Raw genomic sequence first — 57,270 nt, 5'->3', positions numbered from 1 at the left:
GATGATTGAAAAAAAGAAAGACTGGGAGCAAACAATCGTTCAATTTGTTACAGATTATGAACGGAACTATTCGCTATCCTCATTTGGGTGGCGCCTATTATTTGCAAGGCTCTTGTTCCCACTTCACTATTTTGAAACAGTCGAACGATATTACCAAACTGGAAACGAAGAACAAAAAAGCATATATAGAGATCGCTTAGAAGCCATTTTACACGATGTGAACCGCTCTGAGCAATTTATGAAGCATTTTTATGGCTCACTCCGTTTACCAGTTGATAAGCTCGGGATTAGAAAATTAGATTGGTTATCTTAAAAATATAAAAAAGAGACCGATTGAGGTCTCTTTTTTATATACCACAATTATATGTAATACATTATGCCCCTACCTGTTGATCTGCACATATATTTAAAATGAATTGATGTTGTTCGATTTTTTCATTTACTTTACTCAATAATTCTTGCTGGATTTCTTTAAATAAAAATTGATAGCTCGCATTCCATGTCGGTATAACGGATGAAAGGTCTAATAAATACTCTTTTTTCTTTTCTAGTTCTTGAATTGTTAAAAACGTGTTCCCCATTTTTGGCATGTGTCGTCCCCCTATGTTTTTTACTTTATATGTGTGAACGATTCACTATATAGTATCAATTATCGCATTTTTTGAGAAGGATTTCCAATTTTGTTTTATGATGTTAACGGATAAATGTGATTTGTATAAAAAAAGGAGACCAAATTTGGTCTCCTTTTAGCAAGTGGCTTTGAACGAGCCGCTAGATGATATCCAGCTCCAGCGGCTAGAACAGTCGGCCATTTCGCGCCTTCCTGTGAGGCAAAAAGCGCCTCTTCGTCAGGAGCTCCAATGACCTCCTGTTCTGAATGAGCCGCTTCCGCTTTTAATTAAAATACTTGTTCTACTTCGATAACGCCTGGTACTTCTTCAAGTAACGCGCGTTCGATACCAGCTTTTAGTGTGATTGTAGAACTTGGGCAGCTTCCGCATGCACCCATAAGGCGTAATTTTACGATACCTTCTTCAATGTCTACTAATTCAACGTCTCCGCCATCGCGAAGTAAGAATGGACGTAATTTATCTAATACTTCTAGTACTTGTTCTTGCATATGTGGGTTTTCCATTTTTATCGACTCCTTTCATCAGTTTTATTATAATCAAGATAGAGGGGAAAATCTATTTTTTCTGTTCTTGTTTTATTGCCGAAATTTTTTATCATGTTTACAACGTGTTTTTTCAGTATAGGGGTATGGAATGAGTTTGTAAAATGATGTGCTTATGTAATAAGGTATCTGAATATACTGTTAGAACAAGAAGTGGGGGAGAAGAAATGGTTAATGTGCAAGTGTATGGGACGAAAGTAATTTGTGCGAGCTGCGTTGGAATGCCATCTTCAACAGAAACGTTTGAGTGGTTACAAGCGGCGATTGGTCGTAAATATGAAGGACAAGAAAATAAATTTAATTTCGAGTATATTGATTTTCAAGAAGAACAAGAAGATGAAGATAAAAAAGCATTCGCAGAGCGCGTAGTGGAGGAAGATTTATTTTATCCGGTCGTTCTTGTAAATGGAGAAATTGTTGGAGAAGGAAATCCTCGTTTGAAGGATGTTTACGAAGAAATCGAGAAATATTTATAAAGCAGGAAGCCTTTGCGAATTTGCAAAGGCTTTTTTTATTGGAGGGATAGATGTGGAGAATGTAGTGAAGCATGCGTTACCGAAAGAAGTAGAGCAGTTGATGGAGCAGTACATAGGAGGACTGAAAGAAATTTTTTTAGATGAAAAAATAGTCGGGGTATATATTTACGGATCCATCGCACTCGGTGCATTTCATGCAGAAACGAGCGATGTTGATTTTGTCACGGTAATAAGTGATCCCGTGAATGAAGCTGAAAAACAGCAACTTGTAGAGCTTCATAAGAAACTTAGTGGTAGTACGTTAGGGAAAAGAATGGATGGTATGTATATTCCGCTTGCTGATTTAGGAAAATACAATGATGAAATGAATGAGTACGTGTATTGTGCGGATGGTAAGGCGAATATAGGACATTGGGATATTAATGCAGTCACATGGTGGACATTGAAAAATCAAGGTATTACAGTGATCGGGAAAGAAGCAGAAGACCTTTCGTTCCAAATAAGGTGGGATGATGTAGTAAATACGATGAAATACAACGTAGAACAGTACTGGAGCGGGAAGGCGAAGCAGCCATATTTATTCTTTATAGAAGAATGGGTAGAATCAGCGGTCGTTACGATGGGTCGTATTTTATATACACTAGACCATAAAACAATCGTTTCAAAAGATAGAGGATTGCAATACTTATTAGAACATTCATCAGAAGAATGGAAGCCTTTATTAAAAGAAGTAGCAAGAATACGGGAGAATCCAAAAGAAAAGCGAATGCTCTCAAGGTGGAGAAGGGCAGATATGACGAAGAGGTATTTGCTGCACTTAATTGAGGCGTGTAGAGAGAAATGGTAGGGAAGAAAATGGACAATACAGTTGGGTGTATTGTCTTTTTTTATATACAATTTGGTATATAATGGTTAAAAAGGTTTAATTATACTGGAGGGGATGGGATGGACACGGAATTAGTTACATATGAAGAAAAGAATGTACAAATGAGTATGCTAGAAGTAATCGGTATGATCGTAATTATTTTTGGGGTAATGTATGGAATTGGTTATTTGAACTTTTTATATGAATTCTCATTATATCCGTGGTATGTAAATCATCTCATTTCACCCTTCACGTTTTGTATGATTATTGTAATGTATGCACCGGCAAGAAATTACTGTGTGCATTTACTAAAATCAATACAATTCAATAACTCAAAACATTATGTAACAATAATAATGACGATGATCGTACTGCTTATATATCTTGCGGTATTAAATTTAGTTTTACCACATGGGCTTGGTGTGGAGGGATCTAATATAGTAATAGAGCCTACTAAAAATGAAATCATTTTATATGTAGTTGTACTCACGATTTTTGCGCCGATTTGGGAAGAGCTTGTATTCCGAGGTATGTTTTTTATGAAATTATCTCAGCGCTTCTCTACACTTAGTAGTGCCGTTATAAGTGCTTTCATATTTACTTTAGGGCATCCCCTTACAGTAGGGAGTATTTTATATATTTTTGGTATAGGGATATGTTTAGCCTACACCTATAAGAAAACAAACAATTTACTCGTTCCAATTGGAATTCATGTATTAAACAATTCATTTTATTTATTAGTAAATTTTCAACTGTAAAAAAGGCGCCTTTTTGAAAGGGCGTCTTTCGTATTTTGTAGAGGAAAGATAATACGAAATATGGATAGTTTCATGTGAAACATTTTTATTATCAAATATACAAAATGATTAACTTAGTGTATTAAATGTATCATTCATAAGTATTCTAATATATTTAAAAGTAAAATGGAATAAGAAACGGGTAATTGTCGGAATATATTCGATTTCCATTCATTTTTATGAAATATATGTACTTTTTGTTAGATTCCTTCTTTTTATTTCTATAAAATACACGTATGTAGATATGAGAAAAGGATGATGTACGTGAAGGACACTGTTTTACAAGAAAAAATTTCTCCGCAAGAGTCGCATAAAGTTGTTCAAAAGAATACAGCTTATTATGACTTTAAGTGGGGCAAAGTAGAAAATCCAGCGCAAGGAAATACGTGGAATTGGGTAGCCTTTTTCTTCCCAACTTTTTGGTTAGCTTATCGTAAAATGTATAAGTTGTTTATTATATTTACGTTATTAGCGGTACCTACTTTCATTGTAGCTACTTTTATTGATATACCAATGTGGATAGATTTTATCATATACGCTGGAACGATGCTGTTTACTGGATGGCAAGGAAATCGATTGTATTATAAGCATGTTATCCGTATTTTACATAAAGTAGAAGATGTACCTGAGTATAAGAAAGAGTATTATTTACAATCAAAAGGCGGCGCTCATATCGGGCTTATGATTGGTTTGCAAGCGATAGTATTTGTATTGTTTGCAGGTGCTAGCTTTGGTTTATCGTATGTACCAACTGAACCTAATATTAAAAATGTTGTTCGCCTAAGTCTTGAAGGAGAGGCTTTAGAGTCTATTACAGATAAGTCAAATTGGAAGTATGTAAAGAAAGAAAAGGATTATGACGTAGTAGAATTTACTGGTTATGATTATGAAGAAAAGAAAAATGTAAAAATTAAATTCGCTGTATACTTAAATGATGATTATTTTGAATGGCAAGAAGTGTATGTAAATAATAAAAAGTTAAGTGAAGAAGAAGTAGAAGAATATCAAATGTACGTTGAAGAAAATATGTGGTTTTTCTAGAGGGAAACTCGTCCATTTTGAAAAGAAGAATCTTGTGAGGGTTCTTCTTTTTTATTGTAAAACACCATACGAATTAAAAATTTGTAAAATACAATAAAAAATGAGAATTCCAGGTAGGCTTGTCAATAACGTGAGACTATGGCACTATAAAGAAATGCTGTACAAATTTTATTTATCGAGATGTAAACATCAATTTTGATTTTTACGTATAAATAATGAACGGAGGAAATGAATTTATGGCTACTTTACCAAATTGTCCAAAATGTAATTCAGAATATACGTATGAGGATGGCGTTCTTTTCGTATGTCCAGAATGTGCTCATGAGTGGGGCCAAGAAGCAGAAGCTGAAAATAATGATGGTGCAAAAGTTGTAAAAGATGCGAACGGCAACGTTCTTCAAGACGGCGATGCTGTTACTGTCATTAAAGATTTAAAAGTAAAAGGAACTTCTTCAGTTGTGAAGATCGGTACGAAAGTAAAGAGCATCCGTCTAGTTGATGGCGATCATGATATTGATTGCAAAATCGACGGTTTCGGAGCTATGAAGTTAAAATCACAATTCGTGAAGAAGGCGTAAGTAAATAAAAAGAGGAGGCGTATAGGCCTCCTCTTTTTATTATGTCATTTTTTGTCGGTAAGTCGATATTCCTTGTCGAATCGTCGATATATTTCAAAAATCGTTGATATATTTTGAGTTATGATAGATATATTCGAAAAATCGTCGATATAATTTCACTCACCGAGAAATGTGCATCATTTACCGAGCAAAAAGCCAGATTACCGTCCGCCATAGTCAATCTCCTTCAACTGACATCGCTTATTAAAGAAAGTTTTATATCCAAGCTGTAAGAAGATAATAACAGCAAAAGCGGTACTTCCTGAAATACCGAGTATAATTGCGATTTGATATTGAATGGCTGTAAATGGTGATACACCAGATAAGATTTGACCGGTCATCATGCCCGGTAAGCTTATAATTCCCATTCCGACCATAGAATTGATTGTTGGTAAAATAGCGGAGTCAAAAGCGTCGCGTATGAGCGGAGCAGCGGCTTCTTTCGGTGTGGCACCGAGCATAAGTGCCCCCTCGATTTGACCTCTTTGCGATTTCATATTGTTTAAGAACGTATTTGCACCGAGAGAAACACCTGTCATCGCATTCCCAACTAACATTCCGGTAATCGGAACAATATATTGCGGTGCATACCACGGATCGTGTCCGATAATAACAAAGATAAATAGTAGAAGTGGCCCAATTGATCCGGCTACCATGGAAAGGGCGGCTACTCGTTTTAATTCTTTAGACATTGGGATATTAACTCGTTTATAAATATTAAAAATTGCAAAGGTAGTAATAGAAGTAATAAGAGCAATTGTATAAAATGGATTACTATTTTCAAATACGTATGTAAGGACATAGGCAACGAGTACGAGCTGAATCGTCATACGGAACGTTGCGAGCGCGATTTGTTTTTCGCGAGGTATCCCTTTTAATTTCACGAGCCCGATTAAAATAAGAATGAAAATATATGCAGCGGCAAGTTGCCAAATTTGGAGTTCAATCACGCCCTTCAACTGAGAGCACTTCCTTTCTAGTTGCACCGTTTGCTTTACTAATCTCAATAATATCGTCTGCAATTTCTTCTGGAAGTTGTTGCGAGTGTGTGATAAAGATAACTGTTTTGTTCGTTTCTCTTGCTAGCGTAGTGAATTGTTTCATAACGCGTCGTTCTGTATCGCTATCCAGCGCCGAAGTTGGTTCATCTAATAAATAAACAGGTGGATCCATAAGTACGATACGTGCAAAAGCAAGTCGTTGTTTTTCCCCGCCTGATAATGAATTAGCGTTGTCTTCTAAATTTTTTTCTAAGCTAACAATCTTTAATACGCTTTGCAAAATATCATCATTTGGAAAGTTTTTTTCAGAAAGACGAAGTCCCATTAATAGATTGTCTTTAATGGTTCCATCGAAAATAGGTGGCGTTTGCCCAAGCATGACTACGTCACGTCGTAATTGAATAGGGGGATAGTCAGAAATTAATTTTCCGTTATATTCAATTGTTCCAGATGTTGGAGATTGTAAGTCATTTAACATACGGAGCAGTGTGCTTTTTCCGCTCCCACTCTCACCGATTATACATGTGATTTTTTCTTTTTGAATCTGTAAATAAGGAATGTGCAGTATATCTTTATATGTAACGTCTTTTAATATAAACATAGATGGCTCCTTTCTGATTCTAGTTCTATCGTATCAAAAAAGAGAAGGTAACGGTTATAAAGAGCAACGTTTTTTCTTCGTCTTGATTTCTATTAATAAGTTAAGTAAACGATCTAATTCTTGGCTGAAAGAAATTACTTTATGATGAGTGAATCCATATTGTTCAACGAGATGAATCAACTCTTTCTTCTTCGCTTCTATTCGATCGTTTAGTTTCGTTACGTTCATAAGTGAAATGGAATGCCTCCTGTAAAAGTATTTACAACACAAAAAATAAGACCGAATGAATTCGGCCTTAAAGGAAATAAAACAACTTATAAATAGCATACACTGTTTATTGGTAGTTTTTAATATAAAAATGAAAAATAAATCATGATTCATATTGAGAAAGATGTGTCTGATAATTATATTTTAACGAATAAGAGAGGCTGCCTACTTAGGAGACAGCCTGTAAAGTATTAACCGTTATGATATTTGTACATCCAGAGGATACCGGATTTTAGTAACCTTGGTACACGTCCCATTAATGGTTGGTTTGCTAGCAAACCAAAGCCATGCTTCTTACCAAGAGAGCCGAGAACACCTTTTAATTTAATGACAGGTAGTTCGTCAGGAAGTGGTTCATTATTCCAACGTTTTAATAATATTTGGACAATTTGTTCTCCTTGTCCTTCAGCAAGTTGTGCAGATGGTGCGTGTGGAAGTGCTGCACAATCTCCTACAACATATACGTGCTCGTTATTTGGAATATTGTGATATTTTGTTAAAACAACCCGTCCGCTACCATCTTGTTCAACTGGAAGGTTTCGAACAACTTCATTGGCTTGAATACCAGCTGTCCAGACGATTGCATCACATTCAAGTGGTTCATCGTGGTTGTACACAATATTTGGCTCTACTTTTGTAATGTTAGAGTTTCGTATGATAGTAACTTTATGTTTTACGAACCATTCTTCTACATATCTACTTAATTTCTCTGGATATGGGAATAGAATTCTATCTTTTCGATCAAATAAGTAGATTTTTAAATCAGAACGACTCTCGCGAAGTTCACTTGCAACTTCAACGCCACTTAATCCAGCGCCAACGACAGCTACTGTTGCATTTGGTTCTAGACTATTTAATTGTTCATATGTCTTACGTGTTTGTTCAATCGATTGTAGGCTATGTGTATATTCCTTCGCCCCAGGAACGTTATGGTATTTATCCTCACAGCCAAGTCCAATAATTAAATCATCATATTGGAGCGCTTCGCCGCCATCGAGATGAACAGCTTTTTCTTCGAGATCAATATTTGTTACTGTGCCGTATTGAATATTGAGGCGTGGGTGTTCAGGAAACGGTATACGAATATGCGTTTCTGAAATAGTACCCGCAACTAATGCATAATATTCAGTTTTGAAGCAATGATATGGTACTTTGTCGATTAATGTCACTTGTACATCATCTGGAAGTTGGTTGCTTGGAAGTAGCCGCTGCAGAATTCTCATTCCACCGTAGCCGCCACCTAATATTACGAGGTGTTTCATGATGGATTACCCCTTTTCTGTTGAAATATCCCCTAATCATAAAATTTTATATTAATAAAATATTTTGACTTTACTCAATCAAATTATATCGAATTTGTGAACAAATAACAATGCATGAATGAATACTCTGTTGTACAATAAGAAGAAAAGTAGAGTAAACTGTTTTTCTTATTTAGTTACCATTTCATCGCAAGTAGCATGTTATATAGAAGGAATCATCTATTTTGAAGTGAAATAATGAAGTAACTAAATAGTTTAGAAGGTGTAATGAAAACAACAAGAAACAGCTTAGTTTTTTTCTTATAGATGAAGTCAGAAAGTAATTTGTTTTGTAGTACAGGGGGGAGAATTTTGATTAAACCATTAATTGAATTTTGTGTAGGTAACCTTGCAAGTGGTTCACAAGCAGCTTTAGAGAAATTAGAAAAAGATCCGAATTTAGATGTAATGGAGTATGGTTGTTTAGGATATTGTGGCATTTGTTTTGAAGGACCGTTTGCACTTGTAAATGGTGAAGTAGTACAAGGTGCTACAGTAGAAGAACTTGTTAATAATGTATATGAGTATTTGGATGAAAATCCAATGTTTTAAGGTGTTGCAATCGGCAGCACCTTTTTATTTTTCTTATGAGATAAAATCTTCTTTCACAGGGGGATAATATTGTATATAAATAAAAAAAGGCCCTTTTAGAAGGGCTTTTTCTTACACAATTTGCGCAAGATTGGCTCATCGCCAAATGTTGTCAAATATTAGAAACGGGGGACATTCATATTGTGTTCTAAAAGCGTGCATTTTATACTTGAAATAACAAATTATTTTTGGAGTGAATACAAATGAGCCAATTTTCTTTTACAAAAATGCATGGTCTTGGCAATAGTTATATATATGTAAATATGTTTGAAGAACAAATTCCGGAAGAAGATTTAGCTCTTGTGGCGGAAAAGGTTTCAAATATTAATACTGGTATTGGAGCAGATGGAATGATTTTAATTTGTCCATCTGACGTAGCGCCGGTGAAAATGCGCATGTTTAATAATGATGGATCAGAAGGAAAGAGCTGTGGTAACGGTTTACGCTGCGTAGCGAAATATGCGTATGAGCATAAACTAGTAGAAGATACAGTTTTCACAATTGAAACGTTAGCTGGCATTGTAACGGCGGAAGTAACGGTAGAAGAAGGGAAAGTTACATTAGCGAAAATCGACATGGGAGCACCTCGTTTAACACGTGCAGAAATACCGATGCTTGGTGAAGGTGAAACACCATTTATTCGTGAAAACTTCTTATACAATAATCATCGTTATGCATTTACAGCTGTTTCAATGGGGAATCCGCATGCAGTTATTTTTGTTGATGATGTAGAACAAGCACCTCTTACAACGCTTGGTCCAGTCCTTGAGACACATGAAATGTTTCCGGAACGAGTAAATGTTGAATTCATCGAAATCTTAAATGAGGAAGAGATGAACTTCCGCGTTTGGGAACGTGGATCTGGTGTAACACAAGCTTGCGGAACAGGGGCGTGTGCTGCAGTTGTAGCCTCTATTTTAAATGGAAAGATGGAACGTGGTAAGGAAATTACAGTTCATTTGGCTGGCGGCGATTTAATGATTGCATGGACAGAAGAAGGCAATGTGTTAATGAAAGGACCAGCGGAAGTAATTTGCCGCGGAGTGTATGAGTACAAGATAGAAGCGTAAAGATGTATAATAGAATGAGAACAGAAAGGATGGTGTATTTCATGATTGAAGTTACAGAACAAGCAGCTTTTCAAATTAAAGATATGTTAAAAGATGCTGAAGATGGAGAGAAGTACGTGCGCCTTGCTGTACACGGCGGCGGATGTAGTGGTCTTTCTTACGGCTTAGGATTTGAAGTAGAACCAAAAGAAGACGACACAGTTCTTGAGTTTTTCGGTGTTGAATTTGTTATCGATAAAGAGAGTGCTCCAATTGTTAAAGGAGTAAAAATTGATTATAAACAATCTATGCTTGGCGGCGGATTCACAATTGACAATCCAAACGCAATCGCATCATGCGGATGTGGATCATCTTTCCGTACAGCGACGAATGCTGGTAAGCCAGAAGAGTGCTAAGTTTTTAGCAGGAATAGAAAAAGACCTTTTTAGCGATGGAATAAAATAATCGTTAAAAAGGTCTTTTCTTTTGGCGTAAAAGTCCAATTGGTAATGGCTCATTAAAGTTTTACTTTATCTTTGCATAAATGCAAGTATCAGTTAGTTGCTTGCCGTCAGCTGAAAGATCTTCATTACGTAATATCCCTTCAAGCTCAAAGCCTAGTTTTTCAGGAATCGCACGACTTTTCGTGTTATGAGATTCACATCGTATTTCGATCCTTCTAAAGTTGAATAACTGAAATCCAAGGTTTATTAACGTACTTACTGTTTCGGTCATATAGCCACTGCCACTAAATTGCGTGTTAACCCAGTACCCAATTTCACATTTAGAAACATTCCAATTAATTCGGTGAAGGCTAGCCGTTCCAACAAAATCATTCGTCTCCTTATGGTAGATAAGATAGCGAAAGCTTTCTCTTTTCAAAAAATCTAAATGCGCATTTCTCAGGAGAATTTCCGTTTCTTCAACCGTAGGAATTGACTGGAATAAAGACAACCATGGCTTTAATTCAAGAATTGAATCTTTAATAGCTTCATGTACTACATTCCCTTCACCAGCTTGAAGTGGTGCCCGAAGGATGAGTCTATCTGTTTCTATTTGTAACGGAACATCTAACAAAATGGGATTCATATTATTTCTCCTCTCAAAAGCCAGAAAACAATAAATATATATTCCATTCATCACTTAGAAATCCTTTTTCATCTAGTGACTTCTAATTTCTTTATCATTTATTTGAGCTTCAAGTTCTCTGTTTTCCAGTTATAATTGAAGGGCAGAAAGAGAGGATATATGCTGGAAAATATTTTTGAATTTATATTGAAGTACACTATAGGTCCTATTCTTAGATTTATAAGATACATTGTGATAGATATTATAATAGAATGCATAATAGAAGGTGTAATAAACGGTATAAGGAAATTACGTGATAAAGCCCATGATAAGTGGCGAAACTGGCGTGAAAGACGTTATTGGCGGTAATCGGTACATAAAAAATTGGTAGTAAAGAGATAGCGGAGAAAAAGCCTTAAGGGAGATGAATGATAAAATTCATCTCCCTTAAGGCTTTTTCTTTTGACATTATGTATACAAACGTATACACTTGTGATTGATAAAATAAATGTATACATTTGTATACAAAGGGGGATTTGAAATGAGAAAAGATAAGTTCATGAAAGAAGGACACCACCGTGGTGAGCGTCATAAAGGGAGAGATGGAGCGCATCATCGCGGACCGAAAACATTTCGACGCGGGAGAGCAATTGCTTTTTTAGAAATGATGAATTTGAAACGAGCGACAATTAAACAACAGTTAAGTGAGCCAGAATTCCAGTCTATTCAGCAAATTTTAATTGGGGAATTAAAGGCAATTGATATGGTTATTAATGAATTTACACAACTATTTGAAATACATGAGAGTGAAACAGAAGAAGTGCCTATGTTAGATGAGAAGGCAGATTTAGAGAAAGGGACTGCATCTGATGAAACAAATTAATCGTTATATTGATTCCGTATTTTGTAGTCAAGATACAATTTTGGATGAAGTGATTGCTTCCATAAAAGAAAACGAAATGCCGCCCATATCGGTATCGCCTTCTTCTGGTAAACTTTTGACGATGTTAGTTTCTATTTCTGGAGCGAAAGATATTTTAGAAATAGGTGCATTAGGTGGGTATAGCGGAATTTGTCTTGCGAAAGGTTTTGGAGAAGGGGGGACGTTAACTTCACTGGAACTAGAAGAAAAATATGCAAAGGTAGCACATAGCAATCTACATAAAGCGGGATTCGGAAAACAAGTGTTATATATGACTGGTGCTGCCTTACAAAGTCTTGAAATATTAGCTACAGGTAATAAGCGATTTGATTTTTTCTTTATCGATGCCGATAAGGAGAATTATGAAAATTACTTAACGTACTGCATTAAGCTTGCTAAGCCAGGTGCTTTAATTGTTACAGATAATGTTCTAGCTGGTGGTAGTGTAGCTGATGAAGGTGCGAAACAAAAACGTTATACAGAAGTTATGAAGAAGTTTAATGAAGTAGTAGCAGCTCATCCGAATTTAGAATCTGTACTTATTCCAATTGGTGACGGGATGACGGTTTCTAAAGTGAAGAAATAATTACTATCTTACAAAAGTGTAATGTTCATGTCATGTTTTTGAATTTCTTCTTTAAGCTCTGGGCTTTAAGATAACAATATAAGAAAAACACATGAGGTGAAGGAAATGAAAAGATATATTGCACTTTTTAGTATTTTAGTTGTATTTGCGAGTCTTTTAGTTGGCTGTGATTTAAATCGTATGGGTAAAGATGAGTACTACGTTCAAATTACAGTAGATGGAAAAGAGTATAATGGTAAATCTGATAATGGTGAACCATATAAAGATTACCAATATAAATTAACTGGATTTGATAAAGAAGGTAAAGAAAAAGAATTAGAATTTACTGCACAAAAAAATCTTCGTAAAGAAGCATTCTTACGCGTATATCACTCAGATAAAAAAGGTGTATCAGCTTGGGAAGAAGTAAAGAAAGACGAGCTTCCTGCGAAAGTGAAAGAAAAACTAGGCGTGAAATAAGAAAGAAAAGAGGAATTGACGAACAGGGTCAATTCCTTTTTATATTCTCAAAATCCTCTTCTGAAATGACTTTCAATCCATGTCTTTTGAATAAAGCAGTTGTTACCCCGTAACCAGTTTGTTTATTCCCGTTAAATTCTCCAGTGTAAATTGTAGAACTACCACAAGATGGACTACGTTCTTTCAAAATAATATATTCTGGTTGTAAATTTTTAATTTGTTCTAGCGCTTTATAAGCGCCACTCACGAAAGATTCCGTGACATCTTCACCGTCTTTTGTCATCACTTTTGCTTTTCCATCCAAAACGTCATCGCCATTCCCGCCGATAATCTCAGCCGAAGGACGAGGCGTTGGTAATCCTCCTAATACTTCAGGACAAATGAGGACTGTATCTTCTTGTTGCAGCAAATCCCCTATTTTTGAAACGAGATTGTCATTTCCATCATACCGACAAGCGATACCACCTAAACAAGCGCTAATTACGATCATATTTTCATCTCCACTAAAAAAATATTAAATAGCACGCCAAATTCCCTTCCTGCCTCTTACTTATAAATGAGGTGATAAAAATGGGAAGCTTATATAACTTAATGAAACCATATAGTGAATTTCGAAGTAAAGAAGAGTTTAATACATATCAAAAACAAGTTTTGAAACATTATCGATTTCAATTAAATAAAACGGATGCTACCATTATTCATTTTTTAGGAAAGTACGCGGTGAATGAGAAACAGAAAACAGTGGGAGTTGCTTGTCCGTTAATGGAGACAATTGCTATAAATGTTGGAAAAAGTATTCGTACAGTACGTCGCTCCATTGCAAAGTTAGAGGAATTAGGAATTATAAAGCGTGTTGCAACAAAAGAAAGACATAGGCGAGGCGGATATAGTGCGAACTTATATGTTTTTCTTACATCTGCAATTGACCGCATGGATGACCGTATGAGAATGTCCGCATGTGAAAGTGAGAATGATGCAGCTGGCTGTAGTAAAAATGAGCAAAAAAATGAGGGGGAAACAATTCTTTTTAAAAACTTTCCACAAATAAAAGAGAATAGAAAAGGAACGTACGAACTTGATGAGACGTATTGCCGTCATGATATACCGAAGCCTTTTATATATGCACTTCTACCGATGACGAGTAATCCGAAGAAGATCAATATATTTTGGAGTAAGGTGGAACTTGCATATAAAAAGAGTGGGTTACTAGAGCAAGGTGTTTTACTGGAGCAAATATTAGCTGATGAAGAAGTGTATGGAAATTTCATTTGGCGCGTGAAAAGCGTTGTGAGAGCGTATAAGTACGGAGAAATCCGTAAAAATGTGAAGGCTCTTTTATATAGTACAGTGCGGGATTTATTTTTAGAAGTTGGATTAGAATGGGGAGCAGCACTGAGAAGAAGTAAGGGGATACCGTTATTTGATCCGTTTAAAAAGGAGCCATGCGTATAACGCATGACTCCAAGTAGTTAATCAAACTTTCTTACAACTGGAACACGAATCGCTACAAATAGTACGAAGACGATAACGGCGATTGCACCACTTTTCATAACGGTTACGATTGGAATTCCAATTGCAAGCGCGATGGATGTGAATGCATAAGAAAGCGGGATAAAGCCCATTGATGATAGCATAAGCAAACTCATTACGCGCCCCATCATTTCTTCTTTTACTGTCGATTGAATCATCGCCATCAGTGGAACGATAGCCATTGCGATTGTAATACCGTAAAACATGCCAGCTAATAATGCTTGCCATAGTACAGTGCTAAAGTTGATGGATAAGAAGAAGACACCAGACAGTAGCATCATGATAATGCAAAATAGACCGCGTCTACGATTAATATTCTTTAAACCGACAATGACAGCGCCTATCGCCATTCCGCCTCCTACAGATGCTTCTAAGTAACTAAACTGAAGTGAGTCACCGTGCAGAACATTTTTAATGAAAAGCGGGAAACCGACTTGCATCGGACCGATTAAAAATAAGTTTAGAAAGGCGCTACAAATAAGGAAAGTTGAAAGAAATGGCGATTCCTTTACATATAAAATTCCTTCTTTAATAGAAGTGAACATGCCTTTGTCTGTATTTTGCTGCTCTGGCATCGTAAATTGTATTTTTTGAACGAGTATGGCTGCGACAATGAGTAATAAAATTGTAATCGAGAAAATCGTTTCATAGTTCGTAAATTTGATAAGAATGCCGCCAAGTACAGGGCCTAAGATGACCGATGCTTGGTTTGTCATTTGTGTAAGTGAGTTTGCTTGTGTTAAACGGCTTTTTTCGACAAGTTCAGGCAAGATAGATCCATCAGCTGACCAGAAAAAAGCATCAGCAAGCCCGAAGAATAAAGCGAATAAAGCAAATGTATATAGTGTTACATCACCTACGATAAACCATGTAAGGATGGTTGCGACAAGAATAGCACGAACAATATTAGAATAAAACATAATGTTTTTTTTCGGGAATTTATCAGCTACAGCGCCGCCGATAATCATAAAAATAAGCCTTGGAACACTAAGAGCTACGAAAACAACACCGAGTGATGCTTCAAGGTTTAATGTTTTTGCTATGTACCACGTTTGTGAAAAAGTAAAAAAGGCTAAAGCGAAACTTGAAAAAAGAGTAGCTGCCCAAAGAAAAAGGAAATTCGTATTTTTTAATAACGGTTTTCCGCTTCCTTCTAAAGCAGATTTATTTTGTTGTAGTTCCTCCATATTGCTTCCTTTCTATGCGACAAATTTAAACTAAAAAACTTGTTAACAATCACTTTATACAGTTTCTAATATTTCTATACTGCACTTTCTCATTGTAGACAATTATGTTGGATTTGCACAGTGGCTATTTAACGACAAAAGAGAAGATACCAAATGGTATCTTCTCTTTTGTCGTTTAGGCTAATGCAATATAAATATCCAATTGTGCGTTGTTTGGATCTGTTGCTTTTTCATCGTATAGCTCGAAGTCTATTGTGAAAGCACGTTTGTTTTCTTTTGACCATTTCCAAATATATTCCCAAGCTTCGCAAACGACTTCAGCAATTGGTCCTTTTCTTGTTGTAAATACCGCATACGTAGCGGCAGGTATTGTTAAAGTTGTCATATTTTCAGGAACGTCTTCTAATGAAGAAACGGGCATACCGATTGTGAATTGATATGTACCAGTTTCGTCTGATTTGTAGTTTGAGTAGAAAGCGAATGTTTCTTTCGTTTGTTGATTTGGGATGTGATGCATGAGTTGTTCTTGGAAGTAGCGGTTCCAAAGACCAGGAATTTTTCCTTCAGTAGATGCCTCTTTTTCGTTGGTCGTCGTAATCGAAATGCCTATTGCTTGGAAAGCTTCTTTTTTTACTATAATTGGTTCGTTTATCATAAAAAATTCCTCCTCCAAAACGAGAACGTTTGTTCTTATGTTAAAAATATAACATATTTTTACATATAACGGTTACTGTTTTTCGAAAATTTTAATGATAAATAACAAACTGAAATAAGTAAAAAATGGTAAATTCCCTATTGCTTGTATAAATAGATTAGGGAGTATGTTAAGATTTTTATGTATCCTTTAACTGTTATATAAATCTATACAATTAGATGCTTTTTACTATATTAAAAAGTAGTAAAGGTTTGTATAAGTATCCGATATATATGCTATTTTTGATAAATTAAAATAGTAATATTCTATAAGATTTGCATTGTTGAAATAAAGGTTTCAATGAGAAATCTTCATAGGACGGATTGTTGCGAGTGGATATATATTGTTATGTTTTTGTCTATAAGTAGACGGATAGCAAATATATAGAAAGGAGAAAGGTAAAAAATATGAAGAAATCGTTGAAGTGTTTTAATGTCGTAACAATAATCGCGCTTCTCCTATCCATCATATTGCCTTCACCTAGTGCTTTTGCTACAGAGATAAATAAGAAGAACTGGGATGAGTTACAAGGAAATGATGTGAGAATTAAGGCAAAGCAAGTAAATGCTGAAATATATAAGGGAGAAGTGGCTGAGAGGGAGCACGTATTTCAATATACGATTGAAAATACGGGAGATACACCAATTCAAGAATTGGTACTTAAACAAAGTAATGAAAATGAAATTACGTTTCTTTCACAATCTGTGAAAGTAAACGGAGAGAAGTTACCTGAAAATAAGGTAAATGATTACTATATTGAAGAAAAAGATAAGGGAGGAAAGCTTCTTTCTTCAAATCTTAAAATTCAAGATTTAAAATCACATAAAAAAATAACGGTGTTAATAAAAGCTAGTCGCACGCAGCATTTTAATAAAGAATACAAACAAAAGATTAGCGTGCAAAAAGATCAAGTACAAATAGGGAACATGTCTGTAGATGTTGAAGGGATTCCTTCTGAAGACAAGGTTGAAGCTAATGCCGATGATGAGGCTGACAGTAGTAAGAAAGAAGTCGATCCATCAGCTGGTAATACAATTAAAAAAGTTGATGAAAAGCTAAAAGTATCTGTAGAGGATAAAAATAAATCTGCATCAAAAACAGAACTGCCAAAACAACCAGTAGCTGAAGATGAGAAGCAGCTAGAAAAAGAGGCAGAAAAGCAGAATGGTACAGAAGTACAAACTGCATCAGAGAATGCTTCAAAGGTTAAAATCCAAGTAGGAGATAAGCAAGGGTTTGGAGATCCACTGTATTCTGTAATTACTGCTGGTAATTTAGTACAGACTGGTAATGTGACACTTGGGTTAACAGATAATCATTATACTAGGCAAAGTGTGGGCGGAAAAATAAATAAACAAGCTGTAGATGTTGATAATGATGATACTACATTTAATTCATCAACAGGTGCTTTTCCTAACATCCCTGCTGGAAGTAAAGTGAAAAAGGCGTATTTATTTTGGACAGCAGCTATGGGGACTCCAGGTGATGCAAGGCCAGATTATAGAGTTAGCGATGAAGATGTAAGACAGCCCGTTAAAATGAAAATGGGAAATAAGCAATACGCTGAAATAAGTGCCGATAGTATACGAAAAGCAGACTATTTACCGTATATTGCAAATCACTACAGCAGTGGTGCAGGATATGTTGCATATGCTGATGTGACGAATGTAATTGCAAAACAAGGCATTTCTCAAACGGTGACAGTTGCGAATGTACCACAAATTAAATATGAAAAGGGTAGTGGCTACTACTGGGGCAACTGGAATCTTATATTAGTCTATGAAAACTATAAAGAAACCGTAAAAGATATGAAAGTTTGGGAAGGTTTAGTTTCTCAAAAAAGTACAGCTTGGGCAGATATTAATGTTAATAAAATAAACACACCGAAAGAAGGGGCTTTTAAGGCGAAATTTAGTTATTTCTCGTCACAAGGAGATCCTGCTGATAATGATGGATATGCCTATGATTATGGAGAATATGACTTTGGATTAGGATATCAAAAGTTAAAAAATATTAACGGTAAAGATAATGATGTTAATGACTCGTCTATGACAGAAGTACAAGTGGATGGTACTAACGAGTTTGTTACAAAAAAATATCCGGGATATAACCCAGATTGGACAAATTCATTTAGTACTGATATTCATACGTATCATCTTGAAGGTCCAAAACAAGTGAAAAATGATCTAAAAGAAGGAAAGCTGCGTTTTAGAGCATACGGTGGTGGCGGTGATATTTACGTACTAAACAATACCACATTCGTCACAGAGCATAATGCACCAAACTTACAAGTTGATAAAAAGGCGTTAGATAGCGCCGGAAAAGAAATTAAGGAAGTTAAAGCTGGCGAAGAGATTACGTACCAAATTGAAGTGAAAAATGATACGAAGAACAATCAAGCGCCGGTATCTAATGTAAAAGGCTTTGATAAATTAGATGATCACTTAGAGTACGTCCCGGGGTCCATTCAATATGTTACTGGTAGTAATAAAGGGCAAAAAACTGATGATGCGAACGATGATGAAGCAGAGTTTGTAAATAATCAAATTGATTTTCGTATTGGTGAAGGGGCAGATGCTAAAGACGGTGGCGTTTTACAGCCTGGTGAAAGTGCCGTTATTACATTTAAGGCGAAAGTGAAAGAGTCTATACAATCAGATACAAAAGTAAAAAATGTTGTTGCTGTAAAGGGACAAGATAGTGCCGAGATAAAGTATGAGAGTGAAGACGATGCAAATGTTACGGTTACGATTCCAAAAGAGATTCATGGAGAAATAGAAGCGACAAAAGTGGCTTCTAATAAAACACCGATTGTAGGTGACGAGGTAGAGTATCGTATTAGTTTTAAAAACATTATCAAAGATGGACGTCTAGATGTATTGACGATTGAAGACGAATTACCGAGTAGTCTTGAATTTGTAAAAGGTAGTTTGAAAGCTGAAGGTATACAACCAGAGCCGATAGAACTGAAATTTGAAAAAGGAAAAATCATTGCAAAGTATCCAGCAATTACGGATATGGAAGAAAGAAGCATCGTCTTTAAAACAAAGGTAAAAGAAACTGCAAAAATTGGTGAAGAAATTGTTAACAAAGCAATTGTTAGTGATAAAACAAATCCACCAAAGAATCTAGAAGAAAAGATTACACCACAGTATAAGGCCGGTAAAATTGATGCAAAGAAAAAAGCAACAAATAAGAAGCCGAAGCTAGGAGAAGAAGTTGAATATGAAATTAGCTTCAAAAATACGGTGGAAAATGGAAAACTAGAGGCAGTTACAATAGAAGATGAAATTCCAGCTAACTTAGAATTTGTTCCAGGTAGTGAGAGAGCTGAAGGTGCTGGACCAAGTCCAGTAGAGTTAAAAGTAGAAAGTGGTAAGGTAATCGCAAAATATCCAGAGATTACGGATACGAAAGAGCGAAGCATTACTTTTAAAGTGAAAGTAAAAGAAGAAGCAAAAGTAGGAGAAACAATTGTTAATAAAGCAATTGTGAGCAATCCGAATGTTCAGTCGGAGCATCCAGAAGAAAAGATTACGCCGGATTATAAATACGGTAAAGTGGATGTAGACAAAAGTGTAACGAATCAAACACCAAAACTAGGAGAAGAAGTGGAGTACCGCATTACATTTCATAATACGGTAGAAAACGGAAAACTAGAAAATGTACTGGTAGAAGATACATTACCTAAAGATGTTGAATACGTAAAAGATAGTTTGAAAGCTGAAGGCATCAAACCAGAGCCAGTAGAGCTAAAAATGGAAGATGGTAAAGTAATTGCAAAGTATCCAGAAATTACGGATACAGAAAAAAGAAGTATTGTTTTTAAAGTGAAAGTAAAAGATTCGGCAAAAGTAGGGGAGGCAATTGTAAATAAAGCAATTGCAAAAGATCCGAAAAATGAGCCTGTTGAATCAAAAGTTGTTATTACACCGCAAAGTAAAAAAGGGGAAATTGCCGCTACAAAGGTAGTTAATAATAAGAAACCAAAGCTAGAAGAAGAAATTGAGTACCGCATTAGTTTTCATAATATGGTAGAGAACGGAAAACTAGAAGAGGTGCGAGTGGAAGATACAATTCCAAAAGGTCTTGAATATGTAGAAAATAGCATCAAGGCTGAAGGGGAAGCACCTGAACCAGTAGAATTAGCTGTTGAAAATGGAGTAGTTAAAGCTAAGTATATCGATATTACGGATACGAAAGAAAGAAGTATCGTCTTTAAAGTAAAGGTGAAAGAAGAGGCAGAAGTAGGTAAAGAAATTGTGAATAAAGCAATTGTTGATGATACGAAACATCAACCAATTGAGCCGGAAGAAAGAATTACTCCGCAATATAAAGATGGGATCATTGATGCGGCTAAGGTAGTAGATAATCCATCACCAAAACTAGGAGAAGAAGTGGAATACCGAATTAGCTTTAAGAATACGGTAGAAAACGGAAGACTAGAAAAGGTAAAAATAGAGGATACAATTCCTAACGGTTTAGAGTATGTAAAAGATAGTGAAAAGGCAGAAGGCGATAAACCGACTCCAGTAAAGTTACATGTGAAAGATGGAAAAGTTATCGCTGAATACGAAAATATTACGGATACGAAAGAAAGAAGTATCGTCTTTAAAGTAAAGGTGAAAGAAGAAGCGGAAGTAGGTAAGGAGATTGTCAATAAGGCAATTATTGATGATATGAAAGATTTGAAAGAGCCAGAAGCAAAAATTACGCCATTACATAAAGATGGAAAAATTAAAGCGAAGAAAAGCGTAAATAATGAAACGCCGAAGTTAGGAGAAGAAGTAGAATACCGAATTAGCTTTAAAAATACGGTAAAGAACGGAAAACTAGCAGAGGTGAAAATAGAAGATACGTTACCAGAAGGTTTAGAGTATGTAGAAAATAGTTTGAAAGCAGAAGGTGCCGGACCAAATCCAGTAGAGTTGAAAGTGGAAAATGGTAAGGTAATGGCAAAGTATCCAGCAATTACGGATACAGAAGAAAGAAGTATTACTTTTAAAGTAAAGGTAAAAGAAGAAGTAAAAGTCGGTGAGAAAATCGTCAATAAAGCAACTATTAATGATTCGCAAAACAAGCCAGTTAATCCGACAGCGGAAATTATTCCTCAGTATAAAGATGGAAAACTTGAAGCGAAAAAGACAGTAAATAATGTATCACCGAAGTTAGAAGAAGAAGTAGAATACCGAATAAGCTTTAAGAATACGGTAGAGCACGGAAAGCTAGCAGAGGTAAAAATAAAAGATGATTTACCAAATGGATTAGAGTACGTGAAAGGTAGTTTACAAGCGGAAGGTTCTAAGCCGGATCCGGTGGAATTGAAATTTGAAAACGGTAAGGTAATGGCGAAGTATCCAGAGATTACGGATACAAAAGAGAGAAGTATTACCTTTAAAGTGAAAGTAAAAGGTAACGTGAGCGATACAATTGTTAATGAAGCAATTGTGAGTGATACGAAACATCCACCAGAGACACCGAAAGCAGAAATTATTCCGCAGCATAAAGATGGAAAACTTGAAGCGAAAAAAGTAGTAAATAATCTATTACCTAAGTTAGGAGAAGAAGTAGAATATCGAATTAGCTTTAAAAATACGGTGGAAAACGGAAAACTAGCAGAGGTAAAAATAGAAGATACGTTACCAGAAGGTTTAGAGTATGTAGAAAACAGTTTGAAAGCAGAAGGTGCCGGAACAGATTCAGTAGAACTGAAATTTGAAAACGGTAAGATAATGGCCAAATATCCAGCAATTACGGATAGAGAAGAAAGAAGTATCATCTTTAAAGTGAAAGTAAAAGCTGAAGTGAAAATCGGTGAAAAAATCGTCAATAAAGCAATTATTGATGATACGAAAAATGAGCCAGAAACATCGACGGCAGAAATTACTCCGCAGCATAAAGATGGAAAAGTTGAAGCAAAAAAAGTAGTAAATAATTCATCACCGAAGTTAGGAGAAGAAGTAGAATACCGAATTAGCTTTAAAAACACGGTAGAAAACGGAAAACTAGCAGAGGTGAAAATAGAAGATAATTTACCGAATGGATTAGAGTATGTGAAAGACAGTGTGAAAGCAGAAGGAGCTAAGCCAGAGCCGGTAGAGTTGCAAGTGAAAGATGGAAAAGTAATTGCCAAATATCCAGAGATTACGGATAGAGAAGAAAGAAGTATCATCTTTAAAGCGAAAGTAAAAGAAGACTTCAAAGTTGGGGAAGGTATTGTTAATAAAGTAGTTGTTGATGATACGAAGAATCCAACGACCTCAGAGGTAACGATTACCCCAGAATATAAAGACGGTAAGCTGAAAGCTGAGAAATTTGTAAATAATAAGAAGCCGAAATTAGGAGAAGAAGTAGAATACCGAATTCGTTTTAAAAATACGGTAGAAAACGGAAAACTAGTAGAGGTTAAAGTAGAAGATGAAATTCCAGCTGGATTAGAGTATGTGGAGAACAGTTTAAAAGCAGAAGGTTCTAAACCGGATCCAGTAGAACTGAAAGTGGAAAACGGCAACGTAATGGCAAAGTATCTAGAAATTACGGATACGAAAGAAAGAAGCATTGTCTTTAAAGCGAAAGTAAAAGAAGAGGCAGAAATAGGTAAGGAAATTGTCAATAAGGCAATCGTAGTAGATACAAAAAATGAGCCAGAAGAACCTTATGTGGAAATTACTCCGCAATATAAAGACGGTAAAGTTGTTGCTCAGAAAGTGGCGAATAATCATAAACCAAAACTAGGAGAAGAAGTAGAATACCGAATTCGTTTTAAAAACACAGTAGAAAACGGAAAACTAGTAGAGGTAAATATAAAGGATACGTTACCAAATGGTTTAGAGTATGTAGAAGGAAGCATCACGGCAGAAGGTTCTAAACCGAAACCAGAAGAGCTACAGGTGAAAAATAATAAGGTAATGGCAAAATATCCAGCAATTACAGATACAGAGGAAAGAAGCATTGTCTTTAAAGCGAAGGTAAAAGAAAGCGTAAAAGTGGGGGAAGAAATCGTAAATGAGGCGATTGTGGATGATACAAAGAATGTACCAGAAAAGCCTTATGTACCGATTACACCGCAATACAAAGATGGGAAAATTGAGGCAAGAAAAGAAGTAAGTAATCACGAACCGAAGCTAGGCGAGGAAATCGAATATCGAATTATTTTTAATAATACGGTGAAGGATGGAAAGCTAGCAGAGGTGAAGATAGAAGATGAAATTCCAGCTGGTTTAGAGTTTGTACAAGGCAGTGAAAAGGCGGAAGGTGACGAGCCGAAACCAGTAGAGTTGAAAGTAGAAAATGGCAAGGTAATCGCAACATATTCAGAGATTATTGATACGAAAGAAAGAAGTATTGCTTTTAAAGTAAAGGTGAAAGATTCAGTTGCAATAGGTAAGGGGATTACAAATAAAGCGATTATTCATGTGGATGATCCAAATCACCCTATAATTGAACCGACAGCTAAAATTACACCTCAATATAAAGATGGTAAAGTTAAAGCTGATAAAAAGGTAAGTAAAAAAGATCCAAAGCTGGGGGAAGAAATTGAATACCGCATTTCATTTCATAATACGGTGAAAGATGGAAAACTGGCAGAGGTGAAGATAGAAGATGAAATTCCTTCTGGTTTAGAATATGTGAAAGATAGTCTAAAAGCAGAAGGTGATGAGCGGGCGCCAGTAGAGTTGAAAGAAGAAGCTGGTAAGGTTACCGCGAAGTATGAAAATATTACTGACACGAAAGAAAGAAGTATTATCTTTAAAGTGAAGGTGAAAGATTCAGTTGAAGTGGACAAAGCAATTGTAAATAAAGCAATTGTTGATGATACAAAAAATCCACCAGAGCGACCAGAAGTAGATATTACACCGCAGCATAAAGACGGTAAAGTTAAAGCCGATAAAAAGGTAAGTAAAAAGGATCCAAAGCTAGGAGAAGAAGTAGAGTATCAAATTCGTTTTAAAAATATGGTAGAAAACGGAAAACTAGCAGAAGTGAAAATTGAGGATCAATTACCAACTGGTTTAGAGTATGTGAAGGATAGTTTAAAATCAGAAGGTAATGAACCAAATCCAGTAGAGTTAAAAGAAGAAGCTGGGAAAATTACAGCGAAGTATGAGAATATCACTGATACAGCTGAGCGTAGTATTATCTTTAAAGTGAAAGTAACGGAAGTAGCAAAAGTCGGTAAGAAAATCGTGAATACGGCAATTGTGGATGATGATAATCCGAAGAACCCTCCGCAAAAACCAGAAGCAATTATTACGCCGGAGTATAAGGATGGAAAACTAAAAGCTGATAAAACAGTAAATAATCCAGCTCCAAAATTAGGAGAAGAAGTAGAGTATCGAATTACTTTCCGTAACGTAGTAGAGCATGGAAAAGTAGCGAAGGTGAAGATTAAGGATGAATTACCAAATGGCTTAGAGTTTGTGGAAGGTAGTGAAAGAGCCGAGGGAGAGAATCCGAAACCGTTGCATGTGAAAGTGAAAAACGGAATCGTTCTTGCAGAATATCCAGAAATTACGGATATGAAAGAAAGAAGTATCGTCTTTAAAGTGAAAGTGAAAGAAAAAGCTAAAGTAGGCGAAGAGATTGTGAACAAGGCGATTGTGGAAGATACAAAAAATCCACCAGAGCAACCGAATATCTCTATTCAGCCTCAATATAAAGATGGTGCATTACAAGCAGAAAAAACAGTAAGTAATCATGAACCGAAGTTAGGAGAAGAAGTAGAATATCGAATTAGCTTTGAAAATACGGTAGAAAACGGAAAACTAACTGAGGTGAAGGTAGAAGATGAGATTCCAGCCGGTTTAGAATACGTACAAGATAGTATAAAGTCTGATGGGCCGGAACCAAATCCAGTGGAACTTAAAGTAGAGAATGGAAAAGTAACAGCAAAGTATCCGGAAATTACAGATACGAAAAAAAGAAGCATCATCTTTAAAGTGCGAGTACAAGAAACGGTACAAGTAGGAAAAGAAATTATAAACAAGGCGATTGTAGATGATAATAATCCGAAGACTCCGCCAGTTGAGCCACTTATACCAATTACGCCGCAATATAAAGATGGGAAACTAGAAGCAAGGAAAGAAGTAAGTAATCATGAACCGAAACTAGGAGAAGAAATCGAATATCGAATTACTTTTAACGGCACAGTGGATGGCGGGAAGTTAGTTGATGTGAAAATTGAAGATGAGATTCCAGCCGGTTTAGAATATGTGCAAGATAGTTTGGAAGCTGTAGGTGACAAGCCTGCACCAACAGAGCTTAAAGTAGAGAATGGAAAAGTAATAGTGAAGTATTCAGATATTATGGATACGAAAGAAAGAAGTATCATCTTTAAAGTGAAGGTGAAAGAAACAGTAAAAGTTGGAGGGGAAATAACAAATAAAGCGATTATTCATGTGGATGATCCGAACCATCCAGTTACGGAACCGACAGCGACAATAAAGCCAGAATATAAAGATGGTAAGTTAAAAGCAACGAAGACGGTAAGTAACAAAGAACCGAAGCTAGGAGAAGAAGTAGAATATCGAATTAGCTTTAAAAATACGGTAGAAAACGGAAAAATAGCCGTGGTTAAGGTAGAAGATGAAATTCCAACCGGTTTAGAATACGTGCAAGACAGCCTTAGATTTGAAGGTGCCGAGCCAAATCCAGTAGAGTTAAAAATGGAGTTTGGAAAAGTGACTGCTACGTATATAGACATTATGGATAGAAAAGAACGTAGTGTTATTTTTAAGGCGAAGGTAAAAGAAACGGTTAAAATTGGTGAGGATATCGTGAATACGGCGATTGTGGGAGATACAATAAACCAACCAGAAGAACCGATTGTTTCAATAACACCGCAGTATAAAGATGGTATGCTTGAAGCAAAAAAAGAAGTAAGTAATAAAGAACCGAAGCTAGGAGAAGAGGTCGAATACCGAATTAGCTTTAAAAATACGGTAGAAAACGGAAAGCTAGCAGAGGTGAAAATTGAGGATCAATTACCAACTGGCTTAGAGTATGTGAAAAATAGCGTAAAAGCCAAAGACGCAATAGAAGTAAAAGTAGAGAATGGAAAGCTAACTGCAAAGTACGAAAATATTATAGATACAAAAGAAAGAAACATTACTTTTAAAGTGAAAGTAAAAGAAAAAGCCGGTGAAGAAATTGTGAATAGAGCGATTGTTGATGATGGAATAAATCAACCGCTTGAACCAACAGTCTCAATTAAGCCGAAAGAGCCGGAAGTGAAACCGGAAGATCCAAAAGAGCCAGAAGTGAAACCGGAAGATCCGAGAGAGCCAGAAGTGAAACCGGAAGATCCAAAAGAGCCAGAAGTGAAACCGGAAGATCCAAAAGAGCCAGAAGTGAAACCGGAAGATCCGAAAGAGCCAGAAGTGAAACCGGAAGATCCAAAAGAGCCAGAAGTGAAACCGGAAGATCCGAGAGAGCCAGAAGTGAAACCGGAAGATCCAAAAGAGCCAGAAGTGAAACCGGAAGATCCGAAAGAACCAGAAGTGAAACCGGAAGATCCAAAAGAGCCGGAAGTGAAACCGGAAGATCCGAAAGAACCAGAAGTGAAACCGGAAGATCCAAAAGAGCCAGAAGTGAAACCGGAGGATCCGAAAGAACCAGAAGTGAAACCGGAAGATCCGAAAGAACCAGAAGTGAAACCGGAGGATCCGAAAGAACCAGAAGTGAAACCGGAAGATCCAAAAGAACCAGAAGTGAAACCGGAGGATCCGAAAGAGCCAGAAGTGAAACCGGAAGATCCAAAAGAGCCGGAAGTGAAACCGGAGGATCCGAAAGAGCCGAAGGAACCAGAGGTGAAACCAGAAAATCCAGAAGTCAGATTGGAAAAATTAATTAAAGAGCCGCAAGTAAAAGTAGAAAGAGAATTACCTAAAACAGGGGCAGCATCTCCATTGATGATGTCAGTTGGTGCGGGAATTTCATTCTTAGTTGGCGGAGTATTATTCATATTAGGTAGAAGAAGAAAACAATAATTCTTTTTTAGGTGAAAAGCACGATGAGTTCGATCTTGTATTGGATTCATTGTGCTTTTGTTTTTGATATATAAAGAAAAGCTCCTTCCATACATGGAAGGAGCTTTATTTTTGTATATTAAAACATACTAGAGCTATGCATCGGTTGAAGTTTTGCGTTTGGATCGAAGTAAGCTTTTGCATTGTTTACTGCTGTTGGTGCTTCACCGAAGCCGCAAGCAATGAGTTTTACTTTTCCTTCATATGTACAAATGTCACCAGCAGCGTAAATGCCAGGAATATTTGTTTCCATTTTCGAGTTCACGAGAATGCTGTTTTTTTGTATATCTAAGCCCCAGTTTTTAATTGGGCCAAGGGAAGAAACGAAGCCGTAGTTTACGATTACATCATCAACATCGATGATAATTTTTTCTTCCGTTTTTACATGCTGAAGAACGACTTGTTCAATTTTGTCATCACCAATGAGTTCTACTGGAACGTATGGTGTGCTTACTTCTGCACGAGAGTTCATTAAGCTTTCTACGCTATGTTCATGCGCACGGAATTTATCACGGCGATGAACGATTGTAACTTTGTCAGCGATTGGCTCTAACATCATTGTCCAATCAACAGCTGAATCGCCGCCGCCAAATACTACGACGCGCTTACCAGCAAATTTATTCATATCATCAACGAAATAATGTAAGTTTTTCTTTTCATACTTTGCTGTTCCCTCTAATTCTAAGCGGCGTGGTTGGAAAGCACCATTGCCAGCAGTAATAATTACTGATTTAGAATAGTGAGTTTGCTTATTTGTAACAAGTTTAAATATACCGTCAGCTTGTTTCTCAAGCGTATCAACAGCTTCTTCTAAACAAACGGTTGGATCAAATTTCTTCATTTGCTCTTTTAAGTTATCAACTAATTCTTGTGCACGCACTTTCGGGAATCCGGCTACATCATAAATGTATTTTTCAGGGTAGAGTGCGGATAATTGTCCTCCAAGCTGAGGTAAGCTTTCAATAATTTTTACACTTGCTTGTCTCATACCACCATAAAATGCTGTGAATAGTCCTGTTGGACCACCACCAATAATTGTTATGTCGTAAACTTTTTGATTTTCTGCCACTTTCATTCCCCCTATAGATGGAATTTTGATATTGATTTCATATATTGTTCATATGTACACGAAAATCCTGCAAATGATGACACTTTCAAATAAATGATAGCATATTTGAGTTCATAATACTTCTGAAAACGACTGAATTGTGTGTAAGTTTTCGCATAGATGCTTTTTACATTGTATAAAATATACAGAAAGGAAAATACATGAAAAAAAGGCTGAAAAACCCTTGAAAACGCTATGTTATTTTAAAATATTGATAATTCTCCAGACGCTTGAATTCTGGAATAAAACCGACTAATATAGGGAAGTATTATGTTAAATTTCTATGACAAAATTCGTACGATTTTTTGACTGCGTTTTGTTATGATATAGAATGTGATAAATTCCACATTCTTGACAAATAGATTTTTTAGTACTTGGTATTATTTTTCATTACTATTATATAAAGAAAAGGGTTGTGATTTGGTGAAGACTCCAAAAATCGTAGTTTTAGGTGCAGGTTATGGCGGGATGATTACGACTGTTCGTCTGCAAAAAGCATTATCTGTAAATGAAGCTGAAATTACGTTAGTAAACAACAACAGCTATCACTACCAAGCGACTTGGTTACACGAGAGCGCAGCTGGTACATTACAAGATGAAAAAATCTGTCTAGATATTCAAGACGTTATTGATACAAATAAAGTGAACTTTGTACAAGATACAGTAGTAGAAATTAAAGCTGCTGAAAAACGCATTATCTTAAAAGACGGCGAGTTAGAATATGACTACTTAGTAATCGGTCTTGGTTTCGAATCAGAAACATTCGGAATTACAGGATTAAAAGAGCACGCATTCTCAATCGCTAACATTAATGCAACTCGTCAAATTCGTGAGCATATGGAAGCTAGCTTCGCTAAATATGCAGATGAAAAGCGCGATGAGTTAGTAACAATCGTTGTTGGTGGTGCTGGATTTACTGGTATCGAGTACGTAGGTGAGCTTGCAAACCGCGTTCCTGAACTTTGTAAACAGTACAATGTACCACGTGAAAAAGCACGCATCATCTGTGTAGAAGCTGCTCCAACAGCACTTCCAGGTTTCGATCCAGCGTTAGTAGAATACGCTGTGAAACAACTTGAGAAAAAAGGTGTAGAATTCCGCATCGGTACAGCAATTAAAGAAGCAACTGAAGAAGGTATTATCGTTGCAAATGGTGATGACACTGAATTAATTAAGTCTGAAACAGTAGTTTGGGCTGCAGGTGTTCGTGGTAACGGTATTGTGGAAGAGTCTGGTTTTGAAGCAATGCGCGGACGTGTAAAAGTTGATGAGTACATGCACGCTCCAGGATACGAAGATGTATTCATGGTTGGTGACGCAGCGTTAATCATTAACGAAGAAATTAACCGTCCATACCCACCAACAGCACAGATTGCAATTCAACAAGGTTATAACATTGCACACAACTTAACTGTGTTAGTTCGTGGTAAAGGCGAAATGAAGAAATTCGTATTCGATAATAAAGGATCTGTATGTTCTTTAGGTCATGACGATGCAATGGGCGTTGTTATGGGCAAAAAGTTAACAGGTTGGAAAGCTTCCTTCATGAAGAAAGTTATCGATAACCGTTACCTATTCTTATTAGGTGGACCTTTATTAGTTCTTAAAAAAGGTAAATTAAAGTTCTTTTAATATATAGTAGAAAAAGCAGAAACGGCTAAGAGCTGTTTCTGCTTTTTTCATTTAAAAAATATAGTATAATATATAAAAAGAAAGAATATTCTGTCCGTTCTGGTAGAGGAGGGTATTGCATCATGGAGAAGCGAGGAAAAGTATGGTTAGCTGTCAGTGGCCTAGTAGCTACAAAAGATGGCAGGTGGCTATTCGTTAAGAAGAAATACAGTGGATTAAAGGGGAAATGGTCTTTACCGGCTGGATTTGTAAATGAAGGTGAGACCGTTGATGAAGCTGTGAAGCGTGAAGTGTTAGAAGAGACAGGTATTGTCGCTCATGTGAAGGGGATCATTGGTGTTAGATCGGGTGTGATTCGCAATGAGATTAGTGATAATATGATTATTTTCCTTTTGGAGCCTGAAGGGGAAGAGATTATTGTACAGGAGAAGGAATTGTCTGAAGTAGCGTTTCTACATCCGGATACGATTGCGGACGATCCAAATACTTCTGTGCTTATTACATATTTGTTAGAAAGACAATCAGAATTACATCTTGAAATGGACAAAACATTAAATCCAGGAGAGCAATTTGGTTATACAGCCTATCACGTATTTACGGCACGTACGAAGGAGAGGGAGAAAGAGTGAGTATACCAGTACTACTTATTTCAATGATGTTATTTTTTATTTTGTTTTTTGGAATTGGATTTTTACTCAACATGATATTACGAGCGACATGGGTAATGGTTATTGTGTATCCGATTGTTTGTATGCTTATTATTAATAAGGCGAGTGTGTGGGATTATTTTTCAAAGCCAAAAGAAACATTCTCTTCATTTGGGACAAGTGTATCGCATTTAGGACAAGCAGATGTGTTTATTTTATCTACTGGATTGATTGGTGCTGCTTTAGCCGGAATCGTTATTAAGAAACTTCGGAAAAGCGGATATCAAATGTTTTAATCTCCAATGCAATTGGAGATTATTTTTTTGCATATTCTTTCATCGTATAGGGAATGATTAACGATGAAGGAGTGTGGAATATAAAAATGTTAAAACGATATTGTATTCGCATTATGATGACTTGTTTACTTGTATCCGCATTATGCGTAACATGGAATGCTTTCACAGGAGTTTCTTTATTAGAGATTGTAAAGAAATATGAGGGAACGAGTGCAAAAGAAGTACATGCAGCAGAAGTTAAGAGAAATGTTGCTCCGAGTAAAGAAGTGATAAATGCTTTAGAGCAGGCAAATGACTGGTCTAAATATCGTTCAATTGAAATGACTGCAACAGGTTATACATCGGGAATTGAGTCAACTGGTAAGAGGCCGGGACATCCGGAGTATGGTATTACATATTCAGGTGTTAAGGCGAAAAGGGATTTATATTCCACAATCGCAGCGGACTTACGCGTATTCCCGATTGGAACAATTTTATTCATACCAGGTTATGGGTATGGTGTAGTAGCTGATAAGGGCGGTGCAATAAAAGGAAACCGTCTTGATTTGTATTATGATACGGTGAAAGATGTTTATAGCCAATGGGGTAAGAAAAAAGTAAATGTGTATATAGTTAAGCTAGGAAATGGTAAGTTTTCAGAAGAAGAGTTAACGATGTTAAATCAAGACGAAACGATGCAAGTGTTTCGTGGTCAATATTTAAAACAAAGATAGTCTAGTGGTAATTACCCTAGACTTTTTTTATTTTATATCGGATGTAACAGAAGTTAGAATTGTCGCATTTTATCGAAAATAAAGTTATAATAAAGATAGAGTAGAGAAATTTAGGGGGTCTGAACATGTTTCACGTACAAAAAGAATTAGGAAGCCATGAAGCGCTGATTGTTGCCTTATTTGAAGAAGAGAAAACGAGTAGTTTTGTACAAGAACTGGACAAAGCGTTTGAAGGACAATTACAAGTTTTATTAGAAGAGAAAGAACTTTCTACGAAGAAGAAAGCTATTTCAAAAGTACATAGTTTAGGAAAAACAAATGTGAAACGCTATTATTTCGTTGGTTTAGGTAAGAAAGAATCTTATACGACTGAAACATTACGTGTAGCTCTTGGTAAGGCATTTAAAACATTGCAAGCAGCAAAAGTACAAGATGCAGCAGTCTTGCTTGATTCTTTCGTAACAGAGAAATTAGACGCGATTGATGTCGCTCATATCGCAGCAGAGGTTCAAGGCCTTGGTACATATGAGTTACAAACGTATAAATCAGATAAAAAGGATCGTGTGGAGCTAGAGAAGTTCACGGCTATTACAGCGGAAGATACACAAGAAATTGAAGCTGCATTAACAGTTGGCTACGTACATGGACGTGCAACAAATTCAGCTCGTACACTTGTAAATATGCCGCCAAACGTATTAACAGCGACAAAGCTCGCTGAGTATGCTGTTGAGTTAGCTGAGAAGTATGATATGGATTATAAAGTTCTTGAGAAAGAAGAGATGGAAGAGCTTGGTATGGGTGCGTTACTTGCAGTAAACCAAGGTAGTGTAGAGCCACCAAAAATGATCGCTCTTATTTATAAAGGAAAAGAAGAGTGGACAGATGTTATTGGATTCGTTGGAAAAGGAATCACATACGATACAGGCGGTTATTCTTTAAAACCACGTGAAGGCATGGTCGGTATGAAAGGTGATATGGGCGGTGCGGCAGCTGTATTAGGTGCGATGGAAATTATCGGTGAACTTCGCCCAGAGCAAAATGTGATCGCTGTTATTCCATCAACAGATAACGTTGTAAGTGGTACAGCATTTAAGCCAGACGATGTAATCACATCTATGAGCGGAAAAACAATTGAAGTATTAAATACAGATGCAGAAGGTCGCTTAGCATTAGCTGACGGTATTACGTATGCTAAAAAATTAGGTGCAAACTATCTAATTGATGTTGCGACATTGACAGGTGGAGTAATTGTTGCACTTGGAAATCATACGACAGGTGCAATGACAAATAATGAAGAATTATTTGAGCAAGTGCTAGAGGCATCTATGGAAACAGATGAATCAATTTGGCAATTACCGATTTTTGATCGTGATAAAGAACGCGTGAGAAACAGTAAGTTTGCTGATTTAAATAACTCACCAGGCCGCGAAGGACATGCGGTTATGGCAGGTACATTCCTAGGTGAATTCGCTGAAGATACACCTTGGGTACACTTAGACATCGCTGGAACATCCGAATCATCAGGAGCGCATGATTTAGGACCAGCTGGAGCGACAGGTGCAATGGTACGTACACTTGCAACACTTGTTGAGCGTTTCGGAGAAGAATAAGATAATAAGAGAAGGCTGTTCCTACATTTTGGAACAGCCTTTTTATATGGTTGTTTTATCTCAAATGAACGGCCCGTACGATAGTTTCACTTTATAGAGAAATTGTATATAAAGTCCCGTTTAAAGCAAAGGAAGTGCGGCCCGTTTCTTCAGAGACAACTAAAATAAGTGCATCGCTTTTTTCTGATAGGCCAATTGCAGCTCTGTGACGTGTTCCGAGTTCAGGATCAACTTCTGTACTTTTCGTTAATGGAAGAATATTAGCAGCAGAAACAATATGGTTATTTTTAACGAGAACGGCTCCGTCATGAAGAGGGTTCCCTGGATAAAAAATCGATTCGAGCAGTGGTGCGGTTAAATGAGCGTTTAATGTTGTTCCAGTTTGAATACAAGATTCAAGTGGCTCGTTTCGTTCCACAACAATAAGAGCACCATGTTTTCTGGCACTTAAATGTTGAACAGCTGTTGTAATGAACTGTGAGCTTTCTGTATAAGGTGATAAATACGCTTGAATATAGTATGTAGCTGCCAGTGTTTGTACATTTGCTAACATATGATGAATATCTTCCATCTTGCACAAAATACATTCATCTTCTTTATCAATTGCCTGCCTCATAATTGATAATTCTTTTTCAGCAATTTCAATCATTTGCTTTGTTTGTATTTTGAGCTCTTCTGACAAGCCCCATTCTTGCATAATCCTCATTCCCTTTAGTGGAGTATTTAATCATAGTGTATACAAATATTCCTAGTAAAATCCTGTTAGATTGTAAAAAATATTGAGATACAGGTTGTTTTTTTCATATAATAAAGGTATGACAAGCGAGAGGAGATAGAAGTATGAACTGGAAACAAGAATTTAGTCGCTGGCTTTCATATGCAGAGTTAGATGCAGAACTAAAAGAACAGTTAGAAAACATGAAGCAAGATGAGAAAAAAATCGAGGACAGCTTTTATAAAAATCTAGAATTCGGCACAGGTGGTATGCGTGGTGAACTTGGTGCTGGTACGAACCGTCTGAACGTATATACAGTTCGTAAAGCGACACAAGGATTAGCGAAGTTTATTGAAAAGTTAGGTGAAGAAGCGAAGAAGCGTGGTGTTGTTGTAGCGTATGATTCTCGCCATAAATCACCTGAGTTCGCAATGGAAGTTGCTGCTACACTAGGTGCACACGGCATTACAACATATGTGTTTGAAAGCTTACGTCCAACGCCAGTGCTTTCTTTCGCAGTTCGTCATTTACATACAGTGAGTGGAATCGTTCTTACTGCAAGTCATAATCCGCCTGAATATAACGGTTATAAAGTATACGGTGAAGATGGTGGGCAGTTGCCTCCAAAAGAAGCTGATGAATTAATTAGCTACGTAAACGCAGTGGAAGATGAATTAACAGTTGAGGTTGCTGACGTGGAGCAATTAAAAGCTGACGGTTTATTACATATTATTGGACAAGAAGTCGATGATGCATATGCTGCAGAATTGAACAATGTCATTATTAATAAAGAAATGGTACAAAAGGTTGGGAAAGATTTAAAAATCGTCTTCACACCACTACACGGAACATCAAATATTTCTGTACGCCGTGGTTTAAAAGAAGTTGGATTTACAGATGTAACAGTTGTAAAAGAGCAAGAGTTACCAGATCCGAACTTCTCTACAGTAAAATCACCGAACCCAGAAGAGCATGCAGCATTTGAATATGCAATTCGTGACGGTGAGAAGGTAGGCGCAGATGTGTTAATCGCAACGGATCCTGACGCAGACCGCCTTGGTGTAGCAGTTCGTAATCACGATGGTGAGTTCCAAGTATTAACTGGTAACCAAACAGGTGCATTAATGCTTGATTACTTATTATCTCAAAAGAAAGAAAACGGAACGCTACCAGAGAACGGTGTTGTATTAAAAACAATCGTAACGTCTGAAATTGGTCGTACAATCGCGAAAGCATACGGTTTAGATACAGTTGATACGTTAACTGGATTTAAATTTATCGGTGAGAAAATTAAACAGTATGAAGAAAGCGGACAATACGAATTCCAATTCGGTTATGAGGAAAGCTATGGTTATTTAATCCGTCCATTCTGCCGTGATAAAGATGCAGTACAATCTGTTCTATTTGCATGTGAAGTAGCTGCATACTACAAATCACAAGGTAAAACGTTATACGATGGTCTATTAGAAGTGTTTGAGAAGTACGGTTTCTTCCGTGAAGATCTTGTATCGTTAACGCTAAAAGGAAAAGATGGAGCGGAACAAATCCAAGAAATGATGGCAACATTCCGTGAAAATCCTCCGAAAGAAGTAGCGGGTTTAACAGTTGTAGCAGTTGAAGACTATAAAGCGAGCATTATTACATCTTTACAAAATGGACATAAAGAAGAGATTCACTTACCGAAATCAAATGTGTTAAAATATCAATTAGAAGATGGTTCTTGGTTCTGCCTACGTCCATCTGGAACTGAACCGAAGATTAAGTTCTACTTCGGTGTTCAAGACAATTCTTTACAAAATAGTGAACAAAAGTTACTTACTATTAAAGAAGATATTATGAATCGTTTATAATATAAAGTAATTTTAAGTAGTAGGAAACAAAAGGGAGCGAAACCTCCCTTTTGTTTTATGTAGGAAATGATTACTATTGATTCCGACAGGAGAGAGGGTATTTTGTGATGAAAAAAGTAAGAAAAGCGATAATCCCAGCAGCTGGATTAGGAACACGTTTTTTACCAGCAACGAAAGCGATGCCGAAAGAAATGTTACCGATTGTTGATAAACCAACTATCCAATACATTGTAGAAGAAGCAGTAAAATCAGGAATCGAAGATATTATTATCGTTACTGGTAAAACGAAGCGTTCTATTGAAGATCATTTTGATAATGCATTTGAGTTAGAGCAAAACTTATTAGAAAAGAAAAAGTATGAGTTACTTGAAAAAGTACAGGCTTCTTCAAAAATGGTAGACATTCACTATATTCGTCAAAAAGAACCAAAAGGATTAGGTCACGCTGTTTGGTGTGCGCGTAAATTCATTGGTGATGAGCCATTTGCTGTTTTATTAGGTGATGATATCGTTCAAGCTGAAAAACCATGTTTACGTCAATTAATTGAAGAATATGATAAAACGCTTTCTTCTGTTATTGGTGTACAAACGGTTCCAGAAGATGAAACACACCGTTATGGAATTATCGATCCGTTAGAGCAGGAAGGACGTCGTTACCAAGTTCGCAATTTCGTTGAGAAACCAGCAGCAGGTACAGCACCTTCAAACTTAGCAATTATGGGACGTTACGTTTTAACACCTGAAATCTTCATGTTCTTAGACCAGCAACATGTTGGTGCTGGTGGCGAAATTCAGTTAACAGATGCGATTCAAAGCTTAAACGAAATTCAACGTGTATTCGCTTACGACTTCGAAGGAAAGCGCTACGACGTAGGTGAAAAGTTAGGATTTGTTCAAACAACAATCGAAATGGCACTACAACACCCAGAATTACGTGATGACATGGTTACGATGATGAAGAAAATTTTAGAAGAACAAACGAATCAAGAGTCTTAATATAGTGATATAATCCCCTGTTGGATGAGCGGTAAAAGAACGTATTTACTGCTTAATCTAAAGGGGATTTTTTTGAGAAAAAAGACACTCTGGAGAGAGTGTCTTTAATTTTGATCAGTAGGCTTTAGCTCATTCGCTTTGGATTTAATTTCATCAGTAATAGCGATATTAATATTTCCAGCTGCTTTTTTGTATTCTTGAATCAATGCATTAACGTTTTGATTAAATGAAATTAAGCTACCACTTGGAGATTGGGCTTGTTCGTTAAGCGCAGTGATAATCCCATATATTTTTTTATATTCTTCGTAGGTTTCTTTATACTTATTAGGCTGTTCTTTTGCAGCTTCAGAGACTAACTTTAAATCATTTCCCATATTGCTATAAAATGTATCAACGGTTGTAATCATTTCGTCAATTTCTGTTCTCTTAGAACTTAGTGCATTATTGAAGTCCTGTCTTTTATCTATTGCACTTGACCATGTAGTTGAATACTCGGATAATACGTAAGATGCTGCATATTTAAAGGTGTTTATATTATTATAAAAAGATGCTGCTGCAACTAAATAATTAGCTTCTTTTTTCTTTTGGGCTTGAAGAGCTTGATACTCCTCTTCCATATTTGTTACTTTTGTGATCGTAAAGAGAAGAACGATGACGGATATAACTGTTGTTAGAAATAGTATTAACGATGTTATTAAAGATTTTTTTGCTGGTAATTTTCGTATTTTCTTAATTAACCCAATAACAATAAAGCTTAAAGCCGCGCATAAACTAACTATAGTAAGAATTAAAAAGAAAAATGCTAGGCCGTTTCCAATGGTGTATGACACTCCTAACTCGCTATCCCCATATAATTTGTAACTGATGCTCATACCTAGTATGAAAAATAAAAATAATACTCCGACACTTACTTTAATAAGTGTATTTTTTGATAGATTCACTGATTTTCCTCCAAAACATTGTTCTAATTAGATGTGCAAAATATAAGATTTGCTGAATTAGCATAACAAAAATCATTTTTAATATGTGTCGTATATTGTCGAAAAATAAAAAAGAGTTATCTTAACATAGTAAGATAACTCTTTTTCTTATGAAATCGTCGAATGAGAATGCTGATAAGCGGAACGACGTACAGCATAATATATACGAGGTGCAATAATAGCACCGATAATGGTAAATGCAATATCTTTTACTGCGAACCACATCATAATCATCCAAGCCGCTTTATAGCTCATATTACCACCCATGAAGAGATTGACTGCCCCGTACATGTAAGTAGTACCGATAATATACGTTAAAATGATTCCTGTGAAAGAGGCAATTGCAAATGTACGAAATGTCGGTCGTTCCTTTTGTTCTACTAATTTTCCTGATACGTAAGCAACGATAATAAATGCGATAATAAAACCACCAGTAGGATCTAAAAGTGCTCCAAATCCAGCTTTGAAGTTAGCGAAGATTGGCGCACCTGCTACTCCAACGAGCATGTAAACGGTCATTGATAATGCACCAAGTCTACTTCCAAGAAGAAGCCCTGCTAAAATTGCGAAAAATGGTTGCATAGATAATGGGACGCCCGCTATTTGTAAGAATGGTGCCCAAGATACAATATTTGCACCAATGGCCATAAGAGCAACGAACATGGCAGCTAATGCTAAATCTAAAACATGAAATCTTCTCATAATGTTAACCTCCTGTTGTTTTTAGGTTAACATTATCGTAGCGAAAAGATTTACTTGTTGTCAATTAAAATATTTTGATAAGAAGGCTTCAAATAGTCTCTTAACAACGTATAAGGAATACGAAATTGCGGAATTCCACTTGAATAAGGGGCAATCTCATATAAAGGGAAATAAATGACGAGATTGTCCGGTTCTAAAAAGAAGTGGAACTTTTTCGTGCTCATGACTTTTTCAGTTGCATCAGGAAAATAAATACTTTCATTTTGTTTAATTTGTCTTACAATCTCAGCACGAATTACTTCTTTGTATGCATCTTTTTGTTGAAATAAATCGTCTAAGTGTAGTAACTTTTTTTCGTTTAAATCGAATGTGTTTGCCTTCCACGTATAAAGACCATGTGCTCCGCCTGTATATTGATAGTAATTCAAATATAGGCTAAGAAAAGGTGGTTTATTTAAAGAGACTTTATAATCAACATTCGCCACGTACGGATGAAATGGTGTACTTGACCCTTCTGTTTCTTTATAATATTTTTTTGCGTCTTTTTCTAATTTGGTTTTAAATTTGTCAGTAGATTTTTTGTAATAGAAATTGAGCTTATTTTGAAATTTAGAATCGGAAAAGTTATGAAAAGAAGGTCTGTTAATTTGATATTCTATATAAGGTTTCTTACCTTTTTGCGTGACAGTCTGAACATCGATTGTCAGGTTGGATGCTTTGGCTGCTAGTGTACAATTTGGTACAATAGTCAGCAAGGAGCACATAAGCAGTAATATACAAAATTTCTGTTTCATTTAGGTGAAACCTCCTTATATAAGTGTTATAAGTAGTTTGAAAATAAATAGGTAAAATTATACATTTTATTAAAGTAAGAGAAGGGGGAAACGATATGGCAAAAACTTTAATGGATTCACTTGGAATTGAGTTGTTAGAGATGACAGAAGATAAGGTGGTTGCTACAATGCCCGTAGATGAGCGTACGCATCAGCCATTTGGATTTTTACATGGTGGTGCTTCTGTTGCGTTGGCGGAAACAGTAGCAAGTGTCGGTTCATACAATTTAATTGATCAAGAGAAATGTATTTGTTTCGGTCTAGAAATTAATGCAAATCATATTCGCTCAAAGAAAGATGGAATTGTAACAGCAATCGGAACACCGATACATAGAGGAAACTCAACGATGGTTTGGGATGTACGTATCATTGATGAGAATGACGATTTATTATGTATTTCAAGATGTACAGTAGCAATTAAAGAAAAACGTGAAAAGTAAAAAAAGAGGCGCTCATTAGAGCAGCCTCTTTTTCTTATAATTAGAACTGGATTTTCTTCTCTAAGAAACCTTTTAGTTCGCTAATTGGCATACGAACTTGTTCCATTGTGTCACGGTCACGTACTGTAACAGCTTTGTCTTCAACTGAGTCGAAGTCGTAAGTGATACAGAATGGTGTACCGATTTCGTCTTGACGACGGTAACGTTTACCGATAGAACCAGTTTCGTCAAAGTCTACCATGAAGTCTTTAGCTAGTTCTGCAAATACTTCAGTAGCACCTTCAGATAGCTTTTTAGATAATGGTAAGATAGCTGCTTTGTATGGTGCTAAAGCAGGGTGGAAACGAAGAACTGTACGAGAATCGTTTTCTAATTGCTCTTCTTCATATGCATCACATAAGAATGCTAATGTTACGCGGTCAGCACCTAAAGATGGCTCGATGCAGTATGGTACGTAACGCTCATTCGTTTGTGGATCAATATAGTTAAAGTCTTCGTTAGAATGTTCCATGTGACGTTTTAAATCGAAGTCTGTACGAGATGCAACGCCCCATAGTTCGCCCCAACCGAATGGGAATTTGAATTCAATGTCAGTTGTTGCGTTACTGTAGTGAGATAATTCCTCTTCACCGTGGTCACGAAGACGCATGCTTTCTTCAGTCATACCAAGTGAAAGTAACCAGTTCTTACAAGTTTCACGCCAGAATGCGAACCACTCTAAATCTTCACCAGGCTTACAGAAGAATTCAAGTTCCATTTGTTCGAATTCACGTGTACGGAATGTGAAGTTACCAGGCGTGATTTCGTTACGGAAGCTCTTACCGATTTGGCCAATACCAAATGGAAGTTTTTTACGCATAGAGCGTTGTACGTTTTTGAAGTTTACGAAAATACCTTGTGCTGTTTCAGGACGAAGGAAGATTTCGTTTGTGCTAGACTCTGTAACACCTTGGAATGTTTTGAACATTAAGTTGAACTGACGGATTTCAGTGAATTCTTCACTACCGCAATCAGGACATTTTACTTCATGTTCTTTCATTAAGTCAGCCATTTGGTCGAAAGTAAGACCATCAACAACCATTTCGATGCCTTTTGCATCTAATGCATCTTCAATTAATTTGTCAGCACGATGACGCGCTTTACATTTTTTACAGTCGATCATTGGATCGTTGAAGTTACCAACGTGACCAGAAGCGATCCAAGTTTTTGGGTTCATTAAAATAGCTGCGTCTAAACCAACGTTGTATGGAGATTCTTGAATGAATTTTTTCCACCAAGCTTTTTTAACGTTATTTTTTAATTCGATTCCAAGTGGACCATAATCCCAAGTGTTTGCAAGACCACCGTAAATTTCAGAACCAGGGAAAACGAAACCGCGATGTTTCGCTAAGTTTACTACTTGTTCCATTGAATACATAATAAAATCCTCCTTTTGAAAGTTAACGTATTGGCGATGACGTGCTCAGGTAACTTGTGAAACGAGCAGTATATGCTTTAAAAAACATAAAAAAACGCTCATCCCAAGGCTTCATTGCCTAGGGACGAGCGTTTGCCCGCGGTTCCACCCTAGTTGATACACAAAAGGTGCATCCACTTTATCACGTATTGCTCGAGACTGCCGTTTCCTTGCGGCTTCAGGCTTTCACTATCCCTGAATCGCTTTTTGTGCAAGTACTTATAAGTCCGTCATCGCTACTTATATTAATAATAATGAACATATTCTAACACGTTCTTTTTTAAATCTCAATAGAGGAACGCGTCTATCTATGATAGAGTCTCGCCTATTTTTTCGTTATTTATTCCGTAATTTTCTTTAATGTGCTTAATTGCTTCACGCCTGCTGAGCGGGGCAAGCTCGTTATTTTGCACGTATTCCCAAACGACATCGGGCTTTGTTTTTGCATATTCGCGAAGCACCCATCCAATCGCTTTTTGAATGAAAAATTCTTTCGAAGAATGTAGTTGTCCAATAACCCAAAAAAGAAGTTCTTCATCCATCTTTTGTTTATATTTTAGCTGGAATAAAATAGCGGCGCGTTGTAACCATATGTTATCTGATGCAATCCATTTTGGAATATAGGCAGAAATCAATTCGGGATGTTGTAAAAAGATATTACCTAAAAATGTAGGGACGATGCTATCGACAGTGTCCCACCAAGATTTTGTTACAATGAGTTCTTCTAAGAAGGGGATATGCGTTTCGTTTATATGCTTTTTATATTTTTGCATCATATCGAGTGCGGCTGCCTGAAATTCTCGTTCTGGTAAATCCCAAAGCTCACGTACGATAACTTGGCAGTCTTTTTGGTCTGGGAGCGTATGTATTTGAATGACGTCTTTCAATAATTGTCTTCTCTCGGGAGTTTGAATACCAAGAAACGGGAAGCGATTTTTCATATAACGTGCCATCGGTTCTGCTTTTTCTGGATTTTTATGAGCTATGAAATGCTCTTGTAATGCTTTTACAAATGGGTGCATAAGTACATTCTCCTCTCTTATTATCTTGCTTATTTCATTATACAGAGAGTTTGGTTGAATTTTAAAACATAACTTGCCATGTAACGAAATATGTTGAGAGTAGAGAGGAGAGGATAAGATGGAAGATCAAGGCGTACTAGCAGGTTTCTTTGCTCTTAGTTTTGCGTTTATTCTTGTTATCATAATTTGGGCAATTATTTCGTATTTGTTAACGGCTTTTGCACTGTATACGATGGCGAAAAATGATGGTGCAACGGATGGGGTTCTTGCTTTTATTCCTTTTATAAATAGTAAAACATGGGGCGATTTAGCAAAAGATAAATTACCAGATTTCTTGAAAGAAGAAGCAGGATGGAAAGTATTCGGCATATATGTCGCGTGTTTCATTTTTAATTTCGTACCAATTATAAGTATACTAGCGACAGCTGTATCAATTGTGTTGTCCATTTATCTCATCTACGCTATCTTAGACAGGTATGGAACGAACTCTATATTATTTACAATTATTCATGTCATCACATTTTCGGTGTTCTTGCCGATTCACTTGTTCATTATTCGAAATGAGCCGGTGAGGTATAACGAGTAGTATATGTAATATTTGAGATAGAAAAAGCGCCCTGAAAGCAGGGCGCTTTTTGTACTACATAAGGTAGCGTACATAAATATAAATATGAGAAATGATTAATGAAACGATCATAATTGGGAAACCGACTTTTAAGAAGTCCATGTAGCTAAATTTATGTCCTTCTCGGCTTGCGATACCTGCGACAATTACGTTAGCAGAAGCGCCGATTAATGTTCCGTTTCCGCCTAGACAAGCACCTAATGCTAATGCCCACCATAATACGTCGATTTGTGCGTCAGCAGGTGATAAACCTAATCCGACAGCCATATCGTTAATAAGAGGAATCATTGTTGCAACGAATGGAATGTTATCAATTGTTGCAGAGGCGATACCAGATACCCATAAAATAAGGATAGATGCGTAAGAAATATCTCCGCCTGTTATGCCAATTACTTTTTGAGCTAACATTTTAATAAGACCGATATCGATAAGTCCTCCAACTAGTACGAATAGTCCTGCGAAGAAGAAGATTGTTACCCATTCTACACTTGCGAATACTTCTTCAATTTCATGTTCTTTCACACCGATTAACATAAGTACAGTAGCACCAGTTAAAGCGATGATAGCTGCATCAACGTGGAAAATGGAATGGGTCATGAAACCTACAATTGTAAGTCCAAGTACTGTTAAAGACTTTTTCATTAATACTGGATCTTTAATGTATTGCTTTTCATCTAAACTCATTAATTTTTTTACTTGTACAGGATCAGCGATTAATTGTTTGCGGTACATGAAGTAAAGTATTGCTGCTGTCACAGCAATAATAATAATTACGATTGGCGCTAAGTTTAGCAAGAAAGCATTGAAATCTAAATGCTTATTGGCAGAACCAATCATAATGTTAGGTGGATCACCAATTAATGTTGCTGTTCCCCCAATGTTTGAAAAAATAATTTCAGAAAGTAAATAAGGAACAGGATTTACTTGCAGTATGCGCGTAATAGATAAAGTAACTGGAACAACAAGAAGTACAGTTGTAACGTTATCTAAAAACGCGGAACCAAGTGCAGTAAGTAAGGAAAGTGAAATTAAAATTTTAATTGGATTTCCTTGCGCTCCTTTTGCTGCTTTAATGGCAACGTATTGGAAGACACCCGATTTACTCGTAATGTTCACCAAAATCATCATACCGATGAGTAGTGTAATCGTCCCCCATTCAATATGTTTCGTAAAGGCATTGTGTAAATCAACAACCCCCATAATTACCATGAGTGCTGCACCAAGAAGTGCGATGACAGCGCGATTAATTTTTTCAGAAATAATAATGGCATATGTAATTAAAAAGACTGCGATAGCAAAATAATACTGCCAGTTTGCGAGCTCTTGCGTTGTTTCGTGCAAAACTCTCATCTCCTTTCATTCACTTTTCTTAGTGTGTCAAAAATTAACTAGATGAAACACACATAACGTCATTATAAAGTAGAAAAATGTCGGATGTAAATGAAAGGGCTTATTTTGTTATATTTTCTGCAACTGTTACTTTTTCTTATTTTTAAAAATATTTGCGGGCATTTGACATATATATAAGATACATCCAATCTGAATATTTAAAATGGAATTAGCATTCGAGCTTGTTCGTGTAGGAGTGTCAAATAGAAAGGAATGACAAAGATGATAAGGAAGGGATCGTATGAATGAACAACGATTTTTATTTTTGGATTTTGAGTTTACGATGCCCCAGCACAGAAAAAAACCAAAAGGATTTTTCCCGGAGATTATTGAGGTAGGACTCGTTTCGGTTGTTGGCTGTAAGGTAGAAGACACGTATTCAGCTCATGTTAGGCCGAAGACTTTTCCTTCTTTAACGGATCGATGTAAGAAATTTTTAGGGATTAAACAAGAAGTCGTAGATAAAGGAATTTCGTTTCCAGAACTCGTTGAAAAACTTGCAGAATATGAAAAGAGATGTAAACCGACCATTGTTACGTGGGGAAATATGGATATGAAAGTGTTGAAGCATAATTGTGAAAAAGCGGGAGTAGATTTTCCTTTCCAGGGACAGTGTCGTGATTTATCACTTGAGTATAAGAAGTTTTTTGGTGAGAGAAATCAAACAGGACTGTGGAAAGCAATTGAGGCGTATGGAAAAGTAGGGACGGGTAAGCATCATTGTGCGCTAGATGATGCGATGACGACGTATAATATTTTTAAGTTAGTAGAAAAAGATAAAGAGTATTTAGTGAAACCAGCACCTCCAACATTAGGGGAACTCGTTGATTTTTCAAAAGTGTTAAAGAAAGTGAGTACACAGTAACGACCAAATTGCACAGTATGTAATTTGGTCGTTTTGTTTTTTTAAAGTTTGTAGTCTTTTTTTAATTGTTCTAATGTTTCTAGACTACGAACTGCAAAAGGTGAATCATCTTCAGAAAATGAATTCATTTGAGTTTCTAATGCTAATTTGAGTGAATCTGTATAATCAGGAATTTCTCCTTCATATTTCTTCACCATTTGCTCTGGAATGTTCGTCTGTTCACGAAAAGCTAAAGCACGTCTTTCGTGGAAAAATGGTACGTCAGCTTGTTTTACGTTATGTAAGTCACCTTGCACCGGATGTTTTAAAACAGCTAATACTTTTACGACGTAACTGCCAGGGCGGCTATTTGTAACTTCGCCAATGTATTTTCCCGTTTTATAAATACCAGTAACGATTTCGCCAATTTCAAATGTTTCTCTCATATTTTTCACCTCAAGTTTATAGTAAGGAAAGTAGGATAAGGAGTCAAAGAAATCATTCGCGTTCGGAATGCCCCCTTGAGAATGTGGATAGGTTCCACTATAATTTAAGATAATATAACAGAAAATTCTGATGTTTTACAAATCCTATACTAAGGAGTGATTTATATGATGCCATTATATTTTCCGGAAGATAAAACAGAATATATTATTCCGGGGATTGTTTGCGTTCTATTCATCATTGGTGCGGTTGCCACGTGGCGTATGTTCATTCGTGTATCAAAACGAGAAGCAGATCGATTACAGAAAGTTGAAGAAAAGCTGTTAGCTGAAAAGAAACAGTAACTCATTTTTGTATGTTTCCCTCTATGCTCGGACAATCTAAGGGCAGAATGTATTTTGGAGGGAATAAAATGAAAAAACGGCTTTTTTTCAGTTGTTGTTTACTATTTCTGATGGCAGGTTGTGACCAAGGAAAGCCGAAAGAAATTGACGTGAAATTACATAATGCTTCAGGTGATGAAGTGGGGACTGCGAAAGTAGTGCAGCAAACTAGCGGAGTAAAAATTAAGATTAAAGGGGAAGGGTTCACACCTGGCCCACACGGCATACATGTACATGAAATTGGTGAGTGTAGAGCACCGCGTTTTGAATCATCTGGGAATCATTTTAACCCTGATAATAAAAAGCATGGACTTCTTAATCCGAAGGGTGCAGAAAACGGTGATTTACCGAACGTAATTGCAGACGGTTCTGGGAAAATTAAAGCAGAAATTGATGCGCCGCATATAACGCTTGAAGAAGGGAAAACGACGATTCATAGAAAAGATGGAGCGTCTATTATTATTACAGAAAATGCTGATGATGGTATGACACAACCGACAGGTAAATCAGGTGATCGAATTGCTTGTGGTGTTATTGTAAAAAAAGCGTCGGATATGAAGAAAAAATAAAAGCTACCGTGCGCGGTAGCTTTTATGTGTAGTGTAAGTGAAAATATATCGGCGATTTTTCAAATATATCGACTTACCGACAAAATATGACAAAGGAGGCTGTCCCAAATAGCCTCCTTTCTTATTATGAAAACGTATGGCGCAGCCTATTTAAAATTTCTTCTAAAACAGACCTTGGACAGCCGATGTTAATTCGAATATGTTCTTCGCCGCCTAATCCGTATTTCTCACCAGGTTCAACGATAATTTTTCCTTTTTCCTCAAGCAATGTAGTGCGCTCATCTTGAGAAAGCTGTAGGCGAGAGCAATCAATCCATAATAAAAAGCTACCTTCTGGCTTCGTTACGGAAAGAGCAGGTATGTAATCTCTCATATATTCACAAGCGAACTTAGCGTTATCTTCTATATATAATCGAATTTCATTTAGCCAATCGTTACATTCTGTATAGGCACTTACCATCGCTGTATAGGCAAATGTATTTAATCCGTGAAAGCCTTGTCTATATTGGATAGATGTAAAAGCTTGACGGAGTTTTTCATTTGGAATGATAATAATCGATGCTTGTAATCCAGCGATATTAAATGTTTTACTTGGAGCCATACAAGTTATCGTGCGCGCTGCTAGTTCTTCAGATAAAGAAGCGAACGGTGTATGTGTATGATTTGCGTAAATAATATCGGAATGAATTTCATCTGCGACAACGATTACATCATATTTTGTACATAAAGATCCAAGCTTTGTTAGTTCCTCTTTCGTCCAAACACGCCCTATCGGATTGTGAGGACTGCAAAGAAGCATAAGTTTGACGCCTTGTTGAAATTGCTTTTCTAAATGTTCGAAATCTATCGCATATGTATCATTGTGTTTCTGTAATGGACTTACGCATAATTGTCTATTGTTTGTTGTGACCATTTCGAAAAATGGGGGATAAATAGGTGGTTGTACGAGAACGGATTCGTTTTCCTTTGTGAAGGCCTGTATGCTCGTACTAAGAGCTGGAACGATTCCGGCGCTAAAGACAATCCATTCTTTTTGAATATCCCAGTTGTACTGTTTTTTTGTCCAATTACAAATAATATCGCCAATATTTTCGGGAGGAAGTGTATAGCCGAAAATAGGATGCTCGATACGTTGCTTTAAAGCAGTTTGAATTGGTTGTGGTACTTCAAAATCCATATCAGCAATCCAAGCGTGGATAAGTTCTTCGTTTTTATATGTATCCCATTTTGTACTATGAGTTCCACGGCGATTGACTGCTTTATGAAATAGTTGCATAAGTTTGCTCCCTTCTTCTGTAAAACCGTTAAGTTATGAATGTTCTCTCTCTTCTTATAGAATAGCTGATGTGATAGGATAAAGAAAAGTATTAAAAAGTGAAAAGGCGGGAAGCGAATGGGTACATATGAAAAGATGATAGAGGTTGTGAAGAATTGGGATCCGTTTCAAATGGGACCGGAGTTTTATGAAACAGAAGCGAGCGATGTTGTGAACGTCGCAAGTGTGTTTGATGATTCAAAATACATCGCAAAGAAGATTCAACATATATACTTTATGTCTTTTGAGGAAGTACCTGCGCTTGAAAAATGTGAGAAGTTAGCTGTGGAATTACTTGTAATAAAAGAAGGCGGAAGTTGTTCAATATAGGCTGTCGGAAATTCCGACAGCCTTTTTTACATTATTGCGCAGAAAAAGCGATAATTTCTTCATAAACATGTTCTGGTTTTTCTTCAGGTAGTAAATGCCCTGTGTTTTCGTAAGAAATAAATTTCGAATTCGGTAAATCTTTGTGCAGACGATGACCTACATGTACAGGGACGACCCGATCTTTTTCACCCCAAATGAGTAGCGTAGGTGTTTTGATTTTTTGTAATTCAGTTGAAGATAAGTCACCTTCACGATCGCGTATCATACGAGTTAAAGCGGGGAATATACGGTCGTCATAAAAAGGAGCAGAGTAACCTTCCTTCATTTCATCGTCAATTAATGAGTGATCATGAACGACATTCATTAAGTTATGAACAATACCACGCCGTATAATCCAGTTCTTTACGTATAAATGAAAGAACGGTAAATAAGAAGAGTACAGTAAAGGTAAAGTTGCGCGTGCTAAATAGCTCGAGCTACATAGTAAAATTGTCTTTGAAATTAATTCAGGACGTATACGGTTTACGTAAAGTGAAATTTGGCCGCCCATAGAATGTCCAACTAACACAATATTTGAGAGAGATAAGTGTTCAATTAAATCGATTATAATCGTTGCTAAATTATGATAAGAGTACTTAAATAGATGAGACTTATCACTCTTTCCGAACGGTGGTAAATCAAGAGCAATGACTGTGCCTTCTTTCGATAGTAAAGGAATAAGACGGCGGTAACTGAATGAGGAAGATAAAAAACCGTGAACGAGCACGAACGTCGGACGTGTTGTTTTATTATCATGTTCATACAATTCGTAATGAATCGTAGTGCCGCGAGTGGAAAAAGTGAAATAAGGACAAGTATATTGGTGATTCATTTTTTGTCACTCCATTGATTTTTGTTCATATCATCTCCAAGGCAGAAAAAAATATGTTAACAAAAAAAGGCAAGATGACGATGTCATCTTGCCTTTCGTATATTCAGTATTACCCGCGAACAATATGAGGCGGTGTTTTTCCTTGTAACGCTACAACTAAATTTTCAGCGGCGGTCATAGCCATTTGTTGCCTAGTTTTTAATGTTGCAGATCCGATATGTGGTAAGGTCACAACATTTTGTAATGATAAGAGCGGATTATCTTTTTGAATCGGCTCTTGTGTAAAAGTATCGATGCCTGCTGCAAAGATTTTCTTTTCTGTTAACGCATGGATTAACGCTTCTTCATCTACTGTTTTCCCGCGAGAAGCATTAATGAAGATAGCTGTTTCTTTCATGAATGAAAATTCCTTTTCTCCGATAAGATGGTACGTTTCATCTGTTAATGGAGTAAGAAGAACGATAAAGTCAGACTGTTTGAGTAGCGTCTGTAAATCACAATATGTAGCATCGAATTTTTGTTCAGCTTCTTCTTTTCGGCGACGGTTATAATAAAGAACATCCATATCAAATCCGAATTTCGCTCGTTTTGCAACAGCTTCACCAATTCGGCCCATACCGATAATGCCGATTGTACTATGGTGTACATCTAGCCCAAAGTGCTCTTTTCCAATTTCGGCATTCCATTCACCATTTTTTACGTAGGAGTCGAGTTCACAAACACGACGACCAGCAGATAACATAAGAGCAAAAACGAGGTCAGCTACTGTATCATCTAGTACGTAAGGTGTATTTGTTCCGATTACATTGCGTTTTTCCATCGCTTGTAAATCAAAATTATCGTAACCGACAGAAATGTTGCTTACTACTTTTAAGTTAGGAGCCGCCTCCAATAATTCTTCATTAATAGCAGATCCAAAATTTAATAAACCATCTTTATCTTGTATTTTCTCTAGTAGAACATCACGAGGTACCTTCTCATTTTGCTCCCATTTTTCATAATCACAGTGTTCTGATAAATAGTTTTCTACAAATGTTGGAACTGGTTCAGCAATATAAACTTTTGGTTTCACGGTTCCATCCCCTTTCGCTTTATCACGCATTTATCCGCTGATTAAAGTTTCACTTTATTTTGACATAATTCACTAAAAAAATCTTCTTTTCAAACTGGAAAGGCTATTTGTATAATTTAGACACAAACGAAAAGGAAGGATGATTTATATGGTGACAGAAAAAGAATTAGAATTATTAGCTTGTCTTGAAAAAAGTAGTCGATTATCTGTAGATACATTAGCGAAGCTGTTAAATATAGAAGTAGAAGAAGTAAAGAAAATGGTTGAAAAATTAGAAGCGGAAAAGATTATTGTGGATTATGTAACACATATCGATTGGACGAAGGTGAAAGAACATACAGGTTTAACGGCAATGATTGATGTGAAGGTTACGCCAAAGCACGGCGTTGGGTTCGATGCGGTTGCGGAACAAATTTATCGTTATTCAGAAGTAAAGTCTGTGTATTTAATGTCAGGGACATACGATCTTTCTATTACGTTAGAAGGAAAGACAATGGGAGAAGTAGCGATGTTTGTTTCTGAGAAATTAGCAACAATTGAATCTGTCGTTTCTACGACAACACATTTCATTTTGAAGAAGTATAAACATGAGGGAATTATTTATGAAAAAAACGATGATGATAAGCGAATTGTGGTGACACCATGAAGCAATTTGAACTATCTAGAGCGGCAGAATCGTTACAACCATCTGGTATTCGAAAGTTTTTCGATTTAGCAGCTAATATGAAAGGTGTTATATCTCTTGGGGTAGGGGAGCCTGACTTTGTTACACCTTGGAACGTGAGGCAAGCATGTATTCGTTCTTTAGAACAAGGATATACGTCATATACAGCAAATGCAGGATTATTGGAGCTCCGTCAAGAAATAGCAAAGTATCTAAAAAAACAATTTGCAGTTTCTTATGATCCAAACGATGAAATCATTGTTACAGTTGGAGCAAGTCAGGCGCTAGATGTAGCGATGCGCGCCATTATAAATCCTGATGACGAAGTACTCATTATTGAGCCAAGTTTCGTTTCTTATGCCCCACTTGTGACATTAGCTGGAGGCGTTCCAGTTCCTGTGGCGACTACTTTAGAAAATGAATTTAAAGTACAACCAGAACAAATTGAAGCAGCTATTACAGCGAAGACAAAGGCAATTTTACTTTGTTCACCAAATAACCCAACAGGTGCAATGTTAAACAAGTCCGAGCTTGAAGAAATAGCAGTGATTGTTGAGAAGTACAATTTAATCGTATTATCTGATGAAATTTATGCAGAACTTGTATACGACGAAGCATATACAAGTTTCGCGAGTATTAAAAATATGCGTGAGCATACGATTTTAATTTCAGGATTTTCAAAAGGATTTGCAATGACAGGATGGCGTCTTGGTATGATTGCAGCTCCTGTTCATTTTTCAGAATTAATGCTCAAAATTCACCAATATTCTATGATGTGTGCCCCGACGATGTCTCAGTTCGCAGCACTTGAAGCGTTACGTGCGGGGAATGATGAAGTAATTCGGATGAGAGATAGTTATAAGAAACGCCGTAATTTTATGACGACATCTTTCAATGACATGGGATTAACGTGTCATGTGCCGGGTGGAGCATTTTATGTCTTTCCTTCAATCGCTTCAACTGGACTATCTTCAGCGGAATTTGCAGAACAGTTATTATTAGAAGAAAAAGTGGCTGTTGTACCTGGAAGTGTATTTGGCGAAAGTGGCGAAGGGTTTATTCGTTGTTCGTATGCAACATCGCTTGAACAGCTTATGGAAGCAATGAAGAGAATGGAACGGTTTATAGAGAATAAAAAAAGGACAAAACACAATACGTTTTGTCCATAAAAGGGGGGGAATACTAGAAAGCCATGTGTTAGTATTCTATCCTAATATTGGAGAATTATACTTACTTAAGGAAATTTTTTCATGAATTTTGAATGAGCTCTGTCATAGTGGTATAATTTACTAATATAAGGTATGCGTATCCTGAGTTGCTTTACTTAGGGTACGTATTAACTAATCGGATATTTAACAATAAATCATCTGCTTTGCTATCTACAATTGTAGAGAAAATGGTAAACGTATGGGAGTGTTTCATATGTCAGAACAATATACAACAGGAGTGGTTGTAACAGGGAAAGTGACTGGGATTCAAGATTACGGTGCATTTGTAGCGTTAGATGCAGAAACACAAGGACTTGTGCATATATCAGAAATTACAAATGGATATGTAAAGGATATTCATGACTTTTTAAAAGTCGGCGATACAGTAGAAGTAAAAGTACTTTCAATTGATGAAGAACACAGAAAAATGAGTTTATCGTTAAAAGCGGCGAAAAGAAAACAAGGACGGATTCTTATACCGAATCCATCTAAGGACGGATTTAATACGCTGCGAGAAAAGCTAACAGAATGGATTGAAGAGTCCGAGTTAACAAAGTAAAAGAGGAGCGCATATGAGCGTTCCTCTTTTACTTTTTCTTATGATATATATTTGCAAATATGATTGCATGCAATCATATTCGTATGTCGAAGGTGAGTAAGGACATACTGACTAGCGAATTTCGTTCGTTTCTGGGTGAGTACCAAGATTTTCTGATGGTTTAAAGAGTAAACCAAGATTAATCAGCCCAGAAATACCGACGATGCCGTAAATAATACGTGCAAGAGCTGAGTTTTGTCCACCGAAAATGGCTGCCACTAAGTCAAACTGGAAGAACCCGATTAATCCCCAGTTTACAGCGCCAATTACAGTAAAGACTAATGCGATACGTTGCAAAGTACTCATGAAAAAGCCCCCCTTAATTGTGAAGCATGAGCAAGCGATGAGTTAATTAACTCTTTTATAGAATGGTGTAGTTATGTTGTTTTTATACATAAAAAATGTTTGAAACAGGATGTATATACATCTATACCGAAAAATGCGAATTTTTATGCAAAAAATGAACTTTTTCTAAAAAATATATATTGGTTACGTTTACAATTGGCTAATCGCTTGATTTACAACTTCAGTTTCGCTAAAGTGAATACAGAAATACATATCCATAATTGGAGGGAAAAAGATGAGTACACATGTAACGTTCGACTATTCTAAAGCGTTATCCTTCATCGGTGAACATGAAATCACTTATTTACGTGATGCAGTGAAAGTAACACATCACGCAATCCACGAAAAAACTGGAGCTGGGAACGATTTCCTTGGGTGGGTAGACCTTCCGCTTCAATATGACAAAGAAGAATTTGCTCGCATTCAAAAATGCGCAGAAAAAATTAAAAATGACTCTGACATTTTACTTGTTGTAGGTATCGGTGGTTCTTACCTAGGAGCACGTGCAGCAATTGAAATGTTAAACCATTCTTTCTACAACACACTTTCTAAAGAACAACGTAAAACTCCACAAGTGCTATTTGTTGGACAAAACATTAGCTCCACTTACATGAAAGATTTAATGGATGTATTAGAAGGTAAAGACTTCTCTATTAACGTTATTTCCAAATCAGGTACAACAACAGAGCCTGCACTAGCATTCCGTATTTTCCGTAAGTTGTTAGAAGAAAAATATGGAAAAGAAGAAGCTCGCAAACGTATTTATGCAACGACAGATAAAGCGCGTGGTGCATTAAAAACATTAGCTGATAATGAAGGTTACGAAACATTCGTTATTCCAGATGATGTTGGAGGACGTTTCTCTGTATTAACGCCAGTTGGTTTATTACCAATCGCAGTGAGTGGCTTAAATATTGAAGAAATGATGAAAGGTGCAGCTGCTGGTCATGATGACTTCGGAACATCAGAACTAGAAGAAAACCCAGCTTACCAATACGCAGTAGTTCGTAACGCTCTATACAATAAAGGAAAAACAATTGAAATGCTTGTTAACTATGAGCCAGCACTTCAATACTTCGCTGAGTGGTGGAAACAGTTATTTGGTGAAAGTGAAGGAAAAGATCAAAAAGGTATTTTCCCATCTTCAGCAAACTTCTCAACTGACCTACACTCATTAGGTCAATACGTTCAAGAAGGTCGTCGTGATTTATTTGAAACAGTTCTAAAAGTAGGTAAATCTACACATGAACTAACAATCGAATCAGAAGAAAACGATTTAGATGGATTAAACTACCTTGCTGGTGAAACTGTAGACTTCGTAAACACGAAAGCATACGAAGGTACATTACTTGCACATAGCGATGGCGGAGTACCAAACTTAATCGTAAATATTCCTGAATTAAATGAGTACACATTCGGTTACCTTGTATACTTCTTCGAAAAAGCATGTGCGATGAGCGGCTACTTATTAGGCGTAAATCCATTTGACCAACCAGGAGTAGAAGCATACAAGAAAAACATGTTTGCTTTACTTGGTAAACCAGGATTTGAAGAATTAAAAGCAGAATTAGAAGAGCGTTTAAAATAATAAAAAGCGGCCGGATCCGGCCGCTTTTTATTATTTCATCGAAAAATCCATCAGTATATTCAAACTAGAGTGGGTATGCTAAGGAAAAAGTCTAGGAGGGATGGACTTGATTCCGATTCAATCAAATTTAGAAGGACGTACATATGCGTTATATAAGTTAGAAGAAATAATGAAGCCACTCGGATATAGCATTGGTGGCAATTGGGATTATGATAAAGGATGCTTTGATTATAAAATTGGTGAAGAAGATGGCTATCAATTTCTGCGAGTGCCATTTACAGCGGTGAATGGTGAATTAGATGTGCCAGGCGTAATAGTCCGTCTTGAAACGCCGTATATTCTTTCGCACGTATATCAAAACGAACTAGATGATCATGTAAATACGTTAACAGCCGGCACGAGTGGATTGGATCAATTTGCTGAGCCGAAAGATCCAGATGGAGATGTAAAAAGAAAATATATCAATATTGGGAAAGTGCTCATGCAGGAACTAGAGCGTCATTTTACTAATGGTGAATAACAATGAGTATGTCGCTTTCAATGAGAACAAAAGAATGAATTGGGTTAATCATATATTGTTCGTCGCGCTTTATACCTAGTAAGAGAACGTTTTGCTTTAAAAGAGTATAGCTACAATTTGCAAAAGTTTGTCCGGTACAGGATGGGGGAAGCTCCATCAGTTGTAATTTATTATCAGAGATTTCGTCGTAAAGTGAAAATAGTACACCTGAAATGGAAGGGAATAAAAGAGAAGCGGTAAATACATAGCTCGTTAATTTATTTCCTTCTATAATTTCTGACACGCCAGCTCTCGTTGCATTTTGTATTTGTTCAGAAGTAAGAAGTTCAGCGATGCAGTGAATGTTTGGGTTGAGCCCTTTTGCAGTTAAAATATTTAAAATGGACTGTGTATCCGCTAAGCTTTCGTTTTTTTCTTTATCGGCTGTTATTAATATAGTGTGTGCCGTTGTAATATTAGCTTTTAATAACGTTTGGTCGTGATGGGGGCACCCCTTTATAAATTCTAAATGATGAAATGGTTTTGGCAGTAAAGAAAGTGTTTCATCAATTAAAACGATATCAAGGTTTGGTTGTAGTACGTGCATTTGTTTTACAACATGTTTTGCTCGTTCATTCCAGCCGACAATAATCATATGACCGTTAGAAGTCGCAGCTTCTTCTCCTTTAATCTTCATATATTGTTTACTAATCATTTCAGTAGCGAACAGTACCATATAATAAGAACAAAATCCGGTCCCTAATAAAATAATACCTATACCGATAAGTTTGCCCATTAGTGTATGAGGGGCAAAGTCACCGTAGCCAACAGTGAAAATGGTAACGATTGACCACCAAACTCCATCAAACCATGTAGTGAAGTGGGATGGTTCTAATCTATGTATAAGAAAGCCGGAAAAAGCAGTAAGTATAACAATAAAGCAAATTAAACGAAAAATAATGGAATCACGAAATGTATCTACTAAATTTGGACGGGATTTCAATTGCCTATTCCTCCTTACTTTGCAAGACTACATTCATTGTTGCCATTATAGAAAAAAGAAAAACTCTCTAATTAAAAAGAGAGTTTGTTTTACGTTACATACTTTCCACTTCAGTTTGTTGAACACTTTCAAGATGCTGGAGAGCATAGTAAACATCAGCAGTATGTCTTTTTTGATCGATACATAATTTAAGATGCAAATAGTGAGAACCATTTTCTAACGTTTTAAGCTTCATATTCTTAACTTTTATATCCATTTCTTTTATTTCTTCAATTACAACCGGGATATTGTCCATATTTCGTACAACAAGTTTTACTGCGATATCACGTTGACGAAATGACCTAGGTCCTACAAATTTCATTGTTAACGGTATAAGTTCAACGCTAATCATAAGGAAACACATTCCGAAAATCGCTTCGATATAAAATCCAGCTCCAACAGCAATACCAATACCAGATGCGCCCCAAATCATAGCAGCAGTTGTTAATCCGGCAATACTATCGTTTCCTCTACGTAAAATAACACCGGCACCTAAAAAACCAATCCCTGATACAATTTGAGCGGCAAGTCGAAGTGGGTCCATATTCATATGATCAGTATGTGGTAAATTGTAAGCTGCTTTAATAGAAACAATGGTCAGGAGGCAACTAATGATAGAAATAACTAAACACGTTTTTAAACCAAGTGGTTTACGTTTTAATTCGCGCTCTAAACCGATGGCGAACCCTAAAATAGCCGAGAGACCTAGTTTGATTAATAAATCGGTATAGTCCATATATATTCCTCCTTGTATGGTATCGTATATAAATAAAACGTTTATTATAGAAAGAAACGTTTTTGGATAGAGTGACTTTATATAGAATATATGTAGGAATCTCTTAGAAATGAAAGAGATATTTCGTTTAAGTATATGATATTAAAAAAGAAATGTAGTTAATTTAAAAAAAGTTTATAAAAGGTGTTGCATTTCATTTTTCTGCATGATATATTAATAACCGTCGCTGATGCGGAAACGCAGAAAACGACAAAAAAGAAATTAAAAAACTTAGTTGACATCGAAAAACGAAGATGTTAACATAAGGAAGTCGCAAATGAGCGACCAAGTAGTTCTTTGAAAACTGAACGAAACAAACAACGTGAAACGTCAATTTTTATTTTATGATGCTAGACAAACTAACTTTATTGGAGAGTTTGATCCTGGCTCAGGATGAACGCTGGCGGCGTGCCTAATACATGCAAGTCGAGCGAATGGATTAAGAGCTTGCTCTTAT

Annotated in this window: 58 protein-coding genes and 1 rRNA gene (1 of these 59 only partly in view); 34 read left to right on the top strand and 25 right to left on the bottom strand. The window is 36.5% G+C overall.

The genetic code is table 11. The features are described from left to right. On the top strand, window positions 1-313 hold the end of the coding sequence (gene yutH, locus ACTFRS_RS20835) for a spore coat putative kinase YutH (RefSeq protein WP_016718817.1). It extends 689 nt beyond the left edge of the window; 313 of the gene's 1,002 nt are visible here — the last part of the coding sequence; its start codon lies beyond the left edge, outside the window; it ends in the stop codon at window positions 311-313. Window positions 314-374: 61 nt separating this feature from the next. Here the strand turns inward: yutH and ACTFRS_RS20830 are convergent, their stop codons facing one another. Both ACTFRS_RS20830 and ACTFRS_RS20825 read right to left on the bottom strand, forming a co-directional pair. Further along, complete coding sequence (locus ACTFRS_RS20830) at window positions 375-590, bottom strand: hypothetical protein (protein WP_001125488.1); 216 nt, start codon at window positions 588-590, stop codon at window positions 375-377. 308 nt (window positions 591-898) lie between these two features. Continuing rightward, the gene (locus ACTFRS_RS20825) at window positions 899-1,135 is read right to left on the bottom strand and encodes a NifU family protein (protein ID WP_000431159.1); all 237 of its coding nucleotides are present in this window, start codon (window positions 1,133-1,135) and stop codon (window positions 899-901) included. A gap of 206 nt (window positions 1,136-1,341) precedes the next feature. Here ACTFRS_RS20825 and ACTFRS_RS20820 point away from each other — a divergent pair, with 206 nt between their 5' ends. The 5 genes from ACTFRS_RS20820 (at window position 1,342) to phnA (ending at window position 4,931) form a co-directional block, all read left to right on the top strand. Next, the gene (locus ACTFRS_RS20820) at window positions 1,342-1,650 is read left to right on the top strand and encodes a YuzD family protein (protein WP_000248590.1); all 309 of its coding nucleotides are present in this window, start codon (window positions 1,342-1,344) and stop codon (window positions 1,648-1,650) included. A 52-nt stretch (window positions 1,651-1,702) separates the two neighbouring features. Beyond that, window positions 1,703-2,497: a nucleotidyltransferase domain-containing protein gene (locus ACTFRS_RS20815; protein WP_440025103.1), complete on the top strand. Its 795-nt coding sequence runs from the start codon at window positions 1,703-1,705 to the stop codon at window positions 2,495-2,497. A 98-nt stretch (window positions 2,498-2,595) separates the two neighbouring features. Then, window positions 2,596-3,273, top strand: a complete 678-nt coding sequence (locus tag ACTFRS_RS20810; RefSeq protein WP_440025105.1) for a lysostaphin resistance A-like protein — start codon at window positions 2,596-2,598, stop codon at window positions 3,271-3,273. A gap of 297 nt (window positions 3,274-3,570) precedes the next feature. Continuing rightward, complete coding sequence (locus ACTFRS_RS20805; RefSeq protein WP_139868636.1) at window positions 3,571-4,353, top strand: DUF2628 domain-containing protein; 783 nt, start codon at window positions 3,571-3,573, stop codon at window positions 4,351-4,353. A gap of 236 nt (window positions 4,354-4,589) precedes the next feature. Continuing rightward, the gene (gene phnA / locus ACTFRS_RS20800) at window positions 4,590-4,931 is read left to right on the top strand and encodes an alkylphosphonate utilization operon protein PhnA (RefSeq protein ID WP_000212737.1); all 342 of its coding nucleotides are present in this window, start codon (window positions 4,590-4,592) and stop codon (window positions 4,929-4,931) included. A 200-nt stretch (window positions 4,932-5,131) separates the two neighbouring features. On the opposite strand, the gene ACTFRS_RS20795 is transcribed toward phnA, so the two are convergent. The 4 genes from ACTFRS_RS20795 to ACTFRS_RS20780 form a co-directional block, all read right to left on the bottom strand. Next, window positions 5,132-5,929, bottom strand: a complete 798-nt coding sequence (locus tag ACTFRS_RS20795; protein ID WP_000679255.1) for an ABC transporter permease — start codon at window positions 5,927-5,929, stop codon at window positions 5,132-5,134. Beyond that, window positions 5,913-6,572 carry an ABC transporter ATP-binding protein gene (locus ACTFRS_RS20790; RefSeq protein WP_440025106.1) on the bottom strand — a complete coding sequence of 220 codons (660 nt, stop codon included), beginning with the start codon at window positions 6,570-6,572 and terminating at the stop codon, window positions 5,913-5,915. Before ACTFRS_RS20790 ends, ACTFRS_RS20795 begins: the two co-directional genes overlap by 17 nt. A 54-nt stretch (window positions 6,573-6,626) precedes the next feature. Next, window positions 6,627-6,800, bottom strand: a complete 174-nt coding sequence (locus ACTFRS_RS20785; protein WP_001103326.1) for an aspartyl-phosphate phosphatase Spo0E family protein — start codon at window positions 6,798-6,800, stop codon at window positions 6,627-6,629. Window positions 6,801-7,030: 230 nt separating this feature from the next. Next, window positions 7,031-8,101, bottom strand: a complete 1,071-nt coding sequence (locus ACTFRS_RS20780; RefSeq protein WP_139868187.1) for an NAD(P)/FAD-dependent oxidoreductase — start codon at window positions 8,099-8,101, stop codon at window positions 7,031-7,033. A gap of 351 nt (window positions 8,102-8,452) precedes the next feature. Here ACTFRS_RS20780 and ACTFRS_RS20775 point away from each other — a divergent pair, with 351 nt between their 5' ends. The 3 genes from ACTFRS_RS20775 (at window position 8,453) to ACTFRS_RS20765 (ending at window position 10,196) form a co-directional block, all read left to right on the top strand. Beyond that, window positions 8,453-8,692, top strand: a complete 240-nt coding sequence (locus ACTFRS_RS20775) for a YuzB family protein (RefSeq protein WP_000595026.1) — start codon at window positions 8,453-8,455, stop codon at window positions 8,690-8,692. Between the two features lie 242 nt (window positions 8,693-8,934). After that, window positions 8,935-9,801, top strand: coding sequence for a diaminopimelate epimerase (gene dapF / locus ACTFRS_RS20770; RefSeq protein ID WP_000077386.1), 867 nt, complete (start codon window positions 8,935-8,937; stop codon window positions 9,799-9,801). 41 nt (window positions 9,802-9,842) lie between these two features. Further along, window positions 9,843-10,196: a HesB/IscA family protein gene (locus ACTFRS_RS20765; protein WP_000573822.1), complete on the top strand. Its 354-nt coding sequence runs from the start codon at window positions 9,843-9,845 to the stop codon at window positions 10,194-10,196. Between the two features lie 109 nt (window positions 10,197-10,305). On the opposite strand, the gene ACTFRS_RS20760 is transcribed toward ACTFRS_RS20765, so the two are convergent. Continuing rightward, the gene (locus ACTFRS_RS20760) at window positions 10,306-10,869 is read right to left on the bottom strand and encodes a GNAT family N-acetyltransferase (protein WP_087954977.1); all 564 of its coding nucleotides are present in this window, start codon (window positions 10,867-10,869) and stop codon (window positions 10,306-10,308) included. 159 nt (window positions 10,870-11,028) lie between these two features. Between ACTFRS_RS20760 and ACTFRS_RS20755 the strand changes: the two genes are divergently transcribed. The 4 genes from ACTFRS_RS20755 (at window position 11,029) to ACTFRS_RS20740 (ending at window position 12,815) form a co-directional block, all read left to right on the top strand. Next, entirely contained in the window at window positions 11,029-11,217 is a 189-nt protein-coding gene (locus ACTFRS_RS20755) for a hypothetical protein (RefSeq protein ID WP_139868183.1), read from the top strand. Between the two features lie 172 nt (window positions 11,218-11,389). Continuing rightward, window positions 11,390-11,731, top strand: a complete 342-nt coding sequence (locus ACTFRS_RS20750; protein WP_431085345.1) for a hypothetical protein — start codon at window positions 11,390-11,392, stop codon at window positions 11,729-11,731. Then, on the top strand, window positions 11,718-12,356 hold the full coding sequence (locus tag ACTFRS_RS20745) for an O-methyltransferase (RefSeq protein ID WP_139868179.1): 639 nt from the start codon (window positions 11,718-11,720) through the stop codon (window positions 12,354-12,356). Before ACTFRS_RS20750 ends, ACTFRS_RS20745 begins: the two co-directional genes overlap by 14 nt. 105 nt (window positions 12,357-12,461) lie before the next feature. Continuing rightward, complete coding sequence (locus ACTFRS_RS20740) at window positions 12,462-12,815, top strand: YxeA family protein (protein WP_070145328.1); 354 nt, start codon at window positions 12,462-12,464, stop codon at window positions 12,813-12,815. Window positions 12,816-12,843: 28 nt separating this feature from the next. Here ACTFRS_RS20740 and ACTFRS_RS20735 read toward each other — a convergent pair whose 3' ends face one another. Beyond that, window positions 12,844-13,305 (bottom strand): DUF523 domain-containing protein, encoded by a 462-nt coding sequence (locus ACTFRS_RS20735; protein WP_139868177.1) that lies wholly within the window; start codon window positions 13,303-13,305, stop codon window positions 12,844-12,846. An 80-nt stretch (window positions 13,306-13,385) separates the two neighbouring features. Between ACTFRS_RS20735 and ACTFRS_RS20730 the strand changes: the two genes are divergently transcribed. Beyond that, on the top strand, window positions 13,386-14,267 hold the full coding sequence (locus tag ACTFRS_RS20730) for a helix-turn-helix domain-containing protein (RefSeq protein WP_440025108.1): 882 nt from the start codon (window positions 13,386-13,388) through the stop codon (window positions 14,265-14,267). A 17-nt stretch (window positions 14,268-14,284) separates the two neighbouring features. On the opposite strand, the gene ACTFRS_RS20725 is transcribed toward ACTFRS_RS20730, so the two are convergent. Continuing rightward, window positions 14,285-15,532 (bottom strand): MFS transporter, encoded by a 1,248-nt coding sequence (locus tag ACTFRS_RS20725; protein ID WP_014893441.1) that lies wholly within the window; start codon window positions 15,530-15,532, stop codon window positions 14,285-14,287. 175 nt (window positions 15,533-15,707) lie between these two features. Next, window positions 15,708-16,187: a GyrI-like domain-containing protein gene (locus ACTFRS_RS20720; RefSeq protein WP_139868171.1), complete on the bottom strand. Its 480-nt coding sequence runs from the start codon at window positions 16,185-16,187 to the stop codon at window positions 15,708-15,710. 446 nt (window positions 16,188-16,633) lie between these two features. Between ACTFRS_RS20720 and ACTFRS_RS20715 the strand changes: the two genes are divergently transcribed. Continuing rightward, the gene (locus tag ACTFRS_RS20715) at window positions 16,634-27,214 is read left to right on the top strand and encodes an isopeptide-forming domain-containing fimbrial protein (protein ID WP_440025110.1); all 10,581 of its coding nucleotides are present in this window, start codon (window positions 16,634-16,636) and stop codon (window positions 27,212-27,214) included. A gap of 118 nt (window positions 27,215-27,332) precedes the next feature. On the opposite strand, the gene ACTFRS_RS20710 is transcribed toward ACTFRS_RS20715, so the two are convergent. Further along, on the bottom strand, window positions 27,333-28,322 hold the full coding sequence (locus ACTFRS_RS20710) for an NAD(P)/FAD-dependent oxidoreductase (protein WP_000829779.1): 990 nt from the start codon (window positions 28,320-28,322) through the stop codon (window positions 27,333-27,335). A 462-nt stretch (window positions 28,323-28,784) separates the two neighbouring features. Here ACTFRS_RS20710 and ACTFRS_RS20705 point away from each other — a divergent pair, with 462 nt between their 5' ends. The 5 genes from ACTFRS_RS20705 (at window position 28,785) to pepA (ending at window position 33,259) form a co-directional block, all read left to right on the top strand. Beyond that, window positions 28,785-29,993 carry an NAD(P)/FAD-dependent oxidoreductase gene (locus ACTFRS_RS20705; RefSeq protein ID WP_000856615.1) on the top strand — a complete coding sequence of 403 codons (1,209 nt, stop codon included), beginning with the start codon at window positions 28,785-28,787 and terminating at the stop codon, window positions 29,991-29,993. A 122-nt stretch (window positions 29,994-30,115) separates the two neighbouring features. Continuing rightward, complete coding sequence (locus tag ACTFRS_RS20700) at window positions 30,116-30,622, top strand: NUDIX hydrolase (RefSeq protein ID WP_000415312.1); 507 nt, start codon at window positions 30,116-30,118, stop codon at window positions 30,620-30,622. Then, on the top strand, window positions 30,619-30,936 hold the full coding sequence (locus ACTFRS_RS20695) for a YuiB family protein (RefSeq protein WP_061183240.1): 318 nt from the start codon (window positions 30,619-30,621) through the stop codon (window positions 30,934-30,936). The genes ACTFRS_RS20700 and ACTFRS_RS20695 overlap by 4 nt, the downstream gene beginning before the upstream one ends. Before the next feature lie 86 nt (window positions 30,937-31,022). Further along, window positions 31,023-31,649, top strand: coding sequence for a 3D domain-containing protein (locus ACTFRS_RS20690; protein WP_000920108.1), 627 nt, complete (start codon window positions 31,023-31,025; stop codon window positions 31,647-31,649). A 125-nt stretch (window positions 31,650-31,774) separates the two neighbouring features. Beyond that, window positions 31,775-33,259 (top strand): cytosol aminopeptidase, encoded by a 1,485-nt coding sequence (gene pepA / locus ACTFRS_RS20685; RefSeq protein ID WP_139868167.1) that lies wholly within the window; start codon window positions 31,775-31,777, stop codon window positions 33,257-33,259. Window positions 33,260-33,350: 91 nt separating this feature from the next. Here the strand turns inward: pepA and cdaS are convergent, their stop codons facing one another. Then, window positions 33,351-33,956: a sporulation-specific diadenylate cyclase CdaS gene (gene cdaS, locus ACTFRS_RS20680; RefSeq protein WP_139868165.1), complete on the bottom strand. Its 606-nt coding sequence runs from the start codon at window positions 33,954-33,956 to the stop codon at window positions 33,351-33,353. A 143-nt stretch (window positions 33,957-34,099) separates the two neighbouring features. On the opposite strand from cdaS, the gene ACTFRS_RS20675 reads away from it, so the two are divergent. Together ACTFRS_RS20675 and galU are read left to right on the top strand one after the other, a co-directional pair. Next, window positions 34,100-35,824 (top strand): phospho-sugar mutase, encoded by a 1,725-nt coding sequence (locus tag ACTFRS_RS20675; RefSeq protein WP_242294472.1) that lies wholly within the window; start codon window positions 34,100-34,102, stop codon window positions 35,822-35,824. A gap of 107 nt (window positions 35,825-35,931) precedes the next feature. Continuing rightward, on the top strand, window positions 35,932-36,819 hold the full coding sequence (gene galU / locus ACTFRS_RS20670) for a UTP--glucose-1-phosphate uridylyltransferase GalU (protein WP_061183246.1): 888 nt from the start codon (window positions 35,932-35,934) through the stop codon (window positions 36,817-36,819). Between the two features lie 104 nt (window positions 36,820-36,923). Here galU and ACTFRS_RS20665 read toward each other — a convergent pair whose 3' ends face one another. The 3 genes from ACTFRS_RS20665 to ACTFRS_RS20655 form a co-directional block, all read right to left on the bottom strand. Next, on the bottom strand, window positions 36,924-37,760 hold the full coding sequence (locus tag ACTFRS_RS20665; protein ID WP_139868161.1) for a hypothetical protein: 837 nt from the start codon (window positions 37,758-37,760) through the stop codon (window positions 36,924-36,926). Window positions 37,761-37,907: 147 nt separating this feature from the next. Continuing rightward, entirely contained in the window at window positions 37,908-38,501 is a 594-nt protein-coding gene (locus ACTFRS_RS20660) for a biotin transporter BioY (protein WP_048553477.1), read from the bottom strand. A 50-nt stretch (window positions 38,502-38,551) separates the two neighbouring features. Continuing rightward, window positions 38,552-39,295, bottom strand: a complete 744-nt coding sequence (locus ACTFRS_RS20655; protein WP_440025115.1) for a DUF3298 and DUF4163 domain-containing protein — start codon at window positions 39,293-39,295, stop codon at window positions 38,552-38,554. A 95-nt stretch (window positions 39,296-39,390) separates the two neighbouring features. Here ACTFRS_RS20655 and ACTFRS_RS20650 point away from each other — a divergent pair, with 95 nt between their 5' ends. Further along, window positions 39,391-39,774, top strand: a complete 384-nt coding sequence (locus tag ACTFRS_RS20650) for a hotdog fold thioesterase (protein WP_001140611.1) — start codon at window positions 39,391-39,393, stop codon at window positions 39,772-39,774. Between the two features lie 40 nt (window positions 39,775-39,814). Here the strand turns inward: ACTFRS_RS20650 and ACTFRS_RS20645 are convergent, their stop codons facing one another. Both ACTFRS_RS20645 and ACTFRS_RS20640 read right to left on the bottom strand, forming a co-directional pair. Continuing rightward, window positions 39,815-41,191, bottom strand: a complete 1,377-nt coding sequence (locus tag ACTFRS_RS20645) for a glycine--tRNA ligase (protein ID WP_000287154.1) — start codon at window positions 41,189-41,191, stop codon at window positions 39,815-39,817. Between the two features lie 347 nt (window positions 41,192-41,538). Further along, the gene (locus tag ACTFRS_RS20640; RefSeq protein WP_440025117.1) at window positions 41,539-42,252 is read right to left on the bottom strand and encodes a DNA alkylation repair protein; all 714 of its coding nucleotides are present in this window, start codon (window positions 42,250-42,252) and stop codon (window positions 41,539-41,541) included. Window positions 42,253-42,370: 118 nt separating this feature from the next. On the opposite strand from ACTFRS_RS20640, the gene ACTFRS_RS20635 reads away from it, so the two are divergent. Further along, window positions 42,371-42,838 carry a hypothetical protein gene (locus ACTFRS_RS20635; protein ID WP_000390059.1) on the top strand — a complete coding sequence of 156 codons (468 nt, stop codon included), beginning with the start codon at window positions 42,371-42,373 and terminating at the stop codon, window positions 42,836-42,838. A gap of 54 nt (window positions 42,839-42,892) precedes the next feature. On the opposite strand, the gene ACTFRS_RS20630 is transcribed toward ACTFRS_RS20635, so the two are convergent. Continuing rightward, on the bottom strand, window positions 42,893-44,218 hold the full coding sequence (locus tag ACTFRS_RS20630; RefSeq protein ID WP_000545221.1) for an ArsB/NhaD family transporter: 1,326 nt from the start codon (window positions 44,216-44,218) through the stop codon (window positions 42,893-42,895). Between the two features lie 289 nt (window positions 44,219-44,507). On the opposite strand from ACTFRS_RS20630, the gene kapD reads away from it, so the two are divergent. Next, a complete protein-coding gene (gene kapD, locus ACTFRS_RS20625) occupies window positions 44,508-45,131 on the top strand; it encodes a 3'-5' exonuclease KapD (protein WP_139868153.1) in 624 nt (207 codons plus the stop codon). Between the two features lie 41 nt (window positions 45,132-45,172). Here the strand turns inward: kapD and ACTFRS_RS20620 are convergent, their stop codons facing one another. Beyond that, window positions 45,173-45,556, bottom strand: coding sequence for a kinase-associated lipoprotein B (locus ACTFRS_RS20620; RefSeq protein ID WP_001209341.1), 384 nt, complete (start codon window positions 45,554-45,556; stop codon window positions 45,173-45,175). Between the two features lie 165 nt (window positions 45,557-45,721). Between ACTFRS_RS20620 and ACTFRS_RS20615 the strand changes: the two genes are divergently transcribed. Then, window positions 45,722-45,898, top strand: coding sequence for a hypothetical protein (locus ACTFRS_RS20615; RefSeq protein ID WP_000982762.1), 177 nt, complete (start codon window positions 45,722-45,724; stop codon window positions 45,896-45,898). A 68-nt stretch (window positions 45,899-45,966) separates the two neighbouring features. Continuing rightward, complete coding sequence (sodC, locus tag ACTFRS_RS20610) at window positions 45,967-46,506, top strand: superoxide dismutase [Cu-Zn] (RefSeq protein ID WP_431085402.1); 540 nt, start codon at window positions 45,967-45,969, stop codon at window positions 46,504-46,506. A gap of 124 nt (window positions 46,507-46,630) precedes the next feature. Here the strand turns inward: sodC and ACTFRS_RS20605 are convergent, their stop codons facing one another. Continuing rightward, the gene (locus tag ACTFRS_RS20605; RefSeq protein ID WP_431085403.1) at window positions 46,631-47,782 is read right to left on the bottom strand and encodes a MalY/PatB family protein; all 1,152 of its coding nucleotides are present in this window, start codon (window positions 47,780-47,782) and stop codon (window positions 46,631-46,633) included. 117 nt (window positions 47,783-47,899) lie between these two features. On the opposite strand from ACTFRS_RS20605, the gene ACTFRS_RS20600 reads away from it, so the two are divergent. Further along, window positions 47,900-48,151: a DUF1871 family protein gene (locus ACTFRS_RS20600; RefSeq protein ID WP_000537635.1), complete on the top strand. Its 252-nt coding sequence runs from the start codon at window positions 47,900-47,902 to the stop codon at window positions 48,149-48,151. 31 nt (window positions 48,152-48,182) lie between these two features. On the opposite strand, the gene ACTFRS_RS20595 is transcribed toward ACTFRS_RS20600, so the two are convergent. Then, window positions 48,183-49,022 (bottom strand): alpha/beta fold hydrolase, encoded by an 840-nt coding sequence (locus ACTFRS_RS20595; protein ID WP_431085404.1) that lies wholly within the window; start codon window positions 49,020-49,022, stop codon window positions 48,183-48,185. A 109-nt stretch (window positions 49,023-49,131) separates the two neighbouring features. Continuing rightward, on the bottom strand, window positions 49,132-50,124 hold the full coding sequence (locus ACTFRS_RS20590; protein WP_242294468.1) for a 2-hydroxyacid dehydrogenase: 993 nt from the start codon (window positions 50,122-50,124) through the stop codon (window positions 49,132-49,134). 118 nt (window positions 50,125-50,242) lie between these two features. Between ACTFRS_RS20590 and ACTFRS_RS20585 the strand changes: the two genes are divergently transcribed. From ACTFRS_RS20585 to yugI, 3 genes are all read left to right on the top strand, one after another. Continuing rightward, a complete protein-coding gene (locus tag ACTFRS_RS20585) occupies window positions 50,243-50,740 on the top strand; it encodes an Lrp/AsnC family transcriptional regulator (protein ID WP_000255699.1) in 498 nt (165 codons plus the stop codon). Beyond that, window positions 50,737-51,927, top strand: a complete 1,191-nt coding sequence (locus ACTFRS_RS20580) for an aminotransferase (protein WP_000808514.1) — start codon at window positions 50,737-50,739, stop codon at window positions 51,925-51,927. The genes ACTFRS_RS20585 and ACTFRS_RS20580 overlap by 4 nt, the downstream gene beginning before the upstream one ends. Before the next feature lie 253 nt (window positions 51,928-52,180). Next, window positions 52,181-52,525, top strand: a complete 345-nt coding sequence (gene yugI, locus ACTFRS_RS20575; protein ID WP_000003767.1) for a S1 domain-containing post-transcriptional regulator GSP13 — start codon at window positions 52,181-52,183, stop codon at window positions 52,523-52,525. Between the two features lie 111 nt (window positions 52,526-52,636). Here yugI and ACTFRS_RS20570 read toward each other — a convergent pair whose 3' ends face one another. Then, window positions 52,637-52,870, bottom strand: a complete 234-nt coding sequence (locus ACTFRS_RS20570; RefSeq protein WP_000105788.1) for a DUF378 domain-containing protein — start codon at window positions 52,868-52,870, stop codon at window positions 52,637-52,639. 274 nt (window positions 52,871-53,144) lie between these two features. Here ACTFRS_RS20570 and ACTFRS_RS20565 point away from each other — a divergent pair, with 274 nt between their 5' ends. Beyond that, the gene (locus tag ACTFRS_RS20565; protein WP_000103654.1) at window positions 53,145-54,497 is read left to right on the top strand and encodes a glucose-6-phosphate isomerase; all 1,353 of its coding nucleotides are present in this window, start codon (window positions 53,145-53,147) and stop codon (window positions 54,495-54,497) included. A 106-nt stretch (window positions 54,498-54,603) separates the two neighbouring features. Continuing rightward, window positions 54,604-55,017 (top strand): YugN-like family protein, encoded by a 414-nt coding sequence (locus ACTFRS_RS20560; RefSeq protein WP_000612339.1) that lies wholly within the window; start codon window positions 54,604-54,606, stop codon window positions 55,015-55,017. Here the strand turns inward: ACTFRS_RS20560 and ACTFRS_RS20555 are convergent. Next, entirely contained in the window at window positions 55,004-55,999 is a 996-nt protein-coding gene (locus ACTFRS_RS20555) for a potassium channel family protein (RefSeq protein ID WP_000842332.1), read from the bottom strand. The two genes, ACTFRS_RS20560 and ACTFRS_RS20555, sit on opposite strands and share 14 nt — an antisense overlap. A 94-nt stretch (window positions 56,000-56,093) precedes the next feature. Then, window positions 56,094-56,774 (bottom strand): MgtC/SapB family protein, encoded by a 681-nt coding sequence (locus ACTFRS_RS20550; protein WP_000386681.1) that lies wholly within the window; start codon window positions 56,772-56,774, stop codon window positions 56,094-56,096. A 404-nt stretch (window positions 56,775-57,178) separates the two neighbouring features. Here ACTFRS_RS20550 and ACTFRS_RS20545 point away from each other — a divergent pair. Further along, window positions 57,179-57,270, top strand: a 16S ribosomal RNA gene (locus ACTFRS_RS20545); the annotation flags it as partial.

It is taken from the genome of Bacillus cereus group sp. MYBK139-1, assembly GCF_051916915.1.
Lineage (GTDB): Bacteria > Bacillota > Bacilli > Bacillales > Bacillaceae_G > Bacillus_A > Bacillus_A pacificus.
The sequence above is the reverse complement of the archived record's forward strand: the minus strand, read 5'-3'. Positions and strand labels throughout refer to the sequence as shown.

What these genes read in the sequence shown, in the direction of transcription:
- ACTFRS_RS20660 (WP_048553477.1), bottom strand. Translation starts at nt 38,501, where the DNA reads ATGAGAAGATTTCATGTTTTAGATTTAGCATTAGCTGCCATGTTCGTT.
- ACTFRS_RS20820 (WP_000248590.1), top strand. Translation starts at nt 1,342, where the DNA reads ATGGTTAATGTGCAAGTGTATGGGACGAAAGTAATTTGTGCGAGCTGC.
- ACTFRS_RS20645 (WP_000287154.1), bottom strand. Translation starts at nt 41,191, where the DNA reads ATGTATTCAATGGAACAAGTAGTAAACTTAGCGAAACATCGCGGTTTC.
- ACTFRS_RS20780 (WP_139868187.1), bottom strand. Translation starts at nt 8,101, where the DNA reads ATGAAACACCTCGTAATATTAGGTGGCGGCTACGGTGGAATGAGAATT.
- ACTFRS_RS20830 (WP_001125488.1), bottom strand. Translation starts at nt 590, where the DNA reads ATGCCAAAAATGGGGAACACGTTTTTAACAATTCAAGAACTAGAAAAG.
- pepA (WP_139868167.1), top strand. Translation starts at nt 31,775, where the DNA reads ATGTTTCACGTACAAAAAGAATTAGGAAGCCATGAAGCGCTGATTGTT.
- ACTFRS_RS20615 (WP_000982762.1), top strand. Translation starts at nt 45,722, where the DNA reads ATGATGCCATTATATTTTCCGGAAGATAAAACAGAATATATTATTCCG.
- ACTFRS_RS20720 (WP_139868171.1), bottom strand. Translation starts at nt 16,187, where the DNA reads ATGATAAACGAACCAATTATAGTAAAAAAAGAAGCTTTCCAAGCAATA.
- ACTFRS_RS20790 (WP_440025106.1), bottom strand. Translation starts at nt 6,572, where the DNA reads ATGTTTATATTAAAAGACGTTACATATAAAGATATACTGCACATTCCT.
- ACTFRS_RS20730 (WP_440025108.1), top strand. Translation starts at nt 13,386, where the DNA reads ATGGGAAGCTTATATAACTTAATGAAACCATATAGTGAATTTCGAAGT.
- dapF (WP_000077386.1), top strand. Translation starts at nt 8,935, where the DNA reads ATGAGCCAATTTTCTTTTACAAAAATGCATGGTCTTGGCAATAGTTAT.
- ACTFRS_RS20750 (WP_431085345.1), top strand. Translation starts at nt 11,390, where the DNA reads ATGAGAAAAGATAAGTTCATGAAAGAAGGACACCACCGTGGTGAGCGT.
- sodC (WP_431085402.1), top strand. Translation starts at nt 45,967, where the DNA reads ATGAAAAAACGGCTTTTTTTCAGTTGTTGTTTACTATTTCTGATGGCA.
- ACTFRS_RS20550 (WP_000386681.1), bottom strand. Translation starts at nt 56,774, where the DNA reads ATGGACTATACCGATTTATTAATCAAACTAGGTCTCTCGGCTATTTTA.
- ACTFRS_RS20600 (WP_000537635.1), top strand. Translation starts at nt 47,900, where the DNA reads ATGGGTACATATGAAAAGATGATAGAGGTTGTGAAGAATTGGGATCCG.
- ACTFRS_RS20620 (WP_001209341.1), bottom strand. Translation starts at nt 45,556, where the DNA reads ATGAGAGAAACATTTGAAATTGGCGAAATCGTTACTGGTATTTATAAA.
- ACTFRS_RS20675 (WP_242294472.1), top strand. Translation starts at nt 34,100, where the DNA reads ATGAACTGGAAACAAGAATTTAGTCGCTGGCTTTCATATGCAGAGTTA.
- ACTFRS_RS20565 (WP_000103654.1), top strand. Translation starts at nt 53,145, where the DNA reads ATGAGTACACATGTAACGTTCGACTATTCTAAAGCGTTATCCTTCATC.
- ACTFRS_RS20805 (WP_139868636.1), top strand. Translation starts at nt 3,571, where the DNA reads ATGTACGTGAAGGACACTGTTTTACAAGAAAAAATTTCTCCGCAAGAG.
- ACTFRS_RS20595 (WP_431085404.1), bottom strand. Translation starts at nt 49,022, where the DNA reads ATGAATCACCAATATACTTGTCCTTATTTCACTTTTTCCACTCGCGGC.
- ACTFRS_RS20810 (WP_440025105.1), top strand. Translation starts at nt 2,596, where the DNA reads ATGGACACGGAATTAGTTACATATGAAGAAAAGAATGTACAAATGAGT.
- ACTFRS_RS20735 (WP_139868177.1), bottom strand. Translation starts at nt 13,305, where the DNA reads ATGATCGTAATTAGCGCTTGTTTAGGTGGTATCGCTTGTCGGTATGAT.
- ACTFRS_RS20740 (WP_070145328.1), top strand. Translation starts at nt 12,462, where the DNA reads ATGAAAAGATATATTGCACTTTTTAGTATTTTAGTTGTATTTGCGAGT.
- ACTFRS_RS20640 (WP_440025117.1), bottom strand. Translation starts at nt 42,252, where the DNA reads ATGCACCCATTTGTAAAAGCATTACAAGAGCATTTCATAGCTCATAAA.
- ACTFRS_RS20760 (WP_087954977.1), bottom strand. Translation starts at nt 10,869, where the DNA reads ATGAATCCCATTTTGTTAGATGTTCCGTTACAAATAGAAACAGATAGA.
- ACTFRS_RS20700 (WP_000415312.1), top strand. Translation starts at nt 30,116, where the DNA reads ATGGAGAAGCGAGGAAAAGTATGGTTAGCTGTCAGTGGCCTAGTAGCT.
- ACTFRS_RS20715 (WP_440025110.1), top strand. Translation starts at nt 16,634, where the DNA reads ATGAAGAAATCGTTGAAGTGTTTTAATGTCGTAACAATAATCGCGCTT.
- galU (WP_061183246.1), top strand. Translation starts at nt 35,932, where the DNA reads ATGAAAAAAGTAAGAAAAGCGATAATCCCAGCAGCTGGATTAGGAACA.
- ACTFRS_RS20590 (WP_242294468.1), bottom strand. Translation starts at nt 50,124, where the DNA reads ATGCGTGATAAAGCGAAAGGGGATGGAACCGTGAAACCAAAAGTTTAT.
- ACTFRS_RS20785 (WP_001103326.1), bottom strand. Translation starts at nt 6,800, where the DNA reads ATGAACGTAACGAAACTAAACGATCGAATAGAAGCGAAGAAGAAAGAG.
- ACTFRS_RS20650 (WP_001140611.1), top strand. Translation starts at nt 39,391, where the DNA reads ATGGCAAAAACTTTAATGGATTCACTTGGAATTGAGTTGTTAGAGATG.
- ACTFRS_RS20580 (WP_000808514.1), top strand. Translation starts at nt 50,737, where the DNA reads ATGAAGCAATTTGAACTATCTAGAGCGGCAGAATCGTTACAACCATCT.
- yugI (WP_000003767.1), top strand. Translation starts at nt 52,181, where the DNA reads ATGTCAGAACAATATACAACAGGAGTGGTTGTAACAGGGAAAGTGACT.
- ACTFRS_RS20825 (WP_000431159.1), bottom strand. Translation starts at nt 1,135, where the DNA reads ATGGAAAACCCACATATGCAAGAACAAGTACTAGAAGTATTAGATAAA.
- ACTFRS_RS20585 (WP_000255699.1), top strand. Translation starts at nt 50,243, where the DNA reads ATGGTGACAGAAAAAGAATTAGAATTATTAGCTTGTCTTGAAAAAAGT.
- ACTFRS_RS20745 (WP_139868179.1), top strand. Translation starts at nt 11,718, where the DNA reads ATGAAACAAATTAATCGTTATATTGATTCCGTATTTTGTAGTCAAGAT.
- ACTFRS_RS20765 (WP_000573822.1), top strand. Translation starts at nt 9,843, where the DNA reads ATGATTGAAGTTACAGAACAAGCAGCTTTTCAAATTAAAGATATGTTA.
- ACTFRS_RS20635 (WP_000390059.1), top strand. Translation starts at nt 42,371, where the DNA reads ATGGAAGATCAAGGCGTACTAGCAGGTTTCTTTGCTCTTAGTTTTGCG.
- ACTFRS_RS20755 (WP_139868183.1), top strand. Translation starts at nt 11,029, where the DNA reads ATGCTGGAAAATATTTTTGAATTTATATTGAAGTACACTATAGGTCCT.
- ACTFRS_RS20725 (WP_014893441.1), bottom strand. Translation starts at nt 15,532, where the DNA reads ATGGAGGAACTACAACAAAATAAATCTGCTTTAGAAGGAAGCGGAAAA.
- ACTFRS_RS20605 (WP_431085403.1), bottom strand. Translation starts at nt 47,782, where the DNA reads ATGCAACTATTTCATAAAGCAGTCAATCGCCGTGGAACTCATAGTACA.
- cdaS (WP_139868165.1), bottom strand. Translation starts at nt 33,956, where the DNA reads ATGCAAGAATGGGGCTTGTCAGAAGAGCTCAAAATACAAACAAAGCAA.
- kapD (WP_139868153.1), top strand. Translation starts at nt 44,508, where the DNA reads ATGAATGAACAACGATTTTTATTTTTGGATTTTGAGTTTACGATGCCC.
- phnA (WP_000212737.1), top strand. Translation starts at nt 4,590, where the DNA reads ATGGCTACTTTACCAAATTGTCCAAAATGTAATTCAGAATATACGTAT.
- ACTFRS_RS20570 (WP_000105788.1), bottom strand. Translation starts at nt 52,870, where the DNA reads ATGAGTACTTTGCAACGTATCGCATTAGTCTTTACTGTAATTGGCGCT.
- ACTFRS_RS20655 (WP_440025115.1), bottom strand. Translation starts at nt 39,295, where the DNA reads ATGAAACAGAAATTTTGTATATTACTGCTTATGTGCTCCTTGCTGACT.
- ACTFRS_RS20690 (WP_000920108.1), top strand. Translation starts at nt 31,023, where the DNA reads ATGTTAAAACGATATTGTATTCGCATTATGATGACTTGTTTACTTGTA.